Source organism: Candidatus Villigracilis vicinus, assembly GCF_016702885.1.
Lineage (GTDB): Bacteria > Chloroflexota > Anaerolineae > Anaerolineales > Villigracilaceae > Villigracilis > Villigracilis vicinus.
In genome coordinates, this window is record NZ_JADJDD010000006.1 from 1 (window position 1) to 57,671 (window position 57,671).

Annotated in this window: 52 protein-coding genes, 1 tRNA gene and 1 pseudogene (1 of these 54 running past the window's edge); 38 read left to right on the forward strand and 16 right to left on the reverse strand. The window is 48.4% G+C overall.

Annotated elements, in window-relative coordinates:
• Together IPG80_RS06065 and IPG80_RS06070 are read left to right on the forward strand one after the other, a co-directional pair.
• Positions 1-809 (forward strand): 6-bladed beta-propeller (locus IPG80_RS06065; protein WP_345103854.1); only part of this gene is annotated, 809 nt, incomplete at its 5' end.
• Positions 810-944: 135 nt separating this feature from the next.
• On the forward strand, positions 945-2,126 hold the full coding sequence (locus tag IPG80_RS06070; protein WP_345103857.1) for an MFS transporter: 1,182 nt from the start codon (positions 945-947) through the stop codon (positions 2,124-2,126).
• Positions 2,127-2,255: 129 nt separating this feature from the next.
• On the opposite strand, the gene IPG80_RS06075 is transcribed toward IPG80_RS06070, so the two are convergent.
• Genes IPG80_RS06075 through IPG80_RS06085 form a run of 3 tightly spaced genes read right to left on the reverse strand, consistent with a single transcriptional unit; the run spans position 2,256 to position 4,412 of the window.
• Positions 2,256-2,765: a nucleotide disphospho-sugar-binding domain-containing protein gene (locus IPG80_RS06075; RefSeq protein ID WP_345103860.1), complete on the reverse strand. Its 510-nt coding sequence runs from the start codon at positions 2,763-2,765 to the stop codon at positions 2,256-2,258.
• Between the two features lie 13 nt (positions 2,766-2,778).
• Positions 2,779-3,534, reverse strand: coding sequence for a glycosyltransferase (locus IPG80_RS06080; protein WP_345103862.1), 756 nt, complete (start codon positions 3,532-3,534; stop codon positions 2,779-2,781).
• A 26-nt stretch (positions 3,535-3,560) separates the two neighbouring features.
• Complete coding sequence (locus tag IPG80_RS06085) at positions 3,561-4,412, reverse strand: methyltransferase domain-containing protein (protein ID WP_345103864.1); 852 nt, start codon at positions 4,410-4,412, stop codon at positions 3,561-3,563.
• Between the two features lie 67 nt (positions 4,413-4,479).
• Here IPG80_RS06085 and IPG80_RS06090 point away from each other — a divergent pair, with 67 nt between their 5' ends.
• From IPG80_RS06090 to IPG80_RS06120, 7 genes are all read left to right on the forward strand, one after another.
• Positions 4,480-4,764, forward strand: coding sequence for a hypothetical protein (locus tag IPG80_RS06090; RefSeq protein WP_345103867.1), 285 nt, complete (start codon positions 4,480-4,482; stop codon positions 4,762-4,764).
• Complete coding sequence (locus tag IPG80_RS06095) at positions 4,757-5,167, forward strand: type II toxin-antitoxin system VapC family toxin (protein ID WP_345103870.1); 411 nt, start codon at positions 4,757-4,759, stop codon at positions 5,165-5,167. Before IPG80_RS06090 ends, IPG80_RS06095 begins: the two co-directional genes overlap by 8 nt.
• A 15-nt stretch (positions 5,168-5,182) precedes the next feature.
• Positions 5,183-6,100 (forward strand): R2-like ligand-binding oxidase, encoded by a 918-nt coding sequence (locus tag IPG80_RS06100; RefSeq protein ID WP_345103873.1) that lies wholly within the window; start codon positions 5,183-5,185, stop codon positions 6,098-6,100.
• A 2-nt stretch (positions 6,101-6,102) separates the two neighbouring features.
• Positions 6,103-6,636 carry an NUDIX hydrolase gene (locus IPG80_RS06105; RefSeq protein ID WP_345103876.1) on the forward strand — a complete coding sequence of 178 codons (534 nt, stop codon included), beginning with the start codon at positions 6,103-6,105 and terminating at the stop codon, positions 6,634-6,636.
• A gap of 5 nt (positions 6,637-6,641) precedes the next feature.
• Positions 6,642-7,451 carry a methyltransferase domain-containing protein gene (locus tag IPG80_RS06110; RefSeq protein WP_345103879.1) on the forward strand — a complete coding sequence of 270 codons (810 nt, stop codon included), beginning with the start codon at positions 6,642-6,644 and terminating at the stop codon, positions 7,449-7,451.
• Between the two features lie 197 nt (positions 7,452-7,648).
• Complete coding sequence (locus tag IPG80_RS06115) at positions 7,649-8,575, forward strand: magnesium transporter CorA family protein (protein ID WP_345103882.1); 927 nt, start codon at positions 7,649-7,651, stop codon at positions 8,573-8,575.
• Positions 8,576-8,594: 19 nt separating this feature from the next.
• On the forward strand, positions 8,595-9,443 hold the full coding sequence (locus IPG80_RS06120; protein ID WP_345103886.1) for an SMP-30/gluconolactonase/LRE family protein: 849 nt from the start codon (positions 8,595-8,597) through the stop codon (positions 9,441-9,443).
• Between the two features lie 26 nt (positions 9,444-9,469).
• Here the strand turns inward: IPG80_RS06120 and IPG80_RS06125 are convergent, their stop codons facing one another.
• Both IPG80_RS06125 and IPG80_RS06130 read right to left on the reverse strand, forming a co-directional pair.
• Positions 9,470-10,132: a SprT family zinc-dependent metalloprotease gene (locus tag IPG80_RS06125; protein WP_345103888.1), complete on the reverse strand. Its 663-nt coding sequence runs from the start codon at positions 10,130-10,132 to the stop codon at positions 9,470-9,472.
• On the reverse strand, positions 10,129-11,109 hold the full coding sequence (locus tag IPG80_RS06130; protein ID WP_345103891.1) for a D-glycerate dehydrogenase: 981 nt from the start codon (positions 11,107-11,109) through the stop codon (positions 10,129-10,131). Before IPG80_RS06130 ends, IPG80_RS06125 begins: the two co-directional genes overlap by 4 nt.
• Before the next feature lie 48 nt (positions 11,110-11,157).
• On the opposite strand from IPG80_RS06130, the gene IPG80_RS06135 reads away from it, so the two are divergent.
• Together IPG80_RS06135 and IPG80_RS06140 are read left to right on the forward strand one after the other, a co-directional pair.
• Complete coding sequence (locus tag IPG80_RS06135) at positions 11,158-12,477, forward strand: glycerate kinase (protein WP_345103894.1); 1,320 nt, start codon at positions 11,158-11,160, stop codon at positions 12,475-12,477.
• Positions 12,478-12,600: 123 nt separating this feature from the next.
• Positions 12,601-13,824, forward strand: a complete 1,224-nt coding sequence (locus IPG80_RS06140) for an HD-GYP domain-containing protein (protein ID WP_345103896.1) — start codon at positions 12,601-12,603, stop codon at positions 13,822-13,824.
• 5 nt (positions 13,825-13,829) lie between these two features.
• On the opposite strand, the gene IPG80_RS06145 is transcribed toward IPG80_RS06140, so the two are convergent.
• Positions 13,830-16,004: a TIM-barrel domain-containing protein gene (locus IPG80_RS06145; protein ID WP_345103899.1), complete on the reverse strand. Its 2,175-nt coding sequence runs from the start codon at positions 16,002-16,004 to the stop codon at positions 13,830-13,832.
• A gap of 95 nt (positions 16,005-16,099) precedes the next feature.
• Here IPG80_RS06145 and IPG80_RS06150 point away from each other — a divergent pair, with 95 nt between their 5' ends.
• The 6 genes from IPG80_RS06150 to IPG80_RS06175 all read left to right on the forward strand — a co-directional run bounded on the left by IPG80_RS06150 (position 16,100) and on the right by IPG80_RS06175 (position 24,607).
• The gene (locus tag IPG80_RS06150) at positions 16,100-17,119 is read left to right on the forward strand and encodes a LacI family DNA-binding transcriptional regulator (RefSeq protein WP_345103901.1); all 1,020 of its coding nucleotides are present in this window, start codon (positions 16,100-16,102) and stop codon (positions 17,117-17,119) included.
• Positions 17,120-17,184: 65 nt separating this feature from the next.
• Positions 17,185-18,564 carry a sugar ABC transporter substrate-binding protein gene (locus IPG80_RS06155; RefSeq protein ID WP_345103904.1) on the forward strand — a complete coding sequence of 460 codons (1,380 nt, stop codon included), beginning with the start codon at positions 17,185-17,187 and terminating at the stop codon, positions 18,562-18,564.
• A 147-nt stretch (positions 18,565-18,711) separates the two neighbouring features.
• The gene (locus IPG80_RS06160; protein WP_345103907.1) at positions 18,712-20,382 is read left to right on the forward strand and encodes a sugar ABC transporter permease; all 1,671 of its coding nucleotides are present in this window, start codon (positions 18,712-18,714) and stop codon (positions 20,380-20,382) included.
• 12 nt (positions 20,383-20,394) lie between these two features.
• Complete coding sequence (locus tag IPG80_RS06165) at positions 20,395-21,618, forward strand: carbohydrate ABC transporter permease (RefSeq protein ID WP_345103910.1); 1,224 nt, start codon at positions 20,395-20,397, stop codon at positions 21,616-21,618.
• Positions 21,619-21,700: 82 nt separating this feature from the next.
• Positions 21,701-23,224, forward strand: a complete 1,524-nt coding sequence (locus IPG80_RS06170) for a hypothetical protein (protein ID WP_345103913.1) — start codon at positions 21,701-21,703, stop codon at positions 23,222-23,224.
• 60 nt (positions 23,225-23,284) lie between these two features.
• Positions 23,285-24,607 carry a GH1 family beta-glucosidase gene (locus IPG80_RS06175; RefSeq protein WP_345103916.1) on the forward strand — a complete coding sequence of 441 codons (1,323 nt, stop codon included), beginning with the start codon at positions 23,285-23,287 and terminating at the stop codon, positions 24,605-24,607.
• A gap of 57 nt (positions 24,608-24,664) precedes the next feature.
• Here IPG80_RS06175 and IPG80_RS06180 read toward each other — a convergent pair.
• Positions 24,665-24,736: transfer RNA gene (locus tag IPG80_RS06180), tRNA-Met, on the reverse strand.
• A 138-nt stretch (positions 24,737-24,874) separates the two neighbouring features.
• Between IPG80_RS06180 and IPG80_RS06185 the strand changes: the two genes are divergently transcribed.
• The gene (locus IPG80_RS06185) at positions 24,875-25,777 is read left to right on the forward strand and encodes a diguanylate cyclase (protein ID WP_345103920.1); all 903 of its coding nucleotides are present in this window, start codon (positions 24,875-24,877) and stop codon (positions 25,775-25,777) included.
• Here IPG80_RS06185 and IPG80_RS06190 read toward each other — a convergent pair.
• From IPG80_RS06190 to tpx, 4 genes are all read right to left on the reverse strand, one after another.
• Positions 25,772-26,089, reverse strand: a complete 318-nt coding sequence (locus IPG80_RS06190; RefSeq protein WP_345103923.1) for an AzlD domain-containing protein — start codon at positions 26,087-26,089, stop codon at positions 25,772-25,774. The two genes, IPG80_RS06185 and IPG80_RS06190, sit on opposite strands and share 6 nt — an antisense overlap.
• Positions 26,086-26,787: an AzlC family ABC transporter permease gene (locus IPG80_RS06195; RefSeq protein ID WP_345103925.1), complete on the reverse strand. Its 702-nt coding sequence runs from the start codon at positions 26,785-26,787 to the stop codon at positions 26,086-26,088. Before IPG80_RS06195 ends, IPG80_RS06190 begins: the two co-directional genes overlap by 4 nt.
• Positions 26,788-28,137: a flavin monoamine oxidase family protein gene (locus tag IPG80_RS06200; protein ID WP_345103928.1), complete on the reverse strand. Its 1,350-nt coding sequence runs from the start codon at positions 28,135-28,137 to the stop codon at positions 26,788-26,790. It lies immediately after the preceding gene.
• Between the two features lie 102 nt (positions 28,138-28,239).
• Positions 28,240-28,764: a thiol peroxidase gene (tpx, locus tag IPG80_RS06205; RefSeq protein WP_345103931.1), complete on the reverse strand. Its 525-nt coding sequence runs from the start codon at positions 28,762-28,764 to the stop codon at positions 28,240-28,242.
• Positions 28,765-28,900: 136 nt separating this feature from the next.
• Here tpx and rfbC point away from each other — a divergent pair, with 136 nt between their 5' ends.
• From rfbC to IPG80_RS06300, 19 genes and pseudogenes are all read left to right on the forward strand, one after another.
• Positions 28,901-29,449, forward strand: coding sequence for a dTDP-4-dehydrorhamnose 3,5-epimerase (gene rfbC, locus IPG80_RS06210; protein WP_345103934.1), 549 nt, complete (start codon positions 28,901-28,903; stop codon positions 29,447-29,449).
• 32 nt (positions 29,450-29,481) lie between these two features.
• Complete coding sequence (gene rfbB, locus IPG80_RS06215) at positions 29,482-30,555, forward strand: dTDP-glucose 4,6-dehydratase (protein WP_345103937.1); 1,074 nt, start codon at positions 29,482-29,484, stop codon at positions 30,553-30,555.
• 21 nt (positions 30,556-30,576) lie between these two features.
• Positions 30,577-31,470, forward strand: a complete 894-nt coding sequence (gene rfbA / locus IPG80_RS06220; protein WP_345103940.1) for a glucose-1-phosphate thymidylyltransferase RfbA — start codon at positions 30,577-30,579, stop codon at positions 31,468-31,470.
• Complete coding sequence (gene rfbD / locus IPG80_RS06225; protein WP_345103943.1) at positions 31,467-32,345, forward strand: dTDP-4-dehydrorhamnose reductase; 879 nt, start codon at positions 31,467-31,469, stop codon at positions 32,343-32,345. Before rfbA ends, rfbD begins: the two co-directional genes overlap by 4 nt.
• A 379-nt stretch (positions 32,346-32,724) precedes the next feature.
• Positions 32,725-33,051 (forward strand): NAD-dependent epimerase/dehydratase family protein, encoded by a 327-nt coding sequence (locus IPG80_RS06230; RefSeq protein WP_345103946.1) that lies wholly within the window; start codon positions 32,725-32,727, stop codon positions 33,049-33,051.
• Entirely contained in the window at positions 32,999-33,625 is a 627-nt protein-coding gene (locus tag IPG80_RS06235) for an NAD-dependent epimerase/dehydratase family protein (RefSeq protein WP_345103948.1), read from the forward strand. Before IPG80_RS06230 ends, IPG80_RS06235 begins: the two co-directional genes overlap by 53 nt.
• Before the next feature lie 181 nt (positions 33,626-33,806).
• Positions 33,807-34,903 (forward strand): annotated as a pseudogene (locus IPG80_RS06240) (DegT/DnrJ/EryC1/StrS family aminotransferase).
• Between the two features lie 53 nt (positions 34,904-34,956).
• Positions 34,957-36,834 (forward strand): asparagine synthase (glutamine-hydrolyzing), encoded by a 1,878-nt coding sequence (gene asnB / locus IPG80_RS06245; protein WP_345103950.1) that lies wholly within the window; start codon positions 34,957-34,959, stop codon positions 36,832-36,834.
• 66 nt (positions 36,835-36,900) lie between these two features.
• A complete protein-coding gene (locus IPG80_RS06250; RefSeq protein ID WP_345104382.1) occupies positions 36,901-37,407 on the forward strand; it encodes an acyltransferase in 507 nt (168 codons plus the stop codon).
• A 7-nt stretch (positions 37,408-37,414) separates the two neighbouring features.
• Positions 37,415-37,624, forward strand: a complete 210-nt coding sequence (locus IPG80_RS06255; RefSeq protein ID WP_345103953.1) for a hypothetical protein — start codon at positions 37,415-37,417, stop codon at positions 37,622-37,624.
• A 581-nt stretch (positions 37,625-38,205) separates the two neighbouring features.
• Positions 38,206-39,006 carry a class I SAM-dependent methyltransferase gene (locus tag IPG80_RS06260; RefSeq protein ID WP_345103956.1) on the forward strand — a complete coding sequence of 267 codons (801 nt, stop codon included), beginning with the start codon at positions 38,206-38,208 and terminating at the stop codon, positions 39,004-39,006.
• A complete protein-coding gene (locus IPG80_RS06265) occupies positions 38,999-40,303 on the forward strand; it encodes a glycosyltransferase (protein WP_345103959.1) in 1,305 nt (434 codons plus the stop codon). The genes IPG80_RS06260 and IPG80_RS06265 overlap by 8 nt, the downstream gene beginning before the upstream one ends.
• Before the next feature lie 10 nt (positions 40,304-40,313).
• A complete protein-coding gene (locus IPG80_RS06270; protein ID WP_345103962.1) occupies positions 40,314-41,561 on the forward strand; it encodes a hypothetical protein in 1,248 nt (415 codons plus the stop codon).
• Positions 41,562-41,782: 221 nt separating this feature from the next.
• Positions 41,783-43,225 carry an oligosaccharide flippase family protein gene (locus tag IPG80_RS06275; protein ID WP_345103965.1) on the forward strand — a complete coding sequence of 481 codons (1,443 nt, stop codon included), beginning with the start codon at positions 41,783-41,785 and terminating at the stop codon, positions 43,223-43,225.
• Between the two features lie 198 nt (positions 43,226-43,423).
• Positions 43,424-44,746, forward strand: a complete 1,323-nt coding sequence (locus IPG80_RS06280; RefSeq protein ID WP_345103968.1) for a glycosyltransferase — start codon at positions 43,424-43,426, stop codon at positions 44,744-44,746.
• Between the two features lie 154 nt (positions 44,747-44,900).
• Complete coding sequence (locus tag IPG80_RS06285) at positions 44,901-45,899, forward strand: glycosyltransferase family 2 protein (protein WP_345103971.1); 999 nt, start codon at positions 44,901-44,903, stop codon at positions 45,897-45,899.
• Positions 45,896-46,660: a glycosyltransferase gene (locus tag IPG80_RS06290; RefSeq protein WP_345103974.1), complete on the forward strand. Its 765-nt coding sequence runs from the start codon at positions 45,896-45,898 to the stop codon at positions 46,658-46,660. Before IPG80_RS06285 ends, IPG80_RS06290 begins: the two co-directional genes overlap by 4 nt.
• A gap of 151 nt (positions 46,661-46,811) precedes the next feature.
• On the forward strand, positions 46,812-47,801 hold the full coding sequence (locus IPG80_RS06295; RefSeq protein WP_345103977.1) for an MraY family glycosyltransferase: 990 nt from the start codon (positions 46,812-46,814) through the stop codon (positions 47,799-47,801).
• A gap of 263 nt (positions 47,802-48,064) precedes the next feature.
• A complete protein-coding gene (locus IPG80_RS06300) occupies positions 48,065-50,380 on the forward strand; it encodes a hypothetical protein (protein WP_345103979.1) in 2,316 nt (771 codons plus the stop codon).
• Positions 50,381-50,418: 38 nt separating this feature from the next.
• Here the strand turns inward: IPG80_RS06300 and IPG80_RS06305 are convergent, their stop codons facing one another.
• From IPG80_RS06305 to IPG80_RS06325, 5 genes are all read right to left on the reverse strand, one after another.
• Positions 50,419-51,342, reverse strand: a complete 924-nt coding sequence (locus IPG80_RS06305) for a hypothetical protein (protein ID WP_345103982.1) — start codon at positions 51,340-51,342, stop codon at positions 50,419-50,421.
• Between the two features lie 131 nt (positions 51,343-51,473).
• Complete coding sequence (locus IPG80_RS06310; RefSeq protein ID WP_345103985.1) at positions 51,474-52,475, reverse strand: hypothetical protein; 1,002 nt, start codon at positions 52,473-52,475, stop codon at positions 51,474-51,476.
• Entirely contained in the window at positions 52,472-55,165 is a 2,694-nt protein-coding gene (locus IPG80_RS06315; protein WP_345103988.1) for an Ig-like domain-containing protein, read from the reverse strand. Before IPG80_RS06315 ends, IPG80_RS06310 begins: the two co-directional genes overlap by 4 nt.
• Before the next feature lie 212 nt (positions 55,166-55,377).
• On the reverse strand, positions 55,378-56,250 hold the full coding sequence (locus IPG80_RS06320; RefSeq protein WP_345103991.1) for an alpha/beta hydrolase: 873 nt from the start codon (positions 56,248-56,250) through the stop codon (positions 55,378-55,380).
• 6 nt (positions 56,251-56,256) lie between these two features.
• The gene (locus IPG80_RS06325; protein ID WP_345103994.1) at positions 56,257-57,309 is read right to left on the reverse strand and encodes a hypothetical protein; all 1,053 of its coding nucleotides are present in this window, start codon (positions 57,307-57,309) and stop codon (positions 56,257-56,259) included.
• A 143-nt stretch (positions 57,310-57,452) separates the two neighbouring features.
• Between IPG80_RS06325 and IPG80_RS06330 the strand changes: the two genes are divergently transcribed.
• A protein-coding gene (locus IPG80_RS06330) for an AzlC family ABC transporter permease (protein ID WP_345103997.1) crosses the window boundary here: on the forward strand, positions 57,453-57,671 show its 5' portion. It continues 483 nt past the right edge of the window; 219 of the gene's 702 nt are visible here — the first part of the coding sequence; the start codon lies at positions 57,453-57,455; its stop codon lies off the right edge, out of view.

The following is a 57,671-nucleotide window of genomic DNA, read 5'->3' on the forward strand; positions in this document are numbered from 1 at the left end:
TAACCATGACCCCTGAAAAACCTGTTGAGATCAAGATAACGACGGAAGGAATGAAGGATCCATATGGTGTTGCCGTTAATTCGCTCGGACAGATCTATGTCAGCGATATGGGCAGCAACCGCGTACTTGTTTTCGATGCCGAGGGCAACCTGTTGGCGAAGTGGGATAAGCAAGGCAGCGCGGCAGGCGAATTCAATACGATGGGCTTCGGCGGGCTGGCGATCGACACCAACGATAATGTCTTCGTGGTGGATAACGCCAACTTCCGCATTCAAAAGTTCGATAAAGACGGAAAATTCCTGACCCAATGGGGCAGCGAAGGGACGGATGATGGTCAGTTCGTGCGCGCTATTGGCATCGCGGTGGATGTGGAAGGCAATGTGTATGTCACCGATGACGGCAATCCCTTTGTGCAGAAGTTCGATAATAATGGCAAGTTCCTGATGAAGTTTGGCGGCGATGGTGAAGGCGATGGAAAATTCAAACATGCCACCGGCATTGCCGTTGACCCGCAAGGGATCATTTACGTTGCTGATTACGAAACCAAATTTGTTCAGAAGTTTGCTTCTGATGGGACCTTCCTCGTCTCCTGGAAGATGGGTACAGATATCAACATCAAAGGCACGCCGGAAGGTATCGCTGTGGATTCCGCAGGGAATGTCTATGTGACAGACTATGACCTTGGACGTGTTCAAGTTTTCGATGCCGAGGAAATCCCCTCCGGGCATTTGGCGATGAACATGTTTTGGATAACCCGTTTAGACGTCCCACGGCGATCGCGTTCGGAAATGGAAAGATGTATGTTGTAAGTCAATCGGGGAATAAGGTTTCGGTGATCGAACTGCCGTAAATACGTTTTTGGGGTATCTCGAAGCATGATACAGAAAGTGGTGAGTGGAATGTATAATCAGCCCGCTCACCACCTTTATTATTGGTAAATTACCTTGCCTACTTCCTTCTTCATCATCCTCGTTTCCGTTTTTGTAGACATGCTCGGCTATGGCATCATGCTGCCCTTGCTGCCTTTCTTTGTGCAGGCACAGGATGGCGGTGCTGCTATTGCAGGCGGTTTGATGTCGATGTATTCGACCATTCAACTCGTCTCGGGTCCCATCCTCGGCGCACTCTCTGACCGTTACGGGCGCAAACCCATTTTGTTGTTCTGTCTTTTGGGCACGGCGACTTCCTATCTGCTGCTTGGCTTGGCAAATTCGCTCCTCATCATTTTTCTGGCAGTCTTCATCGATGGTCTCACCGGCTCGAACTTGACTCTTGCTCATGCCTACGTGGCAGACACGACCAACGCTGAGAATCGTGCCAAGAGCATTAACTATTCTCAACTCGCTTTTGGATTGGGCATCATGGCCGGACCCATCCTCGGCGGCACCCTCAGTGGATTTGGTCTCAGTGTTCCGGCGCTCATCGCATCTTTCTTCGCCTTTGCCAACACCGCCTTCGGATTCTTTTTCCTCCCCGAATCATTATCTCCCGAACGCCGCGAGACCAGGCCGTTTTCACAAGTCTTTTCATGGGCGGGTCAATTCACCAGCATCTTCCGTCAGAAGAATATTCAAAATTTTCTAATCGTTCTCTTCTTACTCAACCTCGCCTTCGCCGGTTTGCAGACGAATTTTCCATTATTCTCCAATGCCCGCTTCGGTTGGACTCCTGCACAGAATAGTTACTTCTATTTATATGTCGGTTTGTGTGGGGTGATCGTGCAGGGTGTTTTATATGCCAAGTTGCAAGCGCGTTTTGGCGAAAGCAAACTCATCCCCGTGGGGCTCACTTGCATGGTGATCGGCTTGGCGGGTATGGCGTTCGTCCCCACGGCATGGATGATCTTCCCCGCTGTGGCTGTCGTTGCGCTTGGGACGGGCATCAGCATCCCGTCACTGACGGCGCTGGTCTCGTTGCGCGTCCCTGAGAATGAGCAAGGTCGCTTGATGGGCGGCAATCAGACCTTGCTGGCACTGACCAACATTTTTGGTCCAACGATTGCGGGCATCTCGTTCGATGTCATTGCCATCTCCGCGCCGTATTGGTTGGGGAGTTTGTTTTCAGCATTTGCCTTGGCTGTAGCTATTTTGGCATTGCGAAGAAATAATCCCGAAGGGATGGAATGATTCTAGACTAATTTGATTGGTCAAATAATCCCGAAGGGATGTCATTGGTTTGCAAAATTATGTCACCCCTTCGGGGTTTTCTTTTAACTTGACCTCGGTTTCTATAATCGTTTCACTCCTTCGGAGTTTTTACAGCAGTTTTCGGATCTGACTTACAGCGGCTTCAATGCCATCTTCTTTGTTTAGCGCGTCACGGATTGCCTTTGCTCTCGCGTTCATCTCTTTGTTGGTCAATGCTTCACTGATGGCTTCTGCCAAATTCTCTGCATTCAACTTTCGCTGTGGAATGGATAGCCCCACGCCAATTTTCTGAATCCGCTCACCCCAGAAGAATTGGTCAATAGCGAGGGGCATGGTAATGGTGGGAATGCCTGCATGCAAACTCGCGGACGTTGTCCCAGCGCCGCCGTGGTGGATGGCGACTTTGACGCGTTTGTACAGCCAGTCATGCGGGACGTATGCAATAGGGAAGATGTTCTTGGATTTGATCTCACGATGATATTTTTCTGGCAGGGTTAGCACGGCTTGGGCGTTCGCCATGTTCAACGCCTCTTCCAACATCGGCAAATATCCGCGCGTGCCTGGGCTGCCGAATCCGATGGCGATGGGGTTCTTTGCTGAGTCAATAAATCTCTGCACTCCTCCCAACTCATCAACTTGGCCACTCGTTTCTTGCCATTCGCCAATAACCCGTGATGACTTGCTTCTCATTCCAATCTCGTGGACGTGGCACGACAATTTCACTGAAGGCGTTGAGGGTGAGAGGTTGGTACGAGTCCGCTTTCAGAGTAGGGTCAAGTAGTTGAGCGGGAGCAAGCCCAAAGTCCGCGTGACGCGCGTGGTTTATTTCCGAGCGCCATGAAAGCCAAGTGGCTTGAGTCACAGCCCAATGCGAGAACCAGTTTCCGATCCCTGAAAGAGAAAAACGAAACGGCAAAAGTGCGGATGGAAATTCGCGAGTGGGCGTGAGTGGTTGCAAATTAGCGCGGATGGCGGGAATGCCCAAGCCTTCGGCGATGTGTGCGCCCCAAATGGTGGGCAAGCCGTGAATGAGCAGGTCGGAGCCGCGGCAGGCTTCGGCGGCGGTGTGCAGCATGTGACGATAGAGCGGACGGGCTTTGCGTAGAAATTCTTGCGTGGCTTGCAGTGACCGAATGGGATTTGTGCCAAGCGTCATCGGCGTGGAGTCGCCTTGCTCGATGAGTAGGTCAGTAGGGTTGCCGTCGAATGGAGAAAATGGGACGTGATGGTTTTTAATGAGATTCGCAAACCCCCGCGGCGCAGCAATGCGGACGTTGTACCCAGCTTCGATCAACCCTTTACCAAGGGCAATGTAGGGGAGGACGTCTCCGAGAGTGCCGCTGGTTAATAATGTAATTGTACATAGTGCCCGAGGGGTATTGACCATGCTTGTCCATCGTCTATGGTCTGCGGTCAATCGTCTATCTTTTCAAACACCATCATCCGATACTCAACCACCTTCATATACAAACACTGTTGCAAAGCCATGCTCCCCAACATGGATGGAACAATAGCATGTTTGATCGGAAGTTTCTCGCCGAGGAAGAGCAAGGTGCTGGCGAGAAAATCGGGCAGGTTGCGCAGGCGGAGATGAGGCGTGAGCTCGTCGTTCTTTTTGAGTTGAAGTCCGTACTTGTTGGCGAAGGCACTTGTTTGCTCCACACTACGTACACCGGGGACATACCAACCATCAATATAAGCGTCGAACCATTTTTCTTCGCTTGAATTGAATGAACGCGGAGATTTGTAATCGTCCACGAGAATGAGCTTGCCGCCTTTGCGCAGTAGACGTCCCGCTTCTTTGAAATATTTCTCAGGGTCAACCGCATGGCAGACAGCTTCAACAGAATAAACTGCGTCCAGTGATTCGCTTGGTAAGGGCACGGAAGTGAAATCCCCCTCGGCGAAGCGAATGTGGTCTTGCAAGCCGAGTTGACTTGCCGACTCTTGTGCCAGTCTGGCTTGCACAGGGCTGAGGGTTAATCCGAGAGCAGGGGCAGGATTTTGTAAACGCGGATAAATGTAGAACAGACTCGCGCCGACGCCACAGCCAAGGTCCGCGATGCGGGCGTTTGTTTGAGCGACAGATTCAATCTCCGCTTTGATGAGCGCGTTTGAGGTGTTGAGTGCGTCTTCAATACTTTTAGTGTTCTCCATCCACAAGGTGCGATGGATATTTTGCGCTTTTTTGTGACCGCTAAATTTTAAAAAGAGGTTGGTATTTTCATCGTAATAGGTGCGTACAGAGTCGGTGGTAATAGGCATGGTGGAATTATATCGTAGTAGGTAGGGTATAATATTGGTGCAAAGAGTAGTGCAAAAGGAGAGTGCAATGCGTGCCGTCAAAGAGAGAATGAACTTATATATCACCAAATCACTCATAGACGAACTAAAGAAAGCAGTCCCTGCCCGCGAGCGAACTCGCTTTGTAGAGGAAGTGTTGGCGCGGGAATTGCGTCGACGCAAATTACGCGAGGTCTTGAAGAAATCCTACGGCGCCTGGAAGGATGAGGATCATCCCGAGCTGGCAAGCTTTGAAGATGTTAACCGCTGGGTGGCAGAGGGACGAAAAAAATCCACGCGTGATTTTTCTGCCGAGTGGGGGCAGGATGAGTGATTACCTGATCGATACTAATATTTTGATTTTATATCTGCGTAAGACCGCGGGATATTATGAACTTTTAGATACACTTGCCGCAGATGACGCGCTATATATCTCAGCGATCACCCGCCTTGAAATTATTCGAGGTATGCGGGATAGGGAGCGCGAAGCTACGTTTGATATTCTTGACTCTCTTGAAACAATAGAAATTAACATTGAGATTGCAGACAAAGCTGGTGAATTAATCCGTACCTGGCGCACGAAAGGGGTTGTCTTGGAAGATGCAGATGCATTAATTGCCGCGAGTGCTTTGGAGCATAGTTTGGCACTCGTTACCACAAATTCAAAACATTTTCCTATGCCTGATTTAGTCGTCTATCAAGCCGATAATCAGGGTAAGTTAACTCTGCGCAAATAACCAAAAGGAGAAACCATGTCCCACACTTCGTTTGCCACCACCACCCGCGGACTGAATCGCGAACTGCCGCCGATGCGTTTGTATGAAAAAGCCAAGAAGCTTGGCATTTGGAATCCCTCAGACATTGATCTCGCAAAGGATAAACAGGATTGGGCAGGCTTTACGGATGAAGAGAAGGACCTGTGTCTGTTGCTCCTGTCCATGTTTGTGGCGGGTGAGGAGGCGGTGACGCTTGACCTGCTGCCGCTGATCCAAGCTATTGCGCAGGAAGGACGCATTGAAGAGGAAATGTATCTCACCACATTTCTATTCGAGGAAGCCAAGCACACTGATTTCTTCCGCCGCTTTATGGATGAAGTCGCCTTCCCCTCTCCTTTAGGAGAGGGGCTAGGGGTGAGGTCGGACTTAAGTCGTTATCACGGCGATAACTACCGCCAACTTTTCTACGAATCCCTGCCAGACGCGTTGAACGCGCTTCGCTCCGACCCGTCACCTGCCAGCCAGATACGGGCATCGGTTACCTACAACATGGTCGTCGAAGGCGTGTTGGCAGAGACGGGCTATCAAGCTTTCTTTACCATGTTGGAGCGTAACGATCTTTGCCCTGGCTTACGCAAAGGGATTTCGTTATTGAAGCAGGATGAGTCGCGTCATATTGCCTATGGGGTTTATCTTTTATCTCGCCTTATCGCGGAGCATCCGCAGGAATGGGATAATCTTCAAATGCAGATGAACATTTTGCTGCCCTCCGCCATCGGCGTAATCGGGGATGCCTTCGCGAGATATGAAGTTGTCCCTTTTGGCTTGAAAGAAGAAGACTTTGTCAACTACGCGATGAGTCAATTCAGCAAACGCTTCGAGCGATTGGAAAAAGCCAAGGGTGCGAGTTTGGACGAAATCAACCGTGTGGCGAGAGAGAACGAGGAAGCCTAAGCATGACGCTTATTCCCTGGAAGATCATCGATTCACGTCATCCCTTCCCAAAGTTTCGCATGGACAATTGCGAACTCCCGAACGGAAAACCGTATAAGGCATTTGTGTTGGAATTTGACTCGTGGGCGAATATCCTTGCGATCACGAAAAATAACGAAGTGGTGCTGGTGAAACAATACCGTCATGGAGTGCAGGAGATTTCGTTGGAATTACCCGGTGGCGTGGTGGACGATGGCGAAAGTCCGTTGGAGGGGGCGAAGCGTGAACTCTTGGAAGAGACGGGTTACAAGGCAGGGCAGATCATCGAGGTGGGTAAGTTCTATCCCAACCCGGCGATCCAGCAAAATACCTTGTACTGCTATCTCGCCACCGATGTGGAATGGGTGGGCGAGCAGGATCTGGATGAATCAGAAGAGATCGAAGTTGTGCTTGTGCCGTTGGATGAACTGATTGAGATGGTGCAACAAGGGAAGTTAATGCACGCCCTCAATATAGCGGCTTTGTTTCAAGCATTGGTCCATTTAAAAAGGATATAGTCTTTATGGAATACGACTTTGGTTTGACGGCACAAGATTACGCCAAACATCGCGCCGGATTTCCCGACGAATTTTTTGACCGTGTCTTTGCAGACGGGATCGTAAAACCTAACGCCTCTCTACTGGACCTCGGAACGGGTACTGGCACTCTCGCACGCGGATTCGCCGCCCGAGGCTGTTCGGTCATTGGCATGGATATTTCTGCGCAATTGCTTGAGCAGGCAAAAGACCTCAGCCTTCAACAAGGTTTGGGTGTCGAGTTTCGTTTGGGAAAAGCCGAAGAAACAGGGTTACCTGATGAAGCTTTTGATGTCGTCTCTGCCGGGCAATGCTGGCACTGGTTCGACCGTCCACGGGCGGCGCAGGAAGTGAAGCGTTTGCTCAAGCCGAGCGGCACGGTACTGATCGCTCACTTCGACTGGCTTCCTTTGCCTGGGAATGTTGTCGATCGAACGGAGAGGCTTATCCAAGCCTATAACCCAAAATGGTATGAACGCTTTGGGAACAAGAACGGCAGCTACCCTGATTGGTTTAGTGACTTGCGAGAAGCGGGCTTTGAGGATGTGACTTCGTTCTCATTCGACATGGATGTGCCCTACACTGCCGAAGCCTGGCGCGGACGTATCCGCGCGAGTGCCGGGGTGGGGGGCAGCCTTTCGGTGGAAGAGGTAATGAGATTCGACTCGGAGCTGAAGCAACTGCTTGAAGGGATGCAGCAGGCACAGGCTGAGTCAGAGGCGCGGGTTCGCTTCGCTTTATTCGTTCCGCATTGTGTATTTGTTATCCATGCACGCAAATCAAAACCCAATAATTAAAATGGTTGTGCAATTCCATCAACGGGCGTAAAATGGGCGCGGTCAAGAATCATGTATACAAGTGACGAAAGCGACTTAGGTTCTTCTGATAACAATCCGCCAAGTATATGCGGATGGAACCTGTTTAATATTCAAATAACTGTCACGTAGGTGCGCGGCAGCGCCTTTGCGTGACTATTTCACGCAAGGAGGCAGTCATGCTGAGTATCTACAAAAATACCGAGAGCGGGTTCGAAACGCTCGAAATGATCGCGAATGGTGCATGGGTCAATGTTGTAGACCCGAGCCCTGAAGAGATCGAAAAATTGGTCAACTGGGGGATGGATATGGACTATGTCAATTATTCTCTAGACCAGGATGAGATGCCTCGTATGGAACGCGATGAAGATTACACCTTCATCCTGCTTCGCATTCCTATTCATCAACCGGATAGTGATATTCCCTATAACACGGTGCCGCTTGGTATCATGATCCTGGGAAACAAGATCATCACGGTCTGCCGCTATGACAGCGATATTTTCAAATCGCTTACCAATGGCAAGTATAAGCAAATGAAGACCGGCAAGCGCTATCGCCTGACGTTGTACATCTTTCTTGAAACTGCAGCACGCTACCTCAATTTATTGCGTGAGATTAACCGCGCCACCGAATTGGTGGAAGATCGCTTGCAAAAATCCACTCAGAACCGCGAACTGCTGGAATTGCTCAAATATCAGAAAAGCCTGACATATTTTGCTACTGCATTACGCTCGAATGAAGTGATGATGGAACGCGTGCAGCGCACGCAACTCTTTAATTATTACGAAGAAGATCAGGACTTGCTTGAGGATGTGCTGACGGAAAACCAGCAAGCTATCCAAATGACGACCATCACCACCGAGATCCTTTCCAGCATGATGGATGCCTTCGCCTCGATAATTTCCAACAACCTGAACGTGGTCATGAAAGCCCTCGCCGCTCTCACCATTATTCTCAATGTGCCGACCATTGTCGCCTCATTTTATGGAATGAATGTCAACCTGCCTGGTGAAGGACATCCATTGGCATTCCTTACTGTTATTGGCTTGTCTTTGGGTCTCACCGCAATGGCGACCTACATTTTCTATAAACGGAATTGGTTCTAAGAACGCCAATGGAGGTCTTATGCAAGTAAAACTTATTGTTGAAGCCAGGGCTACATTGGGAGAAGGTCCCGCATGGGATGAGAAGACCCAGACCTTGTATTGGTTGGATATCCTTGAAAAACGTATCTATGCCGGGACAGAACTTCTCACCCAAGTGGATGAGTTTATCGGCTGCCTTGCCCCATGCAAGAACGGACATCTCATCCTTGGAAAACGCGCCTCTTTCGTGGAGTTCGACCCTGTTTCATCCCAGCAGACTGTCCTTGTAACTTTAGATGAATCTGCCACCAACCGCGTCAACGATGGCAAGTGTGATCCAGCCGGTCGCTTCCTGGCAGGTACGATGGATATGAACGAGAAAGACCCAACCGGTAGTTTTTATTCTTTCGACGGTGCCTCCACTCGCACCTTGTTCCGCGATGTGACCATCTCGAACGGCATGGCGTGGAGCCCAGACTATAAGACCTTTTATTACATCGATACGCCCACATGTGAAGTCCGTGCGTATGATTACGATGTGAATACTGGCGAAATTGCAAATCGTCGCCGTGCCTTTGAAGTCCCCAAGTCTCTTGGTTGGGCAGATGGCATGACCTCTGATGTTGAAGGCAATCTATGGATCGCCATGTGGGGTGGGGCGCAGGTCACACGCTGGGATCCACGCACCGGTCAATTGCTTGAGCAGATTTCCGTGCCCGCTTTGCAATCGTCCTGCCCGGTGTTTGGCGGAAAAGATCGCAATGAGTTATATGTCACATCTGCGCGAAAAGGCATGAGCGAAGCCGACTTAAATAAATACCCGCTCTCTGGCGGGCTGTTCAAGGTTGTGACAAAACATGAGGGGATGCCAACGTTCGAATTTGGATAAATCATAAGGGCGGGGTTTCCCCGCTCTTACAGATTTAACCTTTCACCATTTTCTTTTAGCCATTTGCGATGTTGCTTAAAATCAGGGCAAATGGACTCAACTAGTTTCCAAAAACGCGGGGAATGATCTTTCACTCTTAGGTGTGCCAATTCATGCAAGACAACATAATCGATCACATCCAGCGGTGCCATCACCAACCGCCAGGTAAAGTTGATGGTTCCGTTCGCGCTGCATGACCCCCAGCGTGTTTTTGCCGAATTCACCTTGACCTGCCGCGGGGAAAATCCATGCATGGCGGAGTAGCGTTGTATGCGTTCGGTAAATACTAGGAATGCCTGCTCTTTGTACCAACGGGTAAAAGCTGCTTCACCGCGTTCACGAGCAGAGACCGCCAGAGTGAAACCGCCATTAAATTTAAGCGCAGGTCGTTGCGGCGGGACGAGGAGCAATTCATATTCCTGCCCGAGCAGTAAGAACGCCTCGCCGTTCACATATTGTTTTTTGGGGTGTTGAACAACGGCTTTCAATTTCTCGCGTGAGCGGATGATCCACTCGGTTTTTTCGTGGATAAATTCTTCAATGTCACGTAAGGATGCCCGCTTCGGCGCACGGACGGTGAGACTACCGTCTCTTTCAATGATGAGTGCGATCGTGCGGCGTTTGGCACGGATGAGTCTGTCGATGTTCATTTATTATCGGTATATACTTCCGGGTTGATGCAATGCGGCAGGCGCTCGCCCTTAAGCCCGGCTATAAGATTATTTGCCGCAAGGCGTGCCATATCATCACGGGTTTTTTCACTGGCACTGCCAATGTGCGGAACGATCAAACAGTTCTCCAACGTAAGCAGGGGAGAAGTCATGGGAAGAGGCTCGGGGTCAGTGACATCCAGCGCGGCAGCAAATATCTGACTGGAAGTTAATGCCTGATATAGCGCCTCCTGATCCACCACCTGTCCGCGCGAAGTATTGACAAAGACCGCGTTGGGTTTCATCTTTGCCAGGAACTCCGCATTCACCATCTGCCGCGTGGACTGATTCAGCGGCGTATGCACCGAAACAAAATCTGACTGATGCAATAATTCATCCAGGCTGCTCACTGGTGTTGCCCCGAACTCTGGCGTTGCGTTCGGGCTGAAATAGATCACCCGCAAGCCAAACCCTGCGGCACGTTTCGCCACGGCACGCCCAATACGACCAAACCCCACCAACCCCAGTGTTTTGCCAGCAAGGTCAACCCCTAATAACATGGAAGCGCTCCATGTCTTCCATTTTCCTGCACGAAGATATCGCTCCGCTTCTGATACCCGCCGTGCGGCGGCGAGCAGCAAAGCGAAGGCAAGATCAGCCGTCGCATCGGTGAGGATGCCCGGCGTATTCCCAACCGGAATTCCGCGTGCGGTTGCATCAGGCACAACGATATTATCGAAACCCACTGCATGGTTGCTGACCACCTTCAATTGCGGTCCTGCCACATCCAGCACTTCGCCATCAATGCGGTCAGTGAGCAGGCATAGCAAGCCGTCCAGACCGCGAACTTTTTCGAGCAGCACTTCACGTGTGGGCGGCAGGTCGTCCTGCCAGATCTCAGCGTCGCAGAATTCGCGGACGAGATCCAAGCCTGCGTCTCGAATGATGCGCGTGACGAATACTTTGGGTTTTGTCATCCAGTTATCTCCTTCAGATGCGTTATCATACTATTACATCGGGTTCCTGTGAAAAAATTTTACACATCCACTTTGCAAAAACACCCGCGCGGCGATGATGTCGTCCGCATCCTTGCCGCTGCGATCGAAGCTGTGGAGCCGGGCAATGCAGTGCGCAGATTTGTTCAACACGACGGAAATGTTTTACGCATTGCCGATCAGCCCCATGTTCTTAATGAATTTGACCGGGTAAGGGTGCTCGGCTTGGGGAAAGCCACGCAAGCCATGGCAGGCGCGTTGTTAGAGATACTCGCGCCTCACCCCAGCCGCGGCTTGCTCATTCCAAAACAAACCTTTGCCGCCCCTGCCAGCGGATATGAAGTTTACGCGGGTGGGCATCCTGTGCCAACTCAAAACAGTGTGACCGCCGGAAACAAAGCTCACGCACTTGCCAGCAGCCTGACCGAACATGACTTGCTCATTTGCCTGATCTCCGGCGGTGGTTCGGCGTTGATGACGTCACCTCAACCAGGCTTGCAGCTTGAAGACCTGCAAGTGCTCACGAAGCTGCTGTTGGCTTGCGGTGCGCGTATAGATGAGATCAACACCTTGCGCCGCCACCTCGACCGCGTGAAGGGCGGTGGGGTTGCCAAGTCTGCGAACGGTGCGCAGATCGTCAGCCTGATCCTCTCTGATGTTGTCGGTAATCCGCTGGAAGCCATTGCTTCTGGTCCCACTTCACCTGACCCGTCTACCAAGGCGGATGCGCTGCACATCTTAAATAAGTATGATCTCGTTAAGGATGTCCCTGCTGCGATCTTGCATTATTTAGAAAGCACCCCCGAAACTCCAAAACCGAACGACCCGTTGTTCACACATGTACAGAATGTTTTGGTCGGCAGTAACTCGCTCGCCGCACATGCAGCCCTGGCGACAGCGAAATCACTTGGCTTTCAGACACACTTCCTTGGGGATACATGGCAGGGCGAAGCCCGTGAGGTTGCAAAAGAACTCTGTTCTTATTTCACACAAGCTTCCGCAGCTCCATTTTGTCTCATTGCTGGCGGCGAAACCACCGTTACCCTGCGTGGACGTGGGGTAGGCGGGCGCAATCAGGAGCTTGCTCTTGCTGCTGCCATAGAAATGAGTGACATGAAAAATGCCATGCTCCTCACCCTCGCCACCGATGGTGAGGATGGTCCTACGGATTCTGCAGGCGCCGTAGTAACAGGAGAAACCTTTCAATACGCCAAGCGCCTGGGACTTTCACCGGAATTGTTTTTGCAGGACAATAATTCATATTCTTTTTTTGATGAACTTCGAGACTTGTTAAAAATAGGTCCGACCGGAACGAATGTGAACGACCTGACTTTTTTGTTCAAGTTTTAGTAAAGCTGCTCTTTGATGAAAAATATCCTGAGATATTCCTGCGATAGTTACTTTATATCGAAATGATTTATACTCGCTTTTCATTATGAGTCTGAACTGAAAGCGATTCCGAAAAATCCCCGTATGCGTTTTTTATCTTTTCTTGCCTTGCCCAATGCCTCGCTAGGATTAAAAAGTATTCAGGAGTGGCGTGTTCATGTCCTGAAAGGCATCCTGCGCGGTGTTATTGTTCTTTGGGTGATTGCCCTGTTGGGTGGAGTTCGCAATGCATTGGTGACCTATCAAAATGAATCGGCTTCCACCCCAAATGCACGACTTTTACTCATTTTGGTTTTGACCGTTTATGCAGTGGCAACCTGGCTGCTTGCCTTTATTACGTTCAGCAAATCCGTTTCATACCATGCACAGGTTGGAGGGCTTCTTACCGCGATCTATCTGGTTGGGACTGTCGGTTTGTATTTTTCCTCTTTAAGTGGGGATGGGCGCATCATCATTTTTACATTCATCATACTTTCAGCGATATTCCTTGAACCGTTTTACGGATTTCTGGCATTTTGCATTGGTATGGCTACCATGATCTTAGTGGGCTGGCTGCAAGTGACGGGGATCGTGGTTGTGCCGCTGGCGCGGCAGGTAAATTCCACAGATACGGGCGCATGGGTGAGCGGCATCTCGGTCTTTTTATCGTTGAGCGTGGCGGTTTTGATCTCGGTCACATATTTGTTGCAAGTATTGGGATTAAATCTAAAGCGGTCTGTAGAGCAAGCCGAAGAACTTGCCCAGGCGTATGACGTCACATTAGAGGGATGGGCGCGTGCGCTGGAGTTGCGCGACGAATTGACAGAAGGTCATACCCGCCGCGTGACCGAAATGACCTTGAAACTTGCGCGGCTATTAAAACTATCTGACGCTGACCTGGTACAGATCCGGCGTGGAGCTTTTTTGCACGACATCGGCAAAATGGGCATCCCGGATGCCATTTTGCATAAACCTGGTCCACTGACCGATGAAGAACGTAACATCATAGAACAACACACGCAATATGCATATGACATGCTATCCAAGATCCCCTTTTTGCAAGACGCCATAGATATTCCATATTGCCACCATGAACATTGGGATGGACATGGTTATCCGCGTGGTTTGAAGGGGGAGGGGATTCCGCTTTTTGCGCGCATCTTTGCCGTGGTGGATGTTTGGGACGCGCTTACCTCAGACCGTCCTTATCGGCGGGCATGGAAAAAAGCCGAGGCGCGTCAATACATCCTTGACCGTGCCGGTACGCAGTTTGACCCGCGCATGGTGGAAGTTTTTCTTTTATTTATCAATAACGAAGAAGACGTCTAACCAGATCAACCCTTTTCAAAAATGACCTCGATCCATTCACAGGTTTCAGTTTGCTGCAGTTTAAGCGTGATCTGGTCTGTGAATATGAGGTCTGCCTCGGTCGTGGTCCCATTGAGACCATGTTCAACGACCTTCGCGCGCTTGTTTTTGTTCTTTAGTGTGCAGCGCCCGCTACCCCAAAAAACGATTCCAATATGATCTGACTCTGCGATATCTTCATTATCCAGTGCTGCGACAACAAGCGTGACGTTGGTTTGTACAGTGTCTTTGTACCCATTTGGCGTCGACTTGCCGTCGAACTGATGTGTTCGCAGGGCAAGTAGGACCGTCTTACCGTTTTCGACTCGTTCCCAGGAGGGAGCCAGCCCCGCCCGGATTCCCTGCCATTTGGCATGGAGCGGTTTGGTAGAGAAGAACGCCTCTTTCCTAACGAGGGAGCTGAGTCCATTAAATTTGGCAATGTGCTTTGCTGATGGTTTTTCCCCGTTCTCGTCGCCGTCAAAACAGTGGAGCGAGCCGAGACTGCCCGAAGCAACCGTGTCAAACCAGATGTCGATGGCGGAGTCCCAATCGTAGCCGGATGAGCTGTAGGTGGGCATGCCCAATTCACCGCACAGACTGCTGAAGAAGACACGGCGGTTGGTTTCAAGGTCGTAATCGCCAATGCAGTAGACAAGGTCGTCGGGGCTGTGTAGGTCGTAGTGATCGATGAGCAGGGGAGAAAGACCATAGTACATGATGACGAGGTCAGGGTTCTCTTCTTTCATCGCACCCACAATGACCTCCAAGCCTTTTTGCAAGAGGCGTTCTCCGGCGAAGGACATATCTTGCGGGGCGGCAACATCGAGCGAGGGCAGCTCATATCCGAAGTCGAATTTGATCAGGTCGGGTTGGTAGCGGCGGATGAATTCTTTGGCACGTTTACGTAGTACTTCCTGCACTTTGGGCTGGGTCATATCGAAGATGCCGTAATGTGAGGTTTGGTGGTCGAGCCAGAGTGTTTTGCCTTCGTGTGTTTGTAGCAAGTGCGATTCGTCCAAGCCAAGTGCGGCAGGGTTTTGACAGCGTAGGAACGCCGCCCACAAACCGATGTTGTAGCCTTGAGCACGGATGTCTTTTAGCAGGCGTTCGAAATTTGGGAAGCGCTCAGCATCATGTTTGAGTTCGCCGTGTACGCCTTCCCATTTGTCGTCGATGACGAAGGTCCTGGCTTGCATACCGGAGTGTTGGAGCTTGTTGAAAATATCGCGCACGAGGTCTTCGGTCAATTGCTCGGACGGCAGTGCCAGAGCAGACTCCACGCCCCATGTATTGTATTGCGGGGCAAGTAGAACCGCTTTCTTTTTGGGCGAGAGTTTTTTTTCTTTCGGAGTAATTACTTTTTCGCGTTGAAGGATTTTGTAATAGCTGCGGATGGCTTCGTGGTAATTTTCGCCGAAGGTGATGAAGAAATTAAAGCCGAGTTTATCGGGCTTGTGTTTCCATAGGTCGCAGCGCAGGTTGAGGATGGGGCTAATACCGATCTCGCGGATTTCCAACCGAAAGTCGCCTTGCGGTAGCTCGGCGAGACCCCAGCAGGCAGCCTGGGTCTGAAGCTCTTTTGCGCCGATGGCGTTCCAGCGGTCGGAGGTGTTGAAGGTGCAGAAGTAATGTGCTGGCAGTCCCCATTGCTGTGTCAGCCCGGGTCCACGCATGGCGCCGGAGCCCAGGATGGTAGTGGTGGCGAGGCGCGAATGTAGATCTACGACGGGGTTGATGTTCGTGCTCATGCACAAACCAGGTATGACTGCATAATGGCTGTACATAGAGGGTTTGTACGAAGCACCGTCTTTTTCAGGGAAGTAGATAATTTGGGCAATATCCACGGCTTCAGGGGAAGTTAGGCGAAGCGGTTCGAGGGAGATGAAGTCTGAGTGAAAGGACCAACTTACCGTTAAGGAAGAGGCGGGGTTTTGTCCACGGTAGGTGATGGAGATGCGTGAATTTTCAATGTGGCAGGTGGGTGTTGAAAAGTCGAGTTGGGTAGGGGAGGTAAGGAGCAGAGGGCAATGCCGGGCGCGTGAGATGAGGCGTTGATTTATGTCGTATAGGCAAAAGATATCTGTTTCGGAGTTCCACTCCCAGGTGTAGTTTGGGGAAATTGCTTGAATTACGGGGAGATCGGCATTAATTTTTACCATCAAAACACCTCAATATGGTTTTTGCCTACTTGACAAAGGCATTATCTTCTTGTAGACTCATGTTACCGTTCACGTGACCGGTAACATTATACCAAATGGCTCCTAATCGTCCGACTATACGTGATGTTGCTCGCCAAGCTGGTGTTTCTCACCAAACTGTTTCACGCGTCATCAATGGCAGTGAAGAGGTTTTGCCAGAGACCCGTGCCGTGGTTGAGGCTGCAATTGAGCAGTTGGGCTATCGCCCGAGTGCGATTGCCCGGTCTATGGCGCGCGGTTCGACTCATACACTTGCCATTATTTCCCCAAATCTTACAGACTATACCTTTGCTAGTGTCATTGAAGGCGCTGAAGTGGAAGCCCGTCAGCATAATTATTTTGTGTTGTCTTCCTCGGCTTCAGACGTGCAGGCCTTTCAGGGGTTGGTGGATGAGTTGGTTGGGCATCGCCGAGTGGATGGTTTGATCGTGATCAATCCATATGCGGATGAGCGGTATGAGTTTTTGCCGAAAGATTTCCCTGTGGTTTTCGTGGGGGCGCGTTCGCATGACGAGAATGTGTGCTCGATCTCGTTGGATGACCAAAAAGTGGCTTATGAAGCCACACAGCATTTGATCTCACTAAGTCATAAGCGCATTGCGTTAGTAACGGGACCCATGGAAGAAGATTGTTCACAAGACCGCTTGGAAGGGTTTCAGCGTGCCCTGAAAGAATCTGGAATCTCGTTTGACCAGTCTTTGGTATTTGAAGGGGATTGGTCGGCTTCTTCTGGCAGCGAAGCCTTGATGGATTTTGTTCGGAAGGGAAATTTGCCGACGGCTGTCTTTGCCCAGAACGATCGCATGGCAATGGGCGTAATGCGTGCCGCACGGGATGCAAACCTAAAAGTACCAGATCAACTCTCTGTCATCGGTGTGGACGATATGCCTTTGTCTTCTTATTTTGACCCGCCTCTGACGACCATGCGGCAGGATATGCCCCTGATTGGGCAGGAAGCCATCCGTAAGTTGATCGATATTATTCAAAACAAGACCGTTGAGCAAACCGTGCTTAAGTTACCCGCTCAATTGGTTGTACGCCAGTCTACTGTTAAAGGAGGTGATTCAACCTCGTAATACTTTTATTGCAATCCGCCTGATCGTACGATGATTTGTTCGTCTAATTCCAAGGAGAAGAATAAATGAAAAAGAATTTGCTCGTGAAGATCATGGGCTTGCTCGTTATAGCCTCTTTTGTTTTGGCTGCATGCGGATCCCCTGCTGCAACCGAAGCGCCAGCGGTGACAGAAGCCCCAGCGGCAACTGAAGCTTCCGCCACCGAAGCATCGAGCGCTGATGTTGCTTTGCGCTGGCGCACACGCCCAGACAATCAGGAAGAGATTGACGTTTACAGCAAGATCAGTACAGAACTTGATGCTCAGCTTGATGGTATCACATTAACCTATGAACCCGGTGGTTCCGAAGGTGCGAACTACCAGGATCAACTCCGCGCTGAAATTGCAGCCGGCACCGCTCCTGATGTATTCTGGATCCCCGGAACCGATGTGGCTGATTTCGCCACCCGTGGTTTGATCCTCAATGCTGGTGATCTCGCTTCAGCCACCGATGGTTACACTGCTGCAGATTTCTATGAAGGTCCGATGTACCACCTGACCTACAACCCCGAAACCGGTGCAACTGGTGACGGCTCTGGTGCAGTTTGGGGTCTTCCTCGCGATGTATCCACCTTCGCCCTGTACCTTAACCTTGACCTGATCGCTGAAGCCGGCGCTGCTGATCCTCGCGAACTGGCGAAGAACGGTGAATGGAACTGGGAATCCTTCCTCGAAGTGTCTCAGGCTACCCGCGCTCTCGGTTCGGACATCTATGGCTATGGTGCCTCTGCTTGGTGGGGTCCTTACGGTGTCTGGCTGAATGCCTCTGGCGGTGGTTTCTTCACTGAAGACCGCGCTGCTTGTAACCTCAATAGCGCTGAATCTCTTGCTGGTCTCGATTTCCAACGCTCACTTTATCAAGACTATGACGTTGCTGTACCTTACGGCGAAGATCCCGAACCGGGATTCCGCGCTGGCAAGGTTGCCATGTTCCAGAACGGCCGCTGGGCTACTCCGGGCGTCCGCACTGTGGACTTCAACTGGGACGTTGTTGAACTGCCTGCTGGTCCTAACGGAACCCCTGGCAACTGGCTGTTCTGGGGCGCGTATGTGATCAACGCCAATACCGAACATCCTGAAGAAGCTTGGGCTCTCGTTCAGGCTCTCACCACTGCTGAAACCCAGGGCAAGGTCGCTGCTCTCGGCGCGAACATCCCCAGCCGCGTAAGCCAGGAAGCGCTTGACGCTTTCCTCACCTTCACACCGCCTGCCAACAACCAGGCATTCTTGAACGGCATCGATCCTTCCGCTGCTCCGACCGCTGAAGGTCCGTTGTGGGCTGGCTCCTGGCCTGAGTTCGACAAGATCATGGGTCCCGCCATCCAAGGCGTGTTGACCGGCTCCACCACCGTGGACGATTTTGGCGCCACGATCTGTGACGAAGCCAACAAAGCTTTCAATCAATAAGTAATACTGTATGACCTGTGGGGCAGGCAATACCTTGCCTGCCCCACTTTGCCAGATATACAAAGAAATCCCAAAGACTCAAACTATTTTGCGCTTTTGTGATTTTTTTGTAAACGCACTGACGCCCAATTTCACGGAGATGAGAATATGACGGCTCAATCACGGATAGACGCTCAGACGAATTTGATTCTGCGCATCCATGCTGTATGGCGTGGTGTGGCTGCCTTACTGGCAGCAATTTCCATTGGGGTAATCTGGCAGGGAATGGCAGAAACACCCTTATGGCAAAAAATTCTATATTCGCTGGTCGGTGTTTTGGTCATGGTTTTCAGCGGATACGGAGCCTATCAGATCTCGAAGCGGAGTCATGCGGGTCGTATGACCTCCCTGACACTTGACTACCTCGGATTTGTAGTTTGCTTTGTGTTTGCTTTGAATGTGGGTGAGTTTTTCGTTGGCATTGATGCCCTTGGTGAAAATTTTGGGAAGGGCATTCCTTATCTTGGTATTACGGCATTGGGATATTTCCTTGGCATATTGGAGGAGTATTTCCCAACCAGGAACAAGGATACTGAAAACAGCCTCAAGACAGTCAGCAAGTGGGTGATGTTGGGCGGCTTCGTGCTTTTCCTCTGGCAGGTGAATGCACTCAATGGCATTATTTATTTCTTTGGGAAGCTTGCCCAGCCCGGTGGAATCGTAGCAGTGATTGGGTTGGTGGTCTTTGGGCTTTCACTCTGGTCCATGAGTCAAACGAATATTGCGCAGGCGTTGAACGTTAAGACCGGGCATGAACAGATTATTAACGGCTGGTTGTTCCTTTCGCCAAATTTACTGGGCTTTCTCATCTTCTTTGCGGGACCGTTATTGCTTTCGTTCTATTTTTCCTTCACCGACTCGGATGCCATCCGCACGCCAAACTGGGTTGGCTTCGAAAATTATGCCAAGATCCTAAACATCAAATTTGTGACCCTCGACTCCCCCGATCAATTCGCCCGTGACGTTGTGGATATCAAAGTCTATGACGAAGTGGGGCGCTTCACGTATGGTGACACGGGAATCCTATTTGCAGCGGAAGATAAATTCTTCTGGCTCGCGCTTCGCAACACCCTGACCTTTGTGCTGTTCGCTGTTCCTCTGAGCGTGATTCCCGCTTTGGTCTTATCGAACATTCTCAATAGCAAATTGCCCGGTATGAAGTTCTATCGTGCCGTGTACTTTATGCCCAGTATTGCAGCGGTCGTTGGTATCTCCCTTGTTTGGCAGTGGTTATACAACGCGACGATTGGGTACATCAACTATTTCATCACATTAGGCATTGAGTTTTGGAATAATCTATTCAATGTCGCTGTTGTGGACCCAAAGATCCAATGGGTTTCTGATGAAAATACCGCGCTCTTTGCCATCATTATCATTGCCGCCTGGCAGACGATGGGCTTTAATACCGTGCTTTTCCTTGCGGGATTGCAGAACATTCCCGGTGAGTTGTACGAAGCCGCCACTGTAGACGGTGCTGGAGCTTGGGATAAGTTTTGGAGCATTACCCTCCCCATGCTCGCACCCACGACCTTCTACGTCGTGTCCACGACCACCATTCAAGCCATGCAGGTCTTTGAGCAGGTCTTTATCCTCATGAACCCGGCGGAAGGACCCAATAACTCGACCATCACGTTGGTCTTGTACTTGTATCGTTCCGGCTTCCAGAACTTCCAACAGGGCTATGCCTCAGCAATTGCGTGGGTGCTCTTTATCGTCATCTTCGGTCTGACAATCATCCAATTCCAACGCCAGCGCCGTTCCAGCATTTACGAAAGCTAAGAGGAGACCAACATGAACATGAAATCCTATCGTTTCGTTCGTTTCCTGAGCAACTTCGGCGTGTACTTCGTGCTGACATTCTTCGCGATCGTCATGTTGTTCCCGTTCTTCTACATGCTTTCCACCTCCTTCAAGATCCCCGCAGATACCTTCCGTTACCCGCCGCGTATGTTGCCGCGTGACCCCGTTACGATCCAGGTGGAAGGATATGCAGAGCCGCTTCCGCTTTACTTTGTGGAAGTGGATGGTGTCCGCAAGGAATATGCACTTTCCAAAAGCAATATCAAAGTTGGCATCTATGCACCCGCTGACGACCTGACCAATACCGTTGAGCGTTTTATCAGCGAGGTCAAGCCAACTGGCGGCGTGATGAATCAACAAAAGGTCACCGTCAATGGGGAAGAGGTCAAACTCTTTGACGTCGAAGTGGATGGACAGGTCGTCCCGATGATCCTCGTCGAGCAGACCACCGTTGGAGAGTTCATTGACCCGCAAAATCCTGAGTCTGAACCGATCTTCCAAAATGTGCGCTTGAGCGAGCCGGTTGAAGATATTAGTTGGCATCCTGAAAACTATAAGGAAGTCATCGAATTGAACAACCTTGGGCGTGCCCTTACCAACACCACATTGGTCACAGTCTTGGTGGTGCTCGGGCAGCTGGTTACTTCGGTCTTTGGCGGTTATGCTTTTGCACGCCTCAAATTCCCCGGGCGTGATACGGTCTTCGTCTTTTATCTTGGCACCATCATGATTCCTTTCGTGATGCTTATCGTGCCGCTTTATCAACTGATGGTGCTCATCGGCTGGACTGACCGCCTCGCCTCGCTTATCATCCCGTGGATATTCACCGCCTACGGAACCTTCCTCATGCGTCAGCATTTCATCACCTTCCCCAAGGAGATCGAAGAAGCCGCATTGCTGGATGGTGCCTCACGCTTTGCGATTCTCAAAGACATCATCATCCCCGCCTCGGTCCCCGCTCTTGCCACGCAAGCGACCTTTACTTTTCTCTACGCCTGGAACTCGTTCATCTGGCCGCTGGTCATCATCAACGTTGGTAATGAGAAGAATCACGTCCTCACCCTCGCCCTCAACGTGCTGCGCGGACGTGCCTCAGACACGCCCAATCTCATCCTTGCGGGTGCGGCGATTGCCATCGTCCCGCCGTTGATCGTCTTCATCCTCGGTCAGCGTTTCTTTGTAGAAAGCGTAGCGGGAAGCGGCGTCAAAGGATAATTCAAAAGATAGAACCGCCAGCCCAATCGGCTGGCGGTTTCAAAAAGTACCTGTAAATAAACTTCATTTAGGAGAAAGCGTCATGCTGCAAAAGAAGAATGGCCGCTACGAAGTGTACGGCAACCCCATTACAGAAAGGCAGACTCGTGCTGCCGATGCATGGAAAGACATGCTCGCCAGGAAATTCAATTACGACCCAAATGAAAAATTTAATCTCACCGTGGAAGACCACCCCTATGGTACTGAGATTTTTGGTCTCAAGAATATCGTCCGCAATGGCAGTGGGCAGCCCGTGGACAAAAAGAACGGCGTGATCGTCAGCACCATCCGCATGGGCTTTGGTCACTATCGCATCGCCATGGCGGGCGTCTCTGCTGCCAAAGCAATGGGCTTCACTCCCTATTGGCTCGACCTGCTTGGCATCCCCGGCATCAGCACAGACGTGATCAACTGGTGCAATACCAATTACAGCAAATACTCGCGCATCTCACAGCGTTATCCCTGGTTTGACAAATACGTCTGGGAATCGCTCACTACTGGCGAACCCTCCCTGCCCGGCTTGGATCAGCTCTTCAATTACATGACCAGCACCTGGCCCTGGCGCTTCCTCAAGACCGAAGTTAAAGACTTCAAAATGAGCGAGCTCTTCAATAATCTCTACGGCGCGCTTCCTTCTGACATGCCCATCCTCACTTCGCACATGTGGAACTGCATGGGCGCCGTCGCTGGCGGCATGACCAACGTCGTGGACATGATGTTTGATAACTGGCCCATGGCGTTCCAACTCACCGAAGGCGCCAAGCATGCAGTTCAATCGCCTTCCGGCTATTACGGCTTCCGCGTGATGCGCGGCTTCGACGACAAAGGCAAAATTCTCAAACCGACTCCATCTGATGCGCTCTTCTTCACCGGTCACCACGTGGATCACGAACTGGTTGAGAACATCGAAGCGGATTGTGATGATCGCATGCGCCGCATGAAAGCGAAAGAACCTCGCCGCTTCCTGTTGACGATGGGTGGGGCAGGCGCACAGCGCGAACTCTTCAAAGCCATCGTGGAACATGTCATTCCGCTCGTCAAGCAAGACAAGATCACTCTCTTCGTCAACCTTGGAGACCACAAGAACAACTGGGAATGGCTGCAGGGTGAGCTCAAAGAATACAAAGACCTTATTCAAACCCACTTTACCTGGGAAGATACCCGCGAATTCACCGACAGCATCCGCAAGAAGCCTGCGCATGGTTTGCACGTCTTCCTGCATGACAACACCTTCCATGCCGTCTATGCCACCAACTACCTCATGCGCGTGGTGGACGTGATGATCACCAAACCCAGTGAACTCGCCTTCTACCCCGTGCCCAAGATTTTCAATGCCCGCGTCGGTGGGCATGAAATGTGGGGCGCCATCCGCGGTGCAGAGATCGGTGACAGCACCGTTGAAGTCCGCACCATTCCACAGACCCTGCAAGCCATCGACATGCTGACCGACTACGATGACCTGCTCACCATGTTCTGCGATTGCATCGTCAAGAACAAGAGCATCGGCATCTACGACGGTGCGTACAAGAGCGTGGAGCTCGCCACTGGCAAGAAGTTCAAGCGATAAGCTCAGAATGCAGAATGATGAATCTAATTCATCATTCTGCATTCTATATTCTGCATTCAAATGACAACCTACAAATTCCCACATAACTTTCTTTGGGGCGCGGCTTCTGCTGCCTATCAAGTAGAAGGTGCATGGAACGAAGACGGCAAAGGCGAATCGATCTGGGATCGTTTCAGTCATACCCCCGGCAAGATCAACGATGGCAACACTGCCGATATCGCCTGCGATCATTACCACCGTTATGAAGAAGACATTGACCTAATGCGCCAAATTGGTCTCAAGGCTTATCGCTTCTCCACAGCGTGGAGTCGTGTCTTGCCCAACGGTCGCGGACGTATCAACCCCAAAGGCTTGGATTTTTACGACCGACTCGTAGACCGTCTGTGTGCTGCTAACATCGAGCCGCTGCTCACACTCTATCACTGGGATCTGCCTCAAGCTTTGCAAGATGAAGGCGGCTGGGAGAATCGCAACACTGCCCATGCCTTCGCCGATTACACCGCGCTGATGGTCAAGCGTCTCGGCGACCGCGTCAAATATTGGACGACCTTCAATGAACCAAGTGTCATCACCTTCATCGGTTTTCTCACAGGCGAACACGCGCCCGGCTTCAAGGATCGACGCATGGCGTATCAGGTGGCGCATCATCTCATGCTGGCGCATGGACTGGGGATGCAAACCATCCGCGCCATCAAACCGGATGCGAAGGCGGGTATTGTGCTTAACTTATGGATGTCAGAACCCGCCTCAGACTCCGCCGAAGATTTGGCAGCTGCTAATAAATTTTGGGACGAAAACGAAACCTTGTTCCTCGACCCGCTCTTCAAGGGGCATTATCCTCCCGCCGTGTATGACATGATTGGAAAAGACATGCCAAAGATCCAGGACGGTGACATGGCATTGATCGCACAAAAGATGGATTATGTTGGCATCAACTACTATTCACGCAATGTGCTCACTGCAAAAGGAAAAGCGGAAAAGATCGAGGGCTCAGAATACACCGAAATGGGCTGGGAAGTTTGCGCACCGGCATTGAGGCGTATGTTGGTCAAGATCAACAGCGAATACAACCTGCCGCCCATCATCATCACCGAGAACGGCGTGGCATTCAAAGATGAGGTCAGCGCTGATGGCAAAGTCCATGACCCGCGCCGCATCGAATACCTCAAGAACCACTTCATCCAAACCCGCCTTGCCATGCTGGACGGCGTAGACGTCCGCGGCTACATGGTCTGGTCCCTGATGGATAACTTCGAATGGGGGCATGGTTTTTCCAAACGTTTCGGTCTCGCTTACACCGACTATGCCACCCAGAAGCGCACGCTCAAGGATTCGGGCGAGTGGTATGCCGATGTGATCCGAAAAAACCGGGTGGCAGAGTAAGCCGTCTTTCGCTACAGGTAAAGAAAAAAACCCGCAATTTGCGGGTTTTTTTGTTAGTGCCGAGGGGGAGATTTGAACTCCCGACCAAGGGCTTATGAGTCCCCTGCTCTGCCACTGAGCTACCTCGGCGTGGTCAAAGCGGGGCAAATATTACTACGGGCACGGGGAATTGTCAACTTTTGCGGCTTTTCATGTCAAAATCCGTTCAGCCGAAAAATCCACAAATTGTGTGAATGCACCCTGCTATAATGGGGGAAAGGTGCATCCATGAATATTCTTGTACTGGAAACAGACCCAAGGGAAATGACAGTCATTCAAAAGGCGGTCAATGGAGATGACAATACAGTGACGCCTATTGCCTCAAGCGCACAAGCATGGCAGGCATTTGAAGGCGGCGGCATTCAGTTCCTGATCGCTGATCAGGATAATACAGACTTGAGTCAGGCGCAGTTGATCCAGCGTATTCGTACGATGCAGACAGTGGAACCGGTTTATATTTTGATCATCTCCTCCAAGATCCCGGATGGAGTGTTGATTCCCAAAGGCGATGATTATTTAATACGCCCTTATACTGCTGAGGATTTGAAAAACCGCATCGAGATCGCAGAGCGGATTATTTCGTTAACTACCCGGTTAACTGAGGCAAATCAACAAGTTGAAAGCCAGGCGGCGTTTGATTCTTTGACCGGTTTTATTAATCGCGCCGGGTTCTTGCGCCAGGCAGCCGGAGAATTGGAACGGTCACGCCGCGCATCCATGCCAATGAGCTTGATCGCATTGGATATCGATAATTTTAAATTGATCAACGATAAATTCGGCGCAAAAACGGGGGATGATGTACTCGAGGTGGTGGCCCAGTCCATTCGAGACAAGAGCCGCCCTTACGATTGCATCGGACGATGGACCGGGGACGAGTTCGTGATTGCGCTACCCGGTGTGATCGGCGCGGATGCGGAAAAGGTGGCAGGGAGAGTTATCGCCGGGGTACGGGGCACCCGTATCGAGGTCCCAAATGAGCCGCCTTTGAATGTAAAGGTCAGCGCGGGTGTTGCATCCATCATGCGGATCACATCCACAACCGAAGTGGAGCCCATCATCCAAAGCGCGCGCCAGGCAGTGGCACGCGCAAAGGAAGCGGGGGGGAATCAGGTCTATCTGGTCTTTTTATAGTCCCAGCCATTTTAGTAGAAATAATGCTGCCATCCCAACCAGGATGGTGACCAGTGTATTCCGCGAAAGCCAGGCTGTGATAATGGCAATGCCGCCCGCCAACAGGCGTGTGTTGGTGAGTGAAACATCGAACGCGCCATTTCGTATGAAGAGTTCGGGGAAAATAATGGCAGAGAGCACGGCAGGTGGGACGTAATGTAAGGCTTTACGCATCGTCTCCGGGAACTCGAATTTGCCGAACAAATAGATCAGCGAGAAGCGCATCCCGAAGGTGATCAGCCCGCCGATGATCATAACCAGCCAGATATTCATTTTGCCCCCTTTGTAGAAATTCCACTTTCCAATATTGTGCCCACTGCAATGCCAACCAATGCGGCAAGGATTAAGCCCAGTTTGAACGGCAGGCTATACGCGAGCAGTGCTGTGATGCCTGCACTCAATGCGGCAGCGACCATCGGCTGTTTTTTTAAGACGGGAACTACCATGGCGATGAAGGTGAGCGGCAGGGCAAAATCCAGCGACCAACTTTCAGGGATCGCCGCGCCAAGAAAAATGCCGATCGCCGTGCTTACCTGCCAGTTGAACCACAGGGAAAACCCTGCACCGAGCAGGAACCAGTGTTTGTGTGTTTGCAGACCTTCTTTTTCGTAATTCAAAATGGAGGGGGCGTAGGCTTCATCGGTGAGGAAATAGGAAAGGATCACCTTCCATTTGAGTGACAGGTCTTTCAGGTAGGGGGCAAGCGATGCGCTATATAGCATGTGCCGCAGGTTAACAACGGCTATGGTCAGGATCATGACGAACGCAGGCGCACCTTCTCCGGCTAATTGGGTCGTGATGAATTGCGCCGACCCCGCAAATACAATCGATGACATCATTTGCGCCGCCACATTCGACAGCCCGGCATTGACCGCCAGCGCGCCATAGATCATCCCGAAGGGGAACACGCCGATCAAGAGGGGCACTTCAGCACGGACGCCCTCTACAAAATTCCTTCTTGCTTCGCTCATTTACTGTCCTTTTTCTATGATATTTCTTGCCACACGTTGACCGCTCTCTACTGCGCCTTCCATGAAGCCTTGATAGATCGTGGCGTGTTCCCCGGCAAAATATAAACGCCCGGCAGGGGAGAAGAGTGCTTGCCAGTGGGCAGTCACTTGATTGGGAGCATACGCCATATAAGAACCCCGTGTAAATATTTCGTTGCCCCAGGCAATGGTTTGGGTATTTTCGATCAGATCGGAAAAACCGGGAAATATCCTGTCGATTGCTGAAACCGCGGTCTGAATACGCTCTGTATCAGATAATCGGGTGAGTGCCGCGCCGGGTTCCCCGCCTGTATAGGCAGTCAGGATGCCGCGTTCACCTTCCAGGTGGCTTGTTGCATCCCAGGTATATATGATCGGGAGATCCGTGTTCACCCGCCCGTTCCAGCCGCGTTCATGCCAGAAGCGTCTGCGGTATTCGATCATTACCTTGGTCACCGAGCCGTAGGAAAGTCCATTCAACATGGCATGATGGGCTGTGGGCAGACTTCCGTCAAAGTCGATCTGCCTTGCGGTCGTCAACGGTATGGCGAGGATCGCATACGCCGCGCGGATGGTATGGAATGAATCCGCTTGCTTGTATGTGACGACCACTTCCTCTGCTTGAACCTTGACCGAACTGACAACCGCATTCAAACGCAAATCGGGCAGCCGGCTGGCGATCGCATTTGGAATTTGGTCATTGCCGCCGATCACACGGAAAGCCGGGTCTGCGGCGTCCGGGTCGCTGTAATAAAGCGCTCCATTGCGAGCCAGGTCAAGGAGTGAAAAATCTTTCGGTTCGCAGGTGTACTCTGCGCGAATATGATTCGCGAACAGTGTCTTTGCCAGCGGGTGTACCTGTAAACTTTCGATCCAACTCTGCGCATTTTGAGCATCAAGCTCCCTGGCGTTGATGGCGGCAATGGGATTCGCAGGGTCTGAAACCTGTTTGCCGAGTTCAGCCAAAGCCACCCAAACCTGCTTGTATTCTTCGCTGAGATCCGTGCCCCATAGGGCTTTATCTTCCATTAGACCAGTCTTGCCTTCAAGCGCCGCCCAATCCCCGCTCTGGTTTTGCCAGGTGCCAACGTTACCCAAACGCAGGTCAAATTCCTTTGCCAGCGCGATCATCCGAAACTGGCTCTCGTTGATATACTCCGCGCCGCCCTCAGCGATCAATCCGCTTGAGAACGCCCTCGCAGTGTGAACACGCCCGCCCACACGCTCACGCGCTTCCAGCACGGTCACATTCCAACCGGCTTTATTCAATTCATGTGCGGCAGCGAGCCCGGACATGCCTGCGCCAATAACAATGATCGATTTTTTATTCATAGATTTGGATTTTATCATCAGGATGAAAAAAGCCGTCCCCAAGACGGGACGGCTTTCGCTCTTTCCAAGGCGTGGGCTTGATGCTGCCGCCCAAACACTTTACTAGCCGAGAGCTTTCTTCGCGGCTTCGATCACTTCGTTGTAATCCGGCTCATTGCCAAGGGTCGGCAGGTAGTTGACATAGGTCAGTTTGCCATCACGTCCTACAATGAAGACCGAGCGGCGCAGGTAGCGGCGTTCCTTAATCAGAATGCCGTACTTGATGCCAAATTCACCGTCAAGCACATCCGAAACCACCTTGACCTTATCCACACCGGCGGCGCCGCACCAGCGCTTCTGTGCCATGGGGAAATCCGTGCTGATGGTGTAGATGACGATGTCATCGCTCAGTTTGGCGGCTTCTTCATTGAAACGGCGGGTTTCGCGGTCACAGACATCCGTATCCAGTGAGGGAACCGCAGAAAGGATGATCACCTTGCCCTTGGATTCCTGAAGCGGATTCACTGAAGCCCATCCGGGCACAACACTGGTAAATTCCGGCGCAGCCTGCCCAACCTGTACTTCATCACCAATAAGAGTGGCGAAAGCATCGCCCAATTTAAATACATCATTTCGAATCGTGGTCATAAACGTTTTCTCCAGAAGTTTTTTCTTTAATTTTATCAGATGCGATTACCCTTGCCGCTCTTACATGATCCGCTTTGATTGCAGATATAATAAGGAATTGCAATAGAATTTTGAAAACTGGAGAGCCCGTCAGACCATGGAGTTCCTGCCCACTAAGATCCCCGATGTCATACTCATTAAACCTAAAGTCTATGAAGACCCGCGCGGTTATTTTATGGAAACCTACCGAGTTGACCGCTTCTCTACCGGGGGCATCCCGCAGAATTTTGTTCAGGAAAACCAATCTCGTTCTCAAAGAGGCGTCCTGCGCGGGCTGCATTACCAGATCCGTCAGGCACAGGGGAAGTTGGTGCGGGTGATCGCCGGAGAGATATTTGACATTGCTTTAGATATCCGCCGCAATTCACCGACCTTTGGGGAGTGGGTTGGTATAATCCTTTCTGCTGAAAATCGCCAACAATTATGGCTGCCTGCCGGGTTTGCCCATGGCTTTTATGTCATGAGTGCATATGCCGAGGTTGTTTACAAGGTCACTGATTATTACGCGCCAGAATGGGAACGCAGCATTCAATGGAATGACCCAAAACTCGGCATTAATTGGCCTCTGTATAATAACGAAGCCCCGATTCTTTCCTCAAAAGATGTCAACGGAAAACCCCTGGCAGAAGCAGAACTTTTTGATTAAGTAAAAACATTCCCCAAGGAAATCACTTTTTGATGAAAAATGTATTGGTCACTGGTGGGGCAGGGTTCATTGGCTCGAACTTCATTCACTATTTTCTACGCACCGAAACGGATGTCCGTCTTATTAATCTGGATTCACTGACCTACGCTGGTAATTTGGATAGCCTGCAAGATATTGCAAATGACCCGCGCTACCGTTTTGTGCAAGGCAATATATGCGACAGTGAGCAGATCGACGCGGTATTGCGTGAGTATCAGATCGATACCATTGTACATTTCGCTGCAGAATCGCATGTAGACCGTTCCATTTTGGGACCCCGTCAGTTCATTGAGACGAATGTGATGGGTACCTTTACCCTATTGGATGCTGCGCGAAATTATTGGATTCGCGACAAAGCTCATGCGCTGGATGATGTTCGTTTTCACCATGTTTCCACAGATGAAGTCTTTGGGTCACTTGCGCCCGGCGAGCCCGCATGGACGGAAGAAACCCCGTATGCGCCCAATTCTCCATATGCCGCCTCAAAGGCGTCCAGCGACCACCTTGTTCGTTCGTATGGGCATACCTATGGTTTGCCATACACCATTACGAATTGTTCCAATAACTACGGTCCATATCAATTCCCTGAAAAATTGATCCCATTGACGATCCTAAATGCACTGGAGGGGAAACCCCTGCCGGTATATGGTGACGGTCAGCAGATCCGCGACTGGCTGCATGTGGAAGATCATTGCGAGGCGATCTACCTTGTACTTGCGAAGGGAAAGACTGGCTCAACTTATAATATTGGCGGTGAGAACCAACCTGCCAACCTGACCATTGTAGAGACCATTTGCGATATTCTCGACGAAGTTAATGCCGGGTCGGAGTTTACCCCGCACCGAAACCTGATCCAATTCGTGAAAGATCGCCCCGGGCATGACTGTCGCTACGACATGGATACTCACAAGATCAGCACCGAACTCGGTTGGCGCCCGCGGCACACCCTGACCGAAGGTTTGCTGGATACAGTGCAGTGGTATCTGGCGCACCCAGAGTGGGTGAGTGCCGTCCGTCAGCGGCAGGAATATAAAGGCTGGTTGGATGCGAACTACAAGTCACGTTAACTTGAAGAGGAGCGCAGAGAAATGAAGGGAATTATTCTGGCGGGTGGGCGCGGCACACGTTTGTATCCATTGACATTGGCGGTGAGCAAGCAAATGTTGCCGGTGTACGATAAGCCGATGATCTATTACCCCTTATCCATGCTAATGTTGGCAGGGATTCGTGAAATTTTAGTGATCAGTTCTCCTGAAGACCTGCCCGGCTTCCAACGATTGTTGGGCGATGGTGCTCACTGGGGCATGAAATTCTCCTACGCCGAGCAGGCAGAGCCGCGCGGGCTGGCAGATGCATTCATTATTGGCGAAGATTTTCTTGCGGGTGAATCAGCATGCCTGATCCTCGGTGACAATATCTTCTTTGGGCATGGCTTGTCAGATCATATTCAACGCGCAGCTGAACTAAAGAAGGGCGCGCTGGTCTTTGCTTATTCCGTTCAAGACCCGGAGCGTTACGGGGTGATCGAATTTGATTCGGCTGGCAAAGCCGTAAGCCTGGAAGAAAAACCAAAACAGCCCCGCTCGAATTATGCGGTTCCCGGATTATATTTTTACGATGAGCGCGTATCAAAATTTGCAAAGGCGCTCAAACCTTCTGCCCGCGGTGAGATCGAGATCACAGACTTGAACCGCATCTATCTGGAAATGGGGGAGTTGCAGGTCATTCCGTTGGGGCGCGGCGTGGCGTGGCTGGATGCCGGAACACACGAGTCTCTTTTGCAGGCATCCAATTTTGTGCAGACCATCGAAGAACGACAAGGGCTGATGATCTCGTCGCCCGAAGAGATCGCTTATTACAAAGGGTTTATTGACCGTGAGCAGCTCAAAGGTCTGGCTGAAAAACTTGCCAACACCGGCTATGGAAATTATCTTTCCCGCCTTGCGGCGGATACCAAAAACACAAAAAATATCGATTTATGAAGATCCTTTTGTTTGGCAAGACCGGTCAATTAGGTTGGGAAGCGCAGCGCACGCTGGCTCCCCTGGGTGAAGTGGTTGTGTTGGGCTCCAAGGACGTTGATCTGACCCGCCCGGATGGACTTGCCGATCATATTCGACAGATCAAGCCGCAGGTCATTGTAAATACGGCAGCCTATACCGCCGTGGATAAAGCCGAATCCGAGCCGGATGCGGCTATGACCGTTAACGCCAAAGCACCCGGTGTGATGGCAGAAGAGGCGCGTGCGCTCAAGGCTGTGTTGATCCATTTTTCCACCGATTATGTTTTTGATGGGATGATGGGTTCACCGTACAAGGAAGAGGATGCCACGAATCCGCTCAATGTGTACGGTCGAAGCAAATTGGCAGGCGAACAGGCTATCGCTCAGGTTGGAGGCGGGCACGTCATCTTGCGCACAAGTTGGGTTTACAGCCTGCGCGGAGATGGGTTTGTCAATAAGGTGCTGGCATGGTCTCGCAAACAGGAAACGCTACAGATCGTGTCTGACCAGGTTGGCAGCCCTACCTGGGCGCGGATGCTGGCGGAGACCACGGCGCTTCTTCTTCGACGGGGGAGCGGGTACCTGCACGAACGGGCTGGTCTTTATCATCTGGCAGGGGCAGGGCACACCAGCCGCTTCGAGTGGGCGCAGTCCATTTTGGAGGCGGATCCGAATAAGCAAGAGCAAGTTACAAAGGAAATAGTGCCAGCCGTCACCGCCGATTTCCCAACCCCGGCGCAACGTCCGCTTTTTTCGGCTCTGGATTGCTCAAAATTCGAAAAGACTTTTGATTTGCATCTACCCGGTTGGAAAACTACCCTCAAGCTGGCACTTGACCCGCTAAATACCGCTTAATGCGGCATTGTCATTAAATGCTGTGACCATGATCTGTAAAATTTTGGTTATGGTAAACTATTTGCATGCTTTTCAATGGAAATGAGTTGAATGTGTTGGCTATAAGCCCAATCGAGAGGTTGCGTTGAATCAGAAGTAAAATGTTCGAAAGATCGAAGCGTTTTCTTGTAGATTCTGCTGCAGCCTGTATGATTTATATAAATTGGCGTGCTTGAAAAAAAAAGAGGCCGGGGGATATGATATTCGACGTCTGACAATATTGGAGAGCGGATTCTTGTCAAAGTGGGGCAGGATGCCCATGATAGAATCTTTTTTTCTTGTAAATTATCGTTAAAACGAAATCTATTTTTGCTTGCGAAAGGTTGTAGTCTGTATTTTCATGGATATAAAAAATAAATCTATCATGCTTATCGGCGGGGCAGGTTTGGTGGGCTCGCATATCGTTGATGAATTGATTAACGAACCGGTGAAAGAGATCGTAATTTTTGATAACTTTGTGCGCGGTTCCCGTAATAATTTGGATCTCGCTGCTAAATCTCCTAAAGTTAGAATTATAGAAGGTTCCATCACCGACAATGATGCTCTGCGCCAAGCCATGCAGGGCATTGACGGCGTGTTCCTGCTTGCGTCACTGTGGCTGGGCGAATGCGTCAATGATCCACGCAGTGCCGGAAACAAATGTGATGGGAACATGGAATGTGGTTGAAGCCTGCCATGACCTAGGAGTGAAGCGTGTTGTTTATTCCTCTTCGGCTTCAGTGTATGGCAATGCGCTTATTACGCCCATGACCGAAGAGCATCCCTTCAATAATCGCACAACTTATGGTGCGACCAAGATTGCAAATGAGCAAATGTTTCGTTCCATATATGAACAATACAAACTTCCATATATCGGTTTTCGTTATATGAACATTTATGGTGAACGTATGGATTACGAAGGTACTTATGTTAGTGTGATTATGAAGGCCATGGATAATATCCTTGCCGGAAAGCCGCCCGTGATCTTTGGTGACGGTTCGCAGATGTACGATTTTATTTATGTGAAGGATGTGGCGAAAGCTAATGTTCTTGGTATGAAAGCAGAATGCGCGGACGAGTTCTTCAATATCGGTATGGGAGTGGGTACCACCATCAATGAACTAGTGGATATGTTGTTGGAACTATCCGGTTCGGACTTGAAGCCTGAATACAAGCCGCAGGCACAAAGTTTCGTTACGCATCGAATTGGCAGCACTGAAAAAGCCGAAATGATTGGTTCAAGGCAGATACAGATCTACTAGATGGTTTGCGTCAGGTTGTTCAATGGCGTAAGCGAAAGATAAGTTGACTCGCAGTTGAGACTTCTAGGAAAATGAAAGCCCAATTATAAATTTAGGTAGCAAAATTCCTTATGAAAATACCTATTTCAAAACCTTTTTGGAGAAGAAGAAAAAAAGCAATCCAAGAACCTTTAGAAACTAGTTGGGTGGTGCAAGGTCAAAAGTAAATGAATTTGAAGGTCTTTTTGCAGAGTATACGCGGACTTCATATGCATTAGCTACAACATCTTGTACTACGGCTTTACACTTAGCTTTAATCGCATTGGATGTGCAGCCAGGAGATGAAGTGATAATTCCTCCATTTACTTGGGTCGCGACTGCAAATGTAGTAGAAATGCTTGGCGCTCAACCTGTATTTGTCGATATTGAATTAGATACATTTAATATTGATGTGTCTAAGATCGAGGCTGCCATTACACCGCTTACGAAAGTTATTATGCCAGTAAGTTTATTTGGGGTAAGTGCCCCAATGCATCCGAGTATGGATATTGCAAAAAATACCATCTATTTGTTGTGGAGGATGATGCCTGTGCTACCGGGGCTTGGTATCAGGGGCACCATGCGGGTACATTGGCTGATATTGGCTGTTTTAGCTTTCATCCTCGTAAAGCGATTACAACAGGTGAGGGTGGGATGGTGGTCACAAATTCAACTGAACTTGCTGAAAAAATACGCTCCTTACGAGATCACGGCGCATCAAAAAGTGATTTGGCAAGGCACCTTGGCTCACGAAGTTACCTTTTGCCTGAGTTTAATGTTGTTGGTTATAACTATCGAATGACCGATTTTCAAGGTGCTATTGGTGCGGCGCAAATGCATCGTTTAAAATGGATTCTTGAACAACGGTCACGGATTGCAAGTCGATATGACAGGGAATTGTCAGATTTGAAGTGGTTGCGTACACCAATGACACCTAAAGGGTATCAACATGGTTATCAATCATATGTTTGCTTGTTCCGACCTGAAGAACCATCTCTTGAAAACGTTGAGCGGTTATCAAATAGTCGGAATGCTTTGATGGATAATTTGGAGTCATCTGTTATTGCTACCCGCCCTGGTACCCATGCTGTTCATATGTTGGGATATTACAAAGAAAAATATTCTATTTCACCATCAGATTTTCCTAATGCATATCTGGCAGATCATTTGACTATTACTCTGCCTTTGTATGCTCAAATGTCTGAAGATGAACAAGATTATGTGATTGAGCGGTTGAAGAGCTATATTCCACAGGTTTGATAAGATTTTTTGACGGTTGTTAGGTTATTCGAAATGAATTGAGGTGATATTCGATGTGTGGAATAGCAGGTATTATAAATACTAATGGTGCTCCTGTAGATAAATCTGTTGTTAAAAAAATGACAGATGCAATTGCACATCGTGGTCCAGATGGTGAAGGACAGTGGATTGAGGGTAATGTAGGATTTGGGCATCGTAGATTGGCTATTATAGATCTTTCTTCAGATGCCGAGCAGCCGATGATTAGCATTGATCATCGGTATGTCATGGTCTATAACGGGGAGATGTATAATTTCAAAGAATTGCGTGCAGAATTAGAAGAATGTGGATATTGGTTTCGTTCACATTCTGATAGCGAAGTGGTATTAAATGCGTTAGCTGAATGGGGACCAAAAGCCTTGGTTCGGTTTAATGGAATGTTTGCTCTTGCACTGTGGGATCGTAAAGAACACACCTTGCTTTTGGCTAGGGATCGATATGGTGTCAAGCCGCTTTATTACGCACAGCAGGGTACACGTTTTGCCTTCGGCTCGGAGCAAAAGGCAATTTTAGCATTGCCTCAGTTTGAGCGTGTTCTAAACAAACCCGCTTTGCTCGAATACTTTACCTTCCAGAATATTTTTACCGATCAAACTCTGCTTCAAGATGTTACACTTCTACCGCCCGGGTATTTTCTCACTTTTGATTTTGTATCCGGACATCAACAACGAACCCAATACTGGGACTACAATTTTCGTGAGTCTGAAAAACCTGCTCGCTATGAAGAATATCTTGAAGAACTGGATCGTCTTTTTCGTCAAGCTGTCAACCGACAGCTTGTTAGTGATGTTGAACTAGGTGCCTATCTTAGTGGGGGAATGGATAGTGGTTCTATCACTGCCATTGCCTCGCAATCTTTGCCGAAACTTAAAAGTTTTACTATCGGTTTTGACCTTACAACTGCATCTGGTATGGAATTTGGGTACGATGAACGTGCCAAAGCGGAAGCAATGTCTGCTCGATTTAAGACTGAGCATTATGAGATGGTTTTGAAGGCAGGTGATATGGAACGTTGTCTGCCTGCACTTGCCTGGCATCTGGAGGAACCACGAGTCGGTCAGAGTTATCCAAATTACTACGCTGCAAAACTTACGAGCAAGTTTGTTAAAGTGGTGCTGTCTGGCAGCGGCGGTGATGAATTGTTTGGTGGTTATCCTTGGCGATACTACAGGGCTGCAGGAAGCCAAGACTTTGAACAATATATAGATCAATACTACCTTTATTGGCAGCGTCTAGTTAATAATACCGAATTAAAGGCAATGTTTGCGCCAGTGTGGGGTGATGTAAATAAGGTTTGGACACGGGATATCTTTCGAGATGTTTTTTCTTTAAACGACAATAAACTTGAGAAACCCGAAGATTACATCAATCACTCCCTTTATTTCGAAGCTAAAACCTTCCTTCATGGCTTGTTCGTAGTGGAAGATAAGCTCTCAATGGCTCATGGATTGGAAAGTCGTGTCCCATTTATGGATAATGATTTGGTTGATTTTGCCATGCAGTGCCCGGTAAATTTAAAGTTGAATAACCTGGCGGATGTTATTCGAATTAATGAAAATGAGCTGGGGAGCAAGCAGGATAAATACTTCAAAAAAAATAACGATGGTAAACAATTAATGAGGGATATGATGTCTCATTACTTACCTGCAGATATTGCGAAAGCCGAGAAACAGGGTTTTTCATCTCCTGATGCAAGTTGGTTTAAGGGCGAAAGCATCAACTTTGTTGAACGCGCTCTTCTGATTGGACAACCTCGTATTTATGAGGTGTTAGACCGTCACACGGTTGAAGAATTGGTACTTGAACATCTTAGCGGAAAAAACAATCGCCGATTGTTGGTCTGGTCATTATTAAATGTTAATCAGTGGATGGAAGATACTTTATTTTCATGATGGATCAATATGAAAAATAAATTTAATTCCCAGAAAAAAGCTGGTGATCAGAAAAAGAATGATCGCATAGATGAACTTCTTGAGGAGCTTCAAAAGTTGTTTTTGCAACAACAATATGATGTGCGTGATCGTTTAAACCGTAGTCTTCCTTTTGCAGACTACATTGTTGACCGTTGGAAGAAGTCCCAATTACTTGGTTTTGGTGAGGGAACGAGTATATATGATAGCGCCGTTGTATTAGGTGATGTAAAAGTAGGTATGCATACCTGGATTGGACCTTTTACAGTATTGGATGGATCAGGTGGTCTTGAAATAGGGAATTATTGCTCTATTAGTGCTGGTGTACAGATTTATACTCATGATACAGTAAAATGGGCAATTAGTGGGGGGGGGGAGCAGCCAGATCGAGCGCCGGTTCGAATTGGGAGTAATTGTTATATTGGGCCAAATACGATCATCAGCAAAGGAATATCAATTGGGGATGGCTGCATAATTGGCGCAAACAGTTTTGTTAATCGAGATATTCCGTCGGGCAGGAAGGCTTGGGGAACTCCAGCTAGAATGATTGAATGATAGAACGATGAAAAATTTTAAGAACATTTCTTCCATTGTAGTAAATGAAGAATTATCTTGGAAAGACAAGATTTTCTTGACGTTTGATATTGATTGGGCACATGATGACGTGCTCAACGACACCATTGATCTTGTCGAAGAGGCAAATATAGCTGCCACATGGTTTGTGACCCATGAAACACCCTTGTTAAGTCGATTACGCGAATTCAAAATTTGAGTTGGGACTTCATCCAAATTTCAATTTTCTGCTTGAGGGTGATATTCGTAATGGAAAAAATTGCCGTGAAGTAATTGACCGAATGTATGCTATTGTGCCTGAGGCAGTATCTGCGCGTAGTCATTCTATGACACAAAATTCAGGTATTCTTGAATTATTTAAAGTAGATTAACTCATGAAGTAAACCATTTCATTCCCGCCCAAACGCATATAGAACTTAAGCCGTGGTTGTTATGGAATAATCTGGTTCGAGTTCCATACAATTGGGAAGATGATGTTCATTGTATGTACGGATTAGAGAAGCGTCTGAGCAGTTTTATCAGGTTTTCTGGGCTTAAAGTTTTCGATTTTCACCCCATTCATATCTTCCTTAATACAGAGAATCTTGATCGCTACGAGCGCACCCGTCCTTTACACCAAAAACCCGATGAATTGATCAAACACCGCTATGAAGGTTATGGTACTCGCAACAGGTTGTTGGAGTTGTTGATGATGGCAAAAAATGATTAATTCCGACTCGGTGGAATTGCATTGAGGGTAAAAAAATTGATGATCGAGATCAATGGGAAAGAATGGACTGCATGGAAAATATGACTCTAAACCTTAAAACCGCGCTGGCCAAGGTGCAATCTATGAGCCGGCAAAGTATTGGTCATAACGACGAGATGTTCTTGCAGAGAATTTATGGTGAAGGACTAAATAAATACACAGAACGCCTTCGGGCTATCGGCTTTGCAGGGCATGAGCATGTATTGGATGCCGGCTGTGGTTTTGGGCAATGGTCGCTTGCGCTTGCGGGCATGAATCAGAAAGTCAGTGCTTGCGATATTTCGCCACTGCGTGTGGATTTTCTTGGTAACCTGGCGCGGGAACTCGCCGTTCCCAATCTCGATTTCCGTCTGAGCGGTATCGATGAATTGCCCTACGCTGATGATAGTTTTGACGCCATCTTCTGTTATGGCGTTGTATTTTTGACGCCCTGGCGTAAATCGCTGATGGAACTAACGCGGGTGCTAAAACTAGGTGGAACGTTATATGTTAATGCCAATGGGCTCGGTTGGTATATGTTTCTCTGGCAAGAGGAGCATAACAAGGCAGATGACTTCGACCCCAAAGCGATAGCCGCACGAACCTTCACTGACACCCTGCGTTATGACCGCGAGAATGTTTTTGAGCCTGGAATGAATTTGATTATTGAGCCGAGCGTTTTAGAGGGGGAACTTCAAAAACTGGGCTTTTCAGCAATAAATAGTTCTGGGGAGGGTTGCATTCATATCGATCCATCTACACCAACACCTAATCCTTTTTTTAAGGGCGATTACAAAGGGCAAATTGGAGTGTACGAGATTTTGGCAACTTTAGGAAACAAACACTATGAATAAAGAGAAAATAAAAGTCGCACTTATTGGTAATATTGCAAATAACTTTTTCCGAGAGGCTCAATCCTTACAATCCTCTTCGAAAATTGTCTGCCATTTATATGCAGTTGTCAATCAATTTACACCAAACACTGAGCTTCCAGAATCTGATAAACCGGAACTTAAAGGAAACTATCCTCAATGGATTAAATTAATGGAAAGTATTCCTGTTAAGCATCTCATTTTGTTGAGTCTTGGTTTAGGTTGGATACGTAGCCGCAAAGAGTTGAAATATATTAAAATATTAAGCCAATATGATCTATGTGTTTTTTCCGGGCCAGAAGTAGTGCTTCTTCCTTGGGTAAAAACGAAAACCATATTTCGTGTTACTGGGAGCGATATTACTGTCTTTCCAACACTTACCTACAGTGAATTTAAGATTATTAGATCTTTGCCGCGGGTTGGAAATCTTATGGATAATTTTCGATCTAAGCTTAATTATTATCTTAACCAGCGACTATACAGAATAGCTGTTAGAAAAGCTTCTTTTATATCTGCTCCCATTACAGCTCTACCATATAAACATGCTTTGAATCGGCTAAAGAGGTATGATTTTATCGAAGATATTTTTAGGTTGGCAGTGGACATGGACGTCTTTAAAAGAAACGAAAATTCTGCTGAATATTCGTTCAAACGATGGGGAATCCAAGAATTAAATTTCAACATTTTTGTTCCGTCTAGAATGATGCTTCGTAATACGGAAATCCATAAAATAACAGGTCAATGGAAAGCGTCTGAGAAGATTTTTTATGCCCTTCAGTTATTCCTTAATGAATTAATACCCCAACAGCGCTCTCGAGTGAAATTAATTATTCCTGATAGGACAGCTTCTGATGATCTCGACGCAGCCAAGGAACTAGCAAATCAACTAAATCTTAATGACAACATCATTTATGTTAAGGGAGATAACATCTCGGGATTAACACGATCTGAAATGTTGAACATTTATTCCGTGTCGCAAGTGGTGTTAGATGATTTTGGCGCAGGATGGTACGGTTCTGTTTCAGTGGAAGCACTTTCTTGTTCTTGTCCAGTGATTACATTTGTTCCAGATAACCTGATGTTTGAAAGTTTTTCGTGGCATCCCTTTTTAGTGGCATTTACCCCTGATGAAATAGCCTCTCATTTACGATTTTTATTTGATAATCCTGAAGAGACAAAGAGACTAGGGGCACAAGGCTGGCAATGGGTTTCAGAGTTTCACTCTGAACAGGCAGTACGAGAACGTTTGGAATCTCGTATTGCAGAGATAGTTAAGTAGGTTTTATTTAATGCATAAATATTTTTCATCCTTAAAGTATGTATTATCAATTTCTATAAATGCATTCATCGGTATCATCGTATTCTTAATATTGCTTCCCTTTGTATTAATTTTTAGACAGATGAAAAGTAAAGTTGTTGGTGAGAATGAAACCTTATTGTTAGCCGGGGTGGAAACTTCTAATAATATGAGAAATATTTCCGCCGTGTTGGCAGAGTCCAGAATTTACAAGGTGTATGTTCATGAATTTATTGAGAATCCATTATATAAAGAAGATGGTTTTTCCCCTTGGGTGCATAATATCCGTTTTGGTGTTTGGTGTTCTTCCGACCATTTCTTAATAAGATCGGGTAAGCGGGCGATCCGTTTTATTGTCTTTTTGAAAATGCTTCTAAAAATTGATATATTTTTCTTTAATTGGACAGTATCCTATTTGCCTCTTAACTTGGATTATTTACTCATCAAGGCAGCTAGAAAAAAACTTATTGTCAGACACTGTGGAAGCGACGTGAGATATCGCCCACTTCAACATGCTATCCATCGTTCTTTTGGTGTTTCCCAGTGGTTTGGTGCGAAATCTTCACCTGTTGATTTGGCAATTAAGCTGTATAAGCAATGCTTTTCTGAATTAACTGCAATCGTGCTTTCTACACGGGATCATGCAACTTTTCAATACTATCCATTGGTCGAAAGACCATACATTCAGATGCCTTTGCCAAGAACTGTTGGTTTGTCATTAGAAAAGAAATTAATCCTTCATGCCCCATCTGATCCATCTATTAAGGGGACTTCAATAGTAATAAAGGCAATTCAAATTTTGGAAACCTGCCGAAAGGATTTTGAGTTTTTATTGCTTACTGGCATGCCTCACGAAGAGGTTCTTCAGGTATTGAAACGTACAACGATCTTGATTGATCAACCTGGGGCAGTACTGCTTAGACTTGCAACTGAAGGCTTTGCTTCTGGTTGCGTAGTGATTGGCGGGAATGTTTTGGATCTTCATGGGTACAATGATTGTCCGTCAATTCAATTTCCTGATGATGCTGAGAAATTAGCACAAATTCTTGATAAATTACTTTCAAATCAGGAAGAAATGGAAACCCTTGCTGATTTATCATACTCTTTCTGGCTTGATCACTTTTCACCAGAAGCTTATAACTCTTATTTTGTTAAGGTACTAAAAAGGGCAGGCAAGGATGTTTTCAAGAGTAAAGAATCACGAAATTATTATGATAAATGCAACAACTGTTTGGTATGAAAAATTAGTAGTGCGTTTACGCTATGGTAAATGGTTTGAGGCAATATAAATAATTCCCAAAAAGATCCTCGAATTTATTGTGTCTATGTATGTTTAATTTTGATTTCAGAGGGTATTGTCGTATATGTACTACTCTTGTTGCTTGGGTATTCATGCTTAATATCGATTTTTGGTTATTAGCCCTTCTTTTGGGACAAAATTTTTATACTGGAAGCTAATTTATGAACTTAAGATTTTTTCGGCAAATTTTTACAGACAGTGTAGTTTATGGTGGGGCGGACCTTCTTACAAAGATGTTGTCGTTTTTTACTTTCCCGCTTCTTGCTGCCGCATTATCTCCTAAGGCATTCGGTGTTTTGGATTTAATTATTACAATAACTGGGCTATTGGGACTTTTCATTAATTTCGGACTAAATAATGCTGTATCTATTTATTATTGGGATGTAAATACAACAAATGTAACCAAACCTGTAATTGTGACTTCCGGTTTGGTTGCTCAAACATGTTTTGGATTTCTAGCAATTGGGATAGGACTTGCGGTCATCCCTTTTATTTTGCCAAAGATAAAAATTTTAGAATTACCAATTACTTGGGTTTCATTGGTTGCCGCCTTGCTTTTCATGGCGTTTTCTCAGTGGTCACAGTATATTTTAGATGTTTTGCGATTGCATTTTGCCCCATGGCGTTTTTTCTTATTAGCTATTATAACAAGGGTTGTGTCAACATTCATTGGTTTGATAGCTGTGGTGAGATTAAGTATGGGTATTGATGGTTTGTTACTTGCTCAAACTATTGTATTGATGTTGACTGTACCTTTATCCCTTTGGATGATTCGCACCGATTTTAAACCTGCCAGCATAGATTATCAGTGGATGAAACAGCTGGTTCTCACTGGTTATCCTTATATCTATGCTGGGTTTGCATTTTGGTTGTTTGGATCGATAGATCGTTGGATGCTTGCTACAATGACTTCTGTGGAAGAGGTTGGGATTTATTCAGTTGCATTTCGCTTCGCCTCTTTTGTGATGTTTGTGTCAGCTGCTTTTGGGAAAGCATCGAGCCCTCTAGCCTTTAAAGTAAAAGCCGACCATCCTCAAGAATACAGCACCATATATGGAGATGTACTCTTGTTGTTGATATATGTTATGTTGCTTTTTGGCGGAGGTATGGCGTTATTTTCAGGAGAAATTATTAACCTTTTGATGCCGGACGAATATCTTCGCAGCGGGTTACCTCTTGCGATACTTTGTATTGGTATTGTTGTTCAATCTACGCAACAGGTAACAGGTATCGGAATTTCACTTGAGAAGAAAACATACTTGTTTGGGCGACTTGCTTGGATTACAGCAGGATTAAATTTTGTTCTTAATTGGTTGCTTATTCCAACTTATGGTGCTACTGGTTCTGCGAGTGCTAAGTTAATTTCTTATTTATTTCTTACAGGCAGCTATATGTATTATACCCAACAACTACACCCAGTAACTGTGAATTGGAAAAGATTTATGGTTTTGTTAGCATTTTTCATCTTGATTACAATAGTTTCGATTATGTTTATATCTGAATCGTTGGTTTTATCTGTTTTCTTCTCTAAGGTTATTTTTGTCGCAGTCAGTTTCTTAGTGGTCTGGAGATTCCTGCCTATCCCATCACTCAAAGAGATTTAACTGCAATATACCGGGCAAGAAGAATCTGGCAGAATAAACATACCCCGTCAAATGTATTGACGGATATTCGACAGGGTAATCTCCTACAGAAAGTTATCGCTGGTGTATTACCGTTTCAACTGCAATATTGGCGTTTGCTTAATTTTTGCCGCTGGTTGTCCTTGATCGAACCGACTCGCTAACCTGAAGCTCTATTTCATGAAGATCCTGATCATCGCCACCTATTTTCCGCCGCAAAATTCTGTTGCCTCGCTGCGCCCGTATTCCTGGGCGAAGTATTGGTCGCGTGCTGGGCATGATGTCACTGTGTTAACAACACGAAAACATGATCACCCCACAAACACAGTCTATCCGTACACAGGGTTTGCAGTTCGTGAAGTAGAAATGCCTTTCTTCAATTTGCTGCGCGGTTCACTGGGAAAAAAAAACGCCGAAAAATATACAGATTCAAAAAATATGCCCAAGGCAAAATTGAGGGCGTTTGCGGTGGGCGTCATAAATAAATTGATCCAATGGTTCCAAACGAAATATGGAGTGCTCAATGCTTGCAGGATGCCCGACCTGACTGACCTATGGGTGGAACCGGCATTTCAAGCCGTCGCAAACGAACGGTGGGATTTGGTCATAAGTTCAGCATGGCCATATACGGTTCATCGTGTGGCGTATAAATTGCGAAAAGCCGGGATCGCGAAATTATGGATCGCAGATTGGCGTGATCTGTGGACAGAGAATCACCTATACCCTGGAATGTGGCCGTTCACGATCTTCGAAAAGAGAAACGAACGCTCCTGGATGACTGTGGCTGATTTCATTACAACAGTATCAGACCCCCTGGCGCTTGTGTTGGAGCGCAAGTACGGCAGTAAGGTTTCTGTGATCTACAATGGTTTTGACCCTGAAGATTATGAAAATCTCCCAAAGGAGAGGTCATTTCCGCAAGATGGGGTCTTTCGCATTATATATACCGGTTCGGTCTATGCAGACAAACAGGACCCCTCAGCATTGTTTCAAGCTATTGCACGCCTGCATGAAGCCGGGCATCTTTCACCTGATCGATTGCAGATAATTTTTTATGGAAACAATGCCGATATGCGAACATTGGCGAAAGAAATGAATATTGTTGATTATGTTCAATATGGAGGATTTCTTCCCCGTCAGCAGGTGCTTCATTTTCAGCGAGATGCGGATGCGTTACTCTTTCTGGAATTCAAGTCTGACCATGTGCAGGGAATCCTAACTGGAAAATTATTTGAATACTTATTTGCAGGTCCTCCCATTCTTTCTGTAGGGATCGGCTCAGACATGTCTGCAAGTACAGTACTCAATGCAACCGGGCGTGGAGAGTCTTTTGGCGAAAATGTGGACACTCTTGCTCAAAGAATTCATGAGTTGGTAGATGGTAAAGCGAATGGTTTGGAACGGCACCTACCTGTAGGTGAAGAACGCCGCAATTCGGCTGTCATCCAATACTCAAGAAAACGACAGGCTGAAAAACTGATAGGTTTAGTGTCAGATACTTAGCTCCTTTTTATGCTGTTTGATACCTATGGATGCAGTTCGGCGGTTTTTGGGCTGAGCTGCGTTTTTTTATTCAAGGCTTGGTTCAAAATGAAATTCAATAATAACGAAATGCCTTTAATTGTGTTTACGTTCTCTACTCATTTATAATAGGCGAATGCCAGAACCTTTTGTATCAATTGTGATTGTTGCTTGGAATAGCGGTGCCCACCTGTCTCGATGCCTATCCTTGCTTTTGGAACAGACTTACCAGGATTTTGAAATCGTTCTTGTGGATAACGGATCCACAGATGGTTCCGTAAAGGATGTACGGGGGCAGTTCCCAAGTCTAGCCATAACAGTGAAACATCTTGAAACCAATCTTGGGTTTGCCGTTGCCAATAATATTGGTGTTCAACTGGCGAAAGGGAAATGGATTGCACTCTTGAATGCCGATGCTTACCCTGAACCAGATTGGTTGAATCACCTTTTATTGGCAGTTGAGAATAACCCAGGATTCATGGCGTTTTCCTCGAGACAACTTCAATATAGTGCTCCTTTTTTACTTGACGGCGCTGGCGATGCCTACCATATCAGTGGTCTTGCCTGGCGAAATAGTTATAACCTGACTGCTGAAAAAAACGGGCTGGAAGAGCGGGAAATATTCAGTCCATGTGCCGCCGCTGCATTATATTCACGCGAAGTATTTTTGAAGGTTGGCGGCTTTGATGAGGATTATTTTTCTTATTTTGAAGATGTCGATCTGGGGTTTCGTTTTCGGATCCATGGTAAGAAGTGTTTATATGTACCCAACGCCATTGTTCATCATGTAGGCTCTGCCAGCACAGGAAAGCGTGGTGACTTTTCTGTTTATTATGGGTATCGCAATATGATCTGGACATTTGTAAAAGACATGCCCTCCCCATATTTTGGCTTGTTTTTACCGCTTCATCTTTTTACCCTATCTTTCTTTATTGCTTACTTGACCATGCGGGGGCAGGGTGGGGTTATTGTACGGGCGATTCGAGATGCTTTGCGTGGGTTGCCCATGATATTGAAAAAACGAAGAGAGATTCAAAGTAACATTCAAGTGAAACCTGGAGAAATCCTGCAATTCATGTCCAGAGGACTGCTGGAGCCTTATCAGGAATTTGTGAAACGGAACCGCCGCGGATGACTGACTTTCCTCTTATTACAATTTCCATTGTCAGTCACGGAGATGCAGAAAAGATCGTGCATCTGCTGGATAGCATTCAAAAATCTGAGCCAGAGACTGCTATTCGTTTTCAATTGATCCTTACCGATAATCTGAAAAATAAACTGCCTGATTTCGACCCATCCCCATGGCATTCTTTTGTTATGCTTCGAAATGAAAACCCCTTGGGGTTTGCCGAAAATCACAATCGCGCATTTGAGGTGGCACAGGGGGAGTACTTTGCGGTACTTAACCCCGATCTGATCTTTGAACGTCCGGTGTTTGCTGACTTGCTCAACACTCTAAAAGCGCATCAAGCAGACTTGGTTGCCCCCCAGATCATTGACGAAACTGGAACCGTGCAGGACTCTTACCGCCCGCTTCCAACTCCATTTGAAATGATCCAGCGCCGACTGCCCGGCTACACCTTCAAGCCATTCCTGCCAGACAGTGACGGCATGATCCACCCGGATTGGATCGCAGGTATGTTTTGGCTGCTGCCTTCCGCTTCCTATCGCAAGCTTGGCGGTATGGATAAACGTTTCCGCCTCTATCTGGAGGATGTGGATTTTTGCAGCCGCCTCCGTCTGGGTGGCATGAAGCTGATGGTGGATAGCAGGCTCAAGGTCCGGCATGATGCGCAGCGTTCCAGCCGCAAAAAACTGTATTACCTCTATCTACATTTTCAAAGTGCATTACGTTTCTTCTTGTCACCTGTTTATCGGCAGATACGTCGAAAATGAGGTCTTGATGGGGTGGTGGGGACGGCGAAAACTCTGATAAACTACAAGCCGCATCGTTACTTCAGGAATTTTTGAATATATGGGAACCCCCCTTCAGTTTGGAATCATTAGTTTGCTTTTGAGCCTTGTCCTAGGAGTCCCCGCTGCCCTATTGGCAGAACGACTTGGGATCATGGATGTTCCCGGCTCCGCTCCGCATAAACAACATGCCCGTTCGACTCCGTTGGCGGGCGGTATTTTGCTGTTCTTAGCGTTTTTTTTTCTTGCATTGTTTTACTATTCGTCCTTGAGCCGAGACATGCTGGCTGTTCTAATTGGTGCAGTGGTTGTCTTTACATTCGGTTTGTTGGATGACCTCAAAGGCTTATCTGCAGGTCCCAAACTTTTGGGGCAGTTGATTGCTTCTGCGCTATTGATCTCCTTTGGTGTGCAGGTTCGATTTGTGACCGTTTTATTTGAGACTAATGCATTCTCTTCCACATTTGCTCAGTTGCTCAATATATTGATCACCATATTTTGGTTAGTAGGCATTACAAACGCAATGAACATGATCGATAGTATGGACGGCATTGTGGCAGGGCTTGGTACGATTGCATCGGCTTTTTTTGTAGGCGCTGCCATTCTTTCCCAGCAACCCATGCTTGCGCTTTGGACTGCGGCATTACTGGGAATCAGTATTGCCTTGTATTTTTGGAACGGGGTAGCAGTTCGATTTTTTCTTGGCGATTCTGGTGCGCAGACTATTGGATTTTTGCTCGCTTCATTTGCCATTTTGTATAATCCCTTAAATCGTAATCCTGAGTCGTCGTGGGTGGTGCCGATCATGCTTTTGGGAGTTCCCATATTCGATACTACATTAGTCGTTGTCTCACGTTTGCGTAGAGGGCAATCCATTGGCAGCGGCAGACGTGACCATACTTATCATCGCTTTATCAAGTTGGGTATGATGCCCCGATACGCAGTTTTTAGTGTCCACCTCATGGGGCTAGTCATAGGCGGACTGGCATTCCTGACCTTTTACCTTGAGCCGTGGCTCGCGTTGACTTTTTTTCTTGCTTCGATTATTGGCGGACTATCCTTCCTTTTCTGGCTTGAGCGTAAACCAACATTAGATGATGACGCCGGAAAAAAAATATCATGATCTCAATTTCAAAACGCTTCCCAGCCTACGTTTTTTTTCTGTCCCTTGGGACATTTATCACTTTTGCCATTCTGCTGGCATCTCCATCAGACCCGAAGAATGCAGTTTTTCTAGGGTACTCTATTGAACGGACCCTGCTTGGTGTATCTGTTTTATTGATTGGATTCTCGCTGCTTTTCACGAGCGTATATTTATTGCGCAGACGCGAGCTTTCCATGAACCTATGGGCAGATATAACCCAGCCTGGTAGAGCGGGTGACTTTGTGTTGGTCATCTTTTTGTTAATGTTTTTATCTGGAAGTGCCGCACTGTTGATGCCCTCATACCGCCTTGGTAGGTTCGCAAGTTACATTACCACCCTCTCACCTATCATAATTTGGCTGACCATTGCAAGTATCCTGACAGTTGTTTTGACCCTTATCGAAAGGAAAGGGATAAATTCCCTGAATACCAAAACGACCCATCTCATTCTGAAAGTTGGATTTGTCGTTTTTGGGATTTCCATTTTATTAATACTATTCATCCTTTCTACCGGCATTGGTATTCGCTTCCCATCAGATTATTGGTATAACGCTGGTGTGCCTGTTCTTGGATTTCAAGTCTTGTTGTCCCTTTTTGTTGGGACGCTATTTTTGTTTTTTGAGCGCCGATTTAATATATTCAAGCATGCCAAGATAGATTTTGTACTTTTTATCTTGATCTGGGTGCTTGCTGCCTGGTTTTGGGGACGCGGTCCCTTGAACCCGAATTATTTCATGCCTGACACTGCCAAAAACGTTATCTATCCCTATTCTGATGCTGCAACGTTCGACCAGGGTGGGCAATTTGCTTTGATCGGACAATCATTGCTTAATGGGCTTTATTCTGACCGCCCTTTATACAGCATCTTTCTGCTTGTCCTGCACCTGGTATTCGGTCAGGATTACGTGATTTTGATGACGGCTCAAGCCGCCTTGTTCGCTGTGTTCCCTGCTGTGATCTATCTTATCGGTAATGAATTGCATAGCCGAGCACTGGGTATCTCTGCAAGTGTGTTAATCGCCATTCGAGGGGTGAATGCCATTATCGCCGCAAAGTGGATCGATACTGCCAGTCCTAAAATGATGCTGACCGATTTTCCAACTGCGATTGGCATCTCTATTTTTATACTATTGATTCTAAAATGGATGAAACATCCATCCAGGCTTAACATTTTGATCTGGGCGGGCGCTGTGTTCGGGCTTGCGCTGATGATTCGCTCTCATGTATTGCCTCTTTTACCTGCGGTTCTGATTTGTTCTCCATTATTTTTAAGGATTCGTTGGAAACAGGTTGTTCTTGTTGGCTTGTTAGTCATCGTTGGAATGTTGACAGTCACTCTGCCTTGGGAAGTGCGGAATTCTACGAAGGGAATTCCCATGTTTTATACGTATTATTCCCGTATCGAAATTTTGCTTCGATACAGGTATGGTATTGGTGCGGATGCTTCCACTCATTCCGAGACTGTAAATGCTCTAAATTCATCCGATTCTTTTTACCAAGTAAACACTCATGCCTTACTTCGCCAGCGGTCATTAACCCAAGCTGGTTCTTTGACCTGTGAATCTGTGCCTTGCTCTCTTCTGAATCACTTATTGCATAACACCATCACATCGGTGATTTCCCTGCCTGCAACACCGGTCTTTCATGATCTTTGGAACACTATAAAATCAGACCTGCCCTATTGGAAAAAGAGTTGGAAGGACGGGTTCGTTGACACGGTTGGCTCAGGGATGATCATTCTAAACATCGCCTTGATTTCTCTAGGCGTTGGATCCATGTGGGAGCGCAAGCGGGCAATTGCACTCCTGCCAATCGTTTTTTTTATGACGTATCTCTTCACTAATTCACTCGGTTTGACATCTGGTGGACGTTATATTGCCCCAGTGGATTGGCTTGTTCTCTTGTATTATATGGCTGGTGGAATACAACTACTTAGTTGGCTTTTGAGATTTGCAGGCGTCCCCCAGGAAGATTACAGCCCAGCTTCTGGGATTAATGTTTTTCCTGAACTGAGATGGGGATCCTATGCCAGCATAATACCTGTTTTAGGCGCTATTCTTGCGCTGGGGGCTTTACTGCCCGTGTCTGAAATGTTTTTTGAGCCGCGATATCAGATCCGCGAGCCGGAAAAGATATTATCCGAATTGGAAGAAACTGGTTTGTTGGAGCAATCTGGTTTTACTCGTGCGGAACTTCTTACATTCCTTTCACAGCCAAATGCCATGATTCGTGAAGGACGTGCACTTTACCCTCGTTATTATCCTTCCGGTGCAGGAGAACCCGACCGAAGTACCTATTATCGTTTTTTGGATTATCAGCGCCTTGTTTTTACCTTGATCGGACCTTACTCTGGTTTCCATGAAGGGGTGGTGATCCCTGGAAATCCCCCGCCTATATCTTTCCACGCTGCAGATGTGGTTGTTTTGGGTTGTTTGAATACATCCTATTTCGCAACTTTTATTGATGCAGTGGTAGTTTTTACCCCTTCAGATGGGGGCTATGTTTACAATCGTTCGCCGGGCTCCCCATTGCAATGCCCATTACCAGAGCCAAAGTAGGGAGCGGGTCACGTTTCGAAACGTGACCCGCTCTTTTTTTATTCCATCTCAATGCGGCTGGGGACGCTTCCTGCCGCCCTCCAGGCTTGAGCGGTTTCTTCAATATTTGCCCAGCGGACAAAGGTATAGCCATTCATTTCGCTTACAAACGCTGTGATCTCGGCAATGCCATCGTCGCTTTCGACGATCTGTAATGTGGTTGGGGCGACCATGAGCGTAAAACTGATGACAGGGTATGTGTATTGTCCATTGGCAATGCTTTGAGCGAGCATGCGACCATCTTTGAGCTGATGTGTACCGCCGCCTACACGGACATATTGTCCGTTCGGGTTGTGCGTGGTGTACTGTTCTGCACTGAGCGGAATCCACAGCCCGGCAGCAAGATCATCACATCCCGGGCGGTGACCGGGACAATTCGTGCCGCCCCATAACACTTGTGGAGTCCATGTGAAACCCTGATAGGTTTGTGGACCGATGTTGCTGAACTCACTGACCAACATGCCCGAAACGACAGAATTAGGATGACCGCCCATTTGTGTGATGAGATAGGCGGCTTTTGCTCGGTCTTGCGGACTGTGCGTGTGGACGTCCCACTGCACGCCCAAGGCTTCGGAGGCTTGGATCAATTCGGCGGCGCGTGGCTCACCTTCCAGCCAGCCAATATCTGCACCGATAGACCACTTCATGCCGAGGGCGGTCACTTGTTGCAAGAATACAAGGAAAGCATCCACATCAGGCCAGACCTGCGGTTTGGATTCGATGTGGGTGGTGCCGGAGATGTAGAGGAGGGTTGTGTTGGTTTCTGCGGGTTGTGCGGCAGCGGGGGATGTTTCGGCGGGGACAGAGGTTGGGGATGGTTGGTCCGCTTCGGTTGCAGGGAGAGGCGCAGCTTCGATTGTTGAAGTTATGGCGCAGGCGGTCGTCAAGAACAGGGCAAGAATCAGGGGCAGGATTCGTTTCATTTGCATTCTCCTTTTGAAATGAATTGTATGGAATGCTGAAAGTTTGACGAGTGACGCCAGTCATTTAATTGTAAACAGGGTGTAAAAATAGCGGGCAGGGATAACCTGCCCGCTATTTTTTGATGAGATTGTTATTTCACTGTAAACGTTAAAGTGTCTGAAAACCCACTGGTATTCCCAAGTTTGTCGATTGTGCGTACGCGCCATGTGTAGGTGCTGTTGCCGCATGCAACAATGATCTCTTGAGAAGTGCTTGCGGTGGTTCCGGTTTGTTTGCCGCCGGGACCGTCGATCTCCCATTCGTAGTAGGCGACTCCGTTCGGGTGTGAGACGGGTTGCCATGTCAATTGAACGGATGAGGTGCAATTCAGTGTGCCGGAAGGCGCGCTGGGTTGTGGGGCACTCAGGGGAACTGGGCTGGGTGTAGGTGTAGGCGGTGCTTCCACAATGGGCACATTGCTGGTATCGCCACTGACTTCGACCAGTTCATCCCAGATCCAACACTTTACGCCTGCTTCGGTTTGAATGACCCACCAGGTAGAGTCTGAGCGGCGTCCGACAATGGGGGCGGTTTGTTGGCTCAGCAAATAGCCGGTGATTTCATACGCCTGTCCGGGACCAAAGCGGCAATTTGAGTCTTTGATGGCAGTGGCTTGCGGAGCCCCAAGTGTGGGCGTGGCTTCAGGTGTGGGTGTGTAATCAGGCGCAAGCGTGGTTTCAACTGTCGGCGGAGTTTGAGAGGCGGCGCTTTCTCCAACTTGTACTTGCACCACGTTGGAATCATGTGAGCCGCCATCTGCAGTGAGCAGCTTGGTCTGCAATTGATACGTCCCCGGTGCGGAGGCGCGCCATGGTTGTTGGATGGTTCCCGACGGGATCGAGCCATCCAACGCATCTTCACGGACGACCTCGCCGTTGACGAGCAGTACCACGTTTGTTGCGCCTGTCTCTACACCGAATGTTGATTTGACAATGATCCAATCCTGCACCGTGTATACGGTTCCATTCTGTGGGGTAATGATCTGCAAACCAGATGGTTGTGCATTGCCCGGAAGTCCGGCGGGGAGGGTACATCCGGTTAGAAAAACCAGAAACATGCTCAGCAGGAGCCGCTTTTTATTTAATGGTTTCATGGATTTGCCTCGCCTTCCGGGGTTGCCGATATGGACCAGGGTTCTTCGCAGCTTGGCGTCCTTATTTGAATACTTGTTCCGTTTACAAAAGAGGTGGTTGCGAATCTTTCGCAATTGGGTCCGCAATAATTGATTGCGCCCATGCGGTACAAGTAGGTTGTATTGCAGCCGACTTCGGTGTCAATATAGCTGGTTGCATCGGTGGGTACAGACAGGGGTAAACCAACCAACGCCCATTCCGGGTTTGCAGCATTCAGACGTTTCCGTTGAATAAAAATAGAATCGACGGGCAGGTAGCCGGGTTCGCCTGAGGCTTGGTATGGCGCCCAGTTAATGACCAGACACTTTTCTGCGCCGTTGCAGGCATTTGTGGCGGTGACGGAAATCAAAGTGGGCGGTTCTTGGGGGGCACAATCTTCCAGTTCCACCTGATAGATGCCGGTCTCATTAAGCCGAACACCGTCACTTTCGAGGCTGAGGAAAAATTCAGCCCGGTCTTGTGTGCAATCCACAGGGGTGGTGAAGGTGTGATGTCGCAGGTTATTTTTTGGAAAATATCCAGGTGATGTTGCACTGCCATCTTCCATGACTTGCCAAATATTCAAGCGTACATCGCGCCCGGCAGGCCAGGCAAACCCTTGCGGCAGATCGAGTGTGATCAATACCTCTTGATAACTGCCTTGTTCCCATACTGCCCAGTTTGGCTCAAGAGAAAGTTGAATATTGCTCAATGTGTCTGTGGGGCAGAATCCGCGCACTACGGTTTGACTGGTATGTTGAAGCCAGCCGGATGGAGAAAACCCGGGGCGGGCATTCGCTGGGTATACGCCTAACGAGTAAATATATTCATGTCCACAGATCACATTGGCATCTACATCTGTGAAGAGTAAGCCCGGGCGCAGGTCTTCCTGCGAGTAGACTTCTTCATACAGATTTACTTCGCTTAGAACAGATGGATCAGTGTTGGTTCTATCAAAGCGATAGAGAATGACCCCGGCTCCTTCGGGGGGATAGTTGCCCGGCGGTATGCTCCATTCGAGCATCACCCCGCCAGGCTGGGGATCGGTAACCAAAACCAGTGGACCCGGACCATTGGGTGTGCATCGTCCGTTGGCTTGAACTCTTTCCCATGCAACGGTCGTCCCAATGGGATAGGCGCCGCCTGCAAGATACGCGTCCACTGCACCCGGCGTGTAGGCTTGCAGCCCAACGATATAGGTATATACATCGCCGCACGCGAGGTCATTGTCAATGTATGAAAACTCCGTTCCTGGGTTCAACGTGGAACCCTGACTGGCAACCCAATTGGGCGGGATGATCAATTGTGACGAACTGTGGTTTCCGATGGTTCGTTGAATGTACGGAACCAGCGTTTTGCCTTCAGGTGCTTCGAACGGTTGCTCCAGCCGTAATGTGATTAGATTTCCAGCCGGGTCATTGCTGTTGACTGTGACCACGATCCCTGCTCCGTATACACATTCCCAGTCGTCCTGCTCACACACATCCTCCGCCTGGGCGTCTCCGCCTGCGTTGGCTTGCCCGATCCAATCCAACAGGTCGGGCACACTTAACACCGGATCAATCGGCAGGAAATCACTACCGTCCAAGTCAGGGGTCATGTTATCGATGATCTCATCCAGAATTGTGTTCTCTTCCTCTGGTTCCACTGCTGCGGGCGGCAGGTTGCCGCCGGGCAATACCTGTAACTGATCGATGACGACTGAAACATGCCCGCTGGTATCCTTTGCTGTAAACCCCACCCAGTATTCACCAACCTCCAAAGGTACATAAAAATATCCGATCTCGCAAACTTGCTGTCCTTCACAGTCGATCACATTCGTGCCCCTATCGATCAACACTTCTCCGTCCCAACCGCTCCATGCGAATTCCAGAGATCGAAGCCCAAGATCATCCTCGGCTTTGGCATAAGCAAACAAGGTAGGGACGGGGTCTCCACCAGAGGCATCAAGTTCTATGTGTAGATCATATAGTGGGAATTGTGGCGGGGCATCGTTGGGTTGAGGCGGCAAAGCCGGCAAGGCTTCATCGTCTGCCCCCGGATTTTCTCCATCTGCGGGTGGATTTGCCTGCCCATCTCCGGCAGGTGGATTGTTACCTGCATCGCCTCCACCAGCAGGTGGATTTGCCTGCCCGTCTCCGGCGGGTGGGTTACCCGCATTGTCTCCACCAGCGGGTGAATTCTCGCCTCCATCCCCGATGCTGACGGGTAGATCGCCCTGTCCATTCCCATTGGCGTCGCCTGCTTGTTGCACTGCTACAGCTACATGGATTGCGTTGCTGTCACTAGTTTCGTTCTGCCTGTTGGTTGCTCTGGCAGTAATTTCATGCCAGCCTGTATTTTGATTCAATACAACAAAAACTCTACTGACGGATGTGACCGAAGGATCTGGCAGGGTGAATGTTTGAATAACCTGACCGTCGATTAGCAGTTCCATTTGCTTCAGCCCGCCCTGAGATTGCGCGGTGACATACACCAATAGCGCGTCTCCAGAGTTCATTTGAGTTTTATCCGCGGGTTGCACAATGGCGACGACAGGTGCAGATCCAAATGCCCCTTCGTCAGTATTTGAAGATCCGCTCTGTGTCAGATAACCTATTCCTACCAGTATCGCCACACCCAAACACAAGAGGATAACAATGATCAGCGTCCAGACTACAGTTTTATTCATGAAACCTCACAGACCAAGATAGATTCATGTTTTATAGTGATATACAAATATTCGAGACTTAATCGGTAAGGGCTGCTTCGATAAAGGCAGAGAAACAATTACCTTGCCATGATTTTATCAGACCTGATCTCTACTCAATAAAAAAGCTCAGAGGATATATCATTAAGTCCTCTGAGCGGAGAGCAGGTCTTTCAAATATTCTGGATGCAAGTTCATAGGTCAAAGCATCGGTATAAAAAGATCATCAGCGGTTCGGTCATTACAGTATCACCTGCCGCACCGATCTGGTTGTTGACTTCCTCATGTGAAAGGGACGTTGCATCCACCAAGGTGGCTTCGATTCCCATGACTTGCAATGCCGCGATAAACTCAGTTTCGATTTGCTGGCGGCTCTCATTTCCACGCATCACTCCCAGCATGGGCGGGATGCCGCTGTCGGGTTGGATGAGCAGTGTTGCAGAAGTTTCAGTGATGTAGTTGGGATTATTGCCTAGCGCGTTTACCCATTGTTCTTGTTCGGTGTTGCCTGCTTTGGCTTTATCAAAGCCAGCCGTATCGAGTGGAGCAGCACAAGTGATGGCGGAAAGTTCCAAGCCGTATTCTTTCAAGTAAATGGGATTCACCGCCACATTCGAAACGATATCTGCGCCTGCGGAGTGACCCAGCAGGGCGACGCGGTTCGGGTCGCCGCCGTAGGCTGGGATGTGCTCCCGAACCCAAGCCACCGCTGCAGCGACATCCAAAAAGTGATCTGGGAATTGCGCTGCGCCTTTTGTTGGTGTACTCAAGCGATAGTTGACGCTGACCAATATCCAGCCTTGCTCATTGAACAATGTGATCTTATCTGCCATCTGATAGGCTTTGTCGCCGATGGCGTATCCGCCGCCATGAACCCACATCACCACAGGCGCATTTTGCGGATTGGCAGGCAGGTAGATATCGAGGCTGAGTAGGTCAGGGTCAATGCCTTCAACCGTTTTGTAGGCGACCGTGGTTGGTGGATTTTCGAGAGATGCCTTGGATGTAAATCTGCAAGAGGAAATCAGGAAGAGCAACACGAGAGAAAGAGAGAGAAAGCGTTTCATGAAATTTTATTGGATCATATCCAGCACCATGGGCAGATTGACGATGCCGATACGGTTGTTTTGCGAAGCGACATAGAGGACGGTTTGCTCATACATTGCCCACATCGCATCCTGCTCGGCTTGCGAGAGCAGCGCCGATTTGAGGTTGGGATCCCAATTCGGGCGTTTGCCACCATCCACATACACAGTCAGCCAGGCAGATTGGGTTGAGAAAAAATCATTGTCGTGCATTTTCACACCGACGAAATAGGGGGCAACGCCTTGCGAGTTGTGAGCTTCATTGAGCGCATTCTCAAAAGATGCTGCCGGGTCTGCGCCGACGTTTTGAAAGAGCATGTAGTCGTAATGTTCAGGGCGAATGTATAAGCCTTTCTTTGTGTCACCCAAATTAAGCGCGCGCCCGTGGACAACCGTCATCTGTGCGCCGAGGTCTTTGAAGACGCGCATGAGAGCAGAGTCAACTTCGGCATCGCTGGAGAGGGACGAGGCGGCATAAGGCGGATACCCGATCAGCGAAGCCACGTATTGATAGCCACCTGTTGCATCGGTCGTTTGCCCAGTGACGGGGTCAACTGCGTGGGTCTCGTAGCGCAGGACGGTTTGGTAGAGTTCGTCCGCGCTCATGTTTCGCAGACCAAGCCAATCATAATTATTGGCATACGGACGTGGCGCACGGTAGTGATACGAAATGGCAACCACAGGCGAGGTCTTGAGTCGTTCCAATAATTGCGGGAATTGTTCGGCGTAAATTTGCGCCATCACATCGGTCAGGTAAATATCCACAGGGATGTTGTAGGTTTCGTGCAAAGTGATGATGCGATCCAATACAGCAGCCGATTGTTCGGGATACGAGAAGTCCTGCACGTTGATGGAGAAGATGGCATAGTCACTGACGTTGACAGGCGCCTTGGTTGGCGCGGATGTTGCCGCCTCAAGCGTAATCTGGGCTGGTTGCGTTTCAGCAGGTTCTACCTCCGCTGTGGGTTGGTTCGTGCCAAGGTTGCAAGCGAGGGTGAAGAGAATAATTATAGGCATAAGCATTGCGGCTTTTCTAACCATGACGTCTCCTTGATAAAGCGAATATCTAATCATACATATATGGTGTTTGGCGCAGTTTATATTGCTGTAAATTATTTGTAAAATGACAATTTTGTTTGGGGTTAGAATTGCGCGGTTGGAAAACACGAAACTATTGGTGAAATATGAAAATAAATAAGGACTTTCTTGCCGGTGCGCAAAGCTCACTGCCAATCTTGATCGGTGTAATTCCCTTTGCAATGATCACTGGGGTGGGGGCGGTGAGCGTGGGGCTGACATTTTGGGAGACGATGGGGATGTCAGTATTGGTCTTTGCGGGTGCTTCACAATTGGTGGTCTTTCAGCTAATGAGCGCGGGCAGTCCGTGGATCATCATGGTGTTG

Coding starts and splice junctions, on each gene's coding strand:
- IPG80_RS06130 (WP_345103891.1), bottom strand. CDS start 11,109: ATGACAAAACCCAAAGTATTCGTCACGCGCATCATTCGAGACGCAGGC.
- IPG80_RS06080 (WP_345103862.1), bottom strand. CDS start 3,534: ATGGTCAATACCCCTCGGGCACTATGTACAATTACATTATTAACCAGC.
- IPG80_RS06270 (WP_345103962.1), top strand. CDS start 40,314: ATGCATAAATATTTTTCATCCTTAAAGTATGTATTATCAATTTCTATA.
- IPG80_RS06315 (WP_345103988.1), bottom strand. CDS start 55,165: ATGAATAAAACTGTAGTCTGGACGCTGATCATTGTTATCCTCTTGTGT.
- IPG80_RS06085 (WP_345103864.1), bottom strand. CDS start 4,412: ATGCCTATTACCACCGACTCTGTACGCACCTATTACGATGAAAATACC.
- IPG80_RS06200 (WP_345103928.1), bottom strand. CDS start 28,137: ATGAATAAAAAATCGATCATTGTTATTGGCGCAGGCATGTCCGGGCTC.
- asnB (WP_345103950.1), top strand. CDS start 34,957: ATGTGTGGAATAGCAGGTATTATAAATACTAATGGTGCTCCTGTAGAT.
- IPG80_RS06325 (WP_345103994.1), bottom strand. CDS start 57,309: ATGGTTAGAAAAGCCGCAATGCTTATGCCTATAATTATTCTCTTCACC.
- IPG80_RS06195 (WP_345103925.1), bottom strand. CDS start 26,787: ATGAGCGAAGCAAGAAGGAATTTTGTAGAGGGCGTCCGTGCTGAAGTG.
- IPG80_RS06235 (WP_345103948.1), top strand. CDS start 32,999: ATGATCCACGCAGTGCCGGAAACAAATGTGATGGGAACATGGAATGTG.
- IPG80_RS06305 (WP_345103982.1), bottom strand. CDS start 51,342: ATGAAACGAATCCTGCCCCTGATTCTTGCCCTGTTCTTGACGACCGCC.
- rfbC (WP_345103934.1), top strand. CDS start 28,901: ATGGAGTTCCTGCCCACTAAGATCCCCGATGTCATACTCATTAAACCT.
- IPG80_RS06310 (WP_345103985.1), bottom strand. CDS start 52,475: ATGAAACCATTAAATAAAAAGCGGCTCCTGCTGAGCATGTTTCTGGTT.
- IPG80_RS06290 (WP_345103974.1), top strand. CDS start 45,896: ATGACTGACTTTCCTCTTATTACAATTTCCATTGTCAGTCACGGAGAT.
- IPG80_RS06230 (WP_345103946.1), top strand. CDS start 32,725: ATGGATATAAAAAATAAATCTATCATGCTTATCGGCGGGGCAGGTTTG.
- tpx (WP_345103931.1), bottom strand. CDS start 28,764: ATGACCACGATTCGAAATGATGTATTTAAATTGGGCGATGCTTTCGCC.
- rfbD (WP_345103943.1), top strand. CDS start 31,467: ATGAAGATCCTTTTGTTTGGCAAGACCGGTCAATTAGGTTGGGAAGCG.
- IPG80_RS06140 (WP_345103896.1), top strand. CDS start 12,601: ATGCGTTTTTTATCTTTTCTTGCCTTGCCCAATGCCTCGCTAGGATTA.
- IPG80_RS06280 (WP_345103968.1), top strand. CDS start 43,424: ATGAAGATCCTGATCATCGCCACCTATTTTCCGCCGCAAAATTCTGTT.
- IPG80_RS06120 (WP_345103886.1), top strand. CDS start 8,595: ATGCAAGTAAAACTTATTGTTGAAGCCAGGGCTACATTGGGAGAAGGT.
- IPG80_RS06155 (WP_345103904.1), top strand. CDS start 17,185: ATGAAAAAGAATTTGCTCGTGAAGATCATGGGCTTGCTCGTTATAGCC.
- IPG80_RS06255 (WP_345103953.1), top strand. CDS start 37,415: ATGAAAAATTTTAAGAACATTTCTTCCATTGTAGTAAATGAAGAATTA.
- IPG80_RS06150 (WP_345103901.1), top strand. CDS start 16,100: ATGGCTCCTAATCGTCCGACTATACGTGATGTTGCTCGCCAAGCTGGT.
- IPG80_RS06320 (WP_345103991.1), bottom strand. CDS start 56,250: ATGAAACGCTTTCTCTCTCTTTCTCTCGTGTTGCTCTTCCTGATTTCC.
- IPG80_RS06100 (WP_345103873.1), top strand. CDS start 5,183: ATGTCCCACACTTCGTTTGCCACCACCACCCGCGGACTGAATCGCGAA.
- IPG80_RS06265 (WP_345103959.1), top strand. CDS start 38,999: ATGAATAAAGAGAAAATAAAAGTCGCACTTATTGGTAATATTGCAAAT.
- IPG80_RS06165 (WP_345103910.1), top strand. CDS start 20,395: ATGAACATGAAATCCTATCGTTTCGTTCGTTTCCTGAGCAACTTCGGC.
- IPG80_RS06285 (WP_345103971.1), top strand. CDS start 44,901: ATGCCAGAACCTTTTGTATCAATTGTGATTGTTGCTTGGAATAGCGGT.
- IPG80_RS06145 (WP_345103899.1), bottom strand. CDS start 16,004: ATGGTAAAAATTAATGCCGATCTCCCCGTAATTCAAGCAATTTCCCCA.
- IPG80_RS06125 (WP_345103888.1), bottom strand. CDS start 10,132: ATGAACATCGACAGACTCATCCGTGCCAAACGCCGCACGATCGCACTC.
- IPG80_RS06115 (WP_345103882.1), top strand. CDS start 7,649: ATGCTGAGTATCTACAAAAATACCGAGAGCGGGTTCGAAACGCTCGAA.
- IPG80_RS06275 (WP_345103965.1), top strand. CDS start 41,783: ATGAACTTAAGATTTTTTCGGCAAATTTTTACAGACAGTGTAGTTTAT.
- rfbB (WP_345103937.1), top strand. CDS start 29,482: ATGAAAAATGTATTGGTCACTGGTGGGGCAGGGTTCATTGGCTCGAAC.
- IPG80_RS06105 (WP_345103876.1), top strand. CDS start 6,103: ATGACGCTTATTCCCTGGAAGATCATCGATTCACGTCATCCCTTCCCA.
- IPG80_RS06090 (WP_345103867.1), top strand. CDS start 4,480: ATGCGTGCCGTCAAAGAGAGAATGAACTTATATATCACCAAATCACTC.
- IPG80_RS06170 (WP_345103913.1), top strand. CDS start 21,701: ATGCTGCAAAAGAAGAATGGCCGCTACGAAGTGTACGGCAACCCCATT.
- IPG80_RS06095 (WP_345103870.1), top strand. CDS start 4,757: ATGAGTGATTACCTGATCGATACTAATATTTTGATTTTATATCTGCGT.
- rfbA (WP_345103940.1), top strand. CDS start 30,577: ATGAAGGGAATTATTCTGGCGGGTGGGCGCGGCACACGTTTGTATCCA.
- IPG80_RS06160 (WP_345103907.1), top strand. CDS start 18,712: ATGACGGCTCAATCACGGATAGACGCTCAGACGAATTTGATTCTGCGC.
- IPG80_RS06185 (WP_345103920.1), top strand. CDS start 24,875: ATGAATATTCTTGTACTGGAAACAGACCCAAGGGAAATGACAGTCATT.
- IPG80_RS06190 (WP_345103923.1), bottom strand. CDS start 26,089: ATGAATATCTGGCTGGTTATGATCATCGGCGGGCTGATCACCTTCGGG.
- IPG80_RS06260 (WP_345103956.1), top strand. CDS start 38,206: ATGGAAAATATGACTCTAAACCTTAAAACCGCGCTGGCCAAGGTGCAA.
- IPG80_RS06110 (WP_345103879.1), top strand. CDS start 6,642: ATGGAATACGACTTTGGTTTGACGGCACAAGATTACGCCAAACATCGC.
- IPG80_RS06175 (WP_345103916.1), top strand. CDS start 23,285: ATGACAACCTACAAATTCCCACATAACTTTCTTTGGGGCGCGGCTTCT.